Source organism: uncultured Amaricoccus sp., from assembly GCF_937891315.1.
In the GTDB taxonomy this organism is placed as follows: domain Bacteria; phylum Pseudomonadota; class Alphaproteobacteria; order Rhodobacterales; family Rhodobacteraceae; genus Amaricoccus.
The window spans coordinates 1-43,015 of record NZ_CALAGI010000035.1 but is presented as its reverse complement, the minus strand read 5'-3'; the positions used below and the strand labels follow the sequence as shown (position 1 = coordinate 43,015).

Here is a 43,015-nt window from a genome sequence, read left to right as displayed (position 1 = left end):
GGTGTTCTACTCGCTGGCGGCCAGCATGGTCACGGTGTGGCTGTGGATGACCGGCCTCAAGCATGTGCCGGCCTCGCAGGCCGGCGTGTTCACGGTGATGCTGCCGGTGGCGGCGCGGCGGGCGAGGCGGCGCGTCCCGGGCCGGTGCTTGCGGCGGCGGCGGAACGGGCCAGCGCCTCGCCGGCGGCGGCGGACATCACGCTGCTCACCTTTCGCGACCTCGGGCGCTATCTCCTCACCGTTCCGGCGCTGCTGGCGCTGGCCCTTTTCCGGCGGAGCGCCTGAGATGCGGCGGCTCCCCTGGATCCTCGCAGCGCTCGCGCTGGTCGCCGTCGTCCTGGCCGGACCATCGGCCTGGGGTCGTCTCTTGCTGCGCTCCGGCTTCCCCGCCGCGGCCTCTGGCCTGATCCCCGCGCCGCGCTGGCAGGGGGTGGCGCTCTACGAGGCCGGTGACTACGCCGGCGCCGACGCGGCCTTCGCGCGGAGCGGGCGCGGCTCCACCTACAACCGCGGCAACAGCCTGGCGCTGACCGGCGAGTACGAGCTCGCCGTCGCCTATTACGACGCGGTGCTCTATGTCGATCCGGCGGACGCGGATGCGATCGCCAATCGGGCGCTGATCGCCCCGTTTCTCGACGAGGTGCACGGCCCGACCAGTGGCGCGCTCGGCAAGCTCGGTACCGAGACGGCGCCGGACGAACGCCCTCACGGCGGCACCTACGAGATGACGATCCAGGCGCTGATGCGCGACCGGCCGCGGCTCGCGCGGCCCGGCGACACCCGCCAGTCCGTGGTGGCCGGGCCGGACTGGCTGACCGCCCTGCCCGATGATCCCGGCCGCTATCTCAAGCTCCGCCTCGCCGCCGAGCATGCCCGGCGGGTCGAGGCCGGAACCGCCGCCGAACCGGGCGCGAACCCATGGTGATGCGGCTGCTCCTCGCACTGACGTTCCTGCTCGCGGGCCTTCCGGCGGCGGCCGAGACGGCGTGGCCGCCGGAAACCAGGCTGCGCCTCCTGCTCGATCCGGCGCCGCCGCCAGTGATGGGCGAGATGGTGCTGGCCACCCTGCGCGGCGAATATATCGGCAATGTCGCGCTCGAACATCTGAGCGTGCCGGCACTCGACGGCTTCGGATGGCTGCAACTCACGCCACCCGTCTGGCGCGAGGAGCGGATCGCCAATCGCCTGACCAAGGTCTTCGAACAGCGGCTCGCCCTCTTTCCGCGGCGCGCCGGGGCGCTCACGATCGGACCGATCACTCACGCGCTGACATTCGCCGGCGAAGGGCCGCGCCGGCTGGCCGTCGAGGCGGTGACGGAGCCGGTCGCGATCGAAGTCGCCTATCCACCCGACCTCGGCGGAACGACCTGGATGCCGGCGCGGTCGGTCAGCGTCACCGACGACTGGGACCCCGAGCCGGACACGCTGGCACCCGAGCAATGGACGCGGCGGACGGTGACGATCGAGGTCGCCGGTCTGCCCCCGGAGTCCTTGCCACCCGCCCCGTCGATGGCGGCTGGCGGGCTGTTCAGCTTCGTCGATCCCGAGGAGCGTTCGGTGAAGCTGACGCCGGACGGTCCGATCTCGACCGTGGTCTGGCACTACCGGATGCAACCGCAGAGCGACGCGCCGGCCGATCTCGACGACATTCCGATCAGCTGGTTCGACACCGGCGCCCGGGTCGGCCGCGAGGAAGTGCTCGAAGGCCGCGAGGTGGCCTTCGCCGCCTCGGCCCTGCCGCGCGCGCCCGGCCTCCTCGCACGGCGGGCGATCCCGGTCGGCCTCGGCGGCGGGTTGCTGCTCGGCCTCGGAGTTCTGCTCCCCCGACTCGGTCCCGGTCGCGGGCGCGGGGTCGGCTGGGCGCGGCGCCGGTTCGCGCTCGGCCGAGCCGTCGCCGCGCTCTGCATCGCGGACGCCCGCCGCGACGCGCCGCGCGCCCGCGCCGCGCTCGTCTCCCTGCTGCGGGCGAGCGGCGTCGATCCCGCCGCGTCCCGCGCCCTCGCCCGCCTCGACCGCCATCTCTTCACTCCCGACGGCGGTGACTGGCCTTCCCTGTCGCGCGCCGCGGTGGCGGAGGTCCGGGCGGCCCTTCGGACGCGCCCGGTCTGAAGACTCGCCCTCGCGCCTGCCAGCCGCTCAAGGCGTGGCGGGTCAGAGGCGGTCGCGAAGGGCGTACCAGGTCATGGCGAGGGCGAGGAGCGGCGCGCGCAGACTGGCGCCGCCGGGGAAGGGCAGCGCGGGTATACCGGCGAAGAGATCGAAGCGCTCGGCGCCGCCGCGCACGGCCTCGGCCATCAGCTTGCCGGCGAGCGTGGCCATGGCGACGCCATGGCCGGAATAGCCGGCGGCTGAGAAGACGTTCGACCCCAGTCGCTGGAACGCCGGCATCCGGCTGCGGGTGATCGCGAGCGTGCCACCCCAGGCATGCGTGATCCGGGTCTCGCGCAGCTGGGGATAGATCGCGCGCATTCGCGGCCCGACCACCGCCGCGATATCGCGCGGGAAACGGTAGCCGTAGCTCTCGCCGCCACCGAACAGCAGGCGCCGGTCCGGGGTCATCCGCCAGTAGTTCACCACGAAGCGCGAATCCGCCGCGGCGATGTCGCCGCGCAGCAGCGGCGCGGCGAGTTCCGGGGCGAGCGGCTCGGTCGCCACGATGAAATTGTTGATCGGCATCACCCGCGCCGCCACGGCCGGGACGAGGTCGCCGAGATAGCCGTTGCAGGCGACGAGCACATATCGCGCGCGCACCTCTCCGCGCGCCGCGCGGACCGGTGGGCCGATGGAGGTGACCCGGCTTGCCTCGTGGATATGAACCCCCGCCGCGCTGGCCGCCCGCGCGAGGCCGAGGGCGAAGTTGAGCGGATGAAGATGCGCCGCGCCCCGATCGAGCGCGCCGCCGTGAAACGCCTCCGTCCCCAGCGCCTCGGCGGTTTCGCGCGCGTCGAGCGAGGTGATCGATTCGTAGCCATAGTCCCGCGCGAGCCTTTCGGCATAGGCCGCGCTCTCGGCGACATAGGCGCGCCGGTGGTGGGCATAGAGCACACCGGGCCGCAGGTCGCAGGCGATGGCATGCCGCGCGATGAGCTCGGAAACCAGCGCCCGCGCTTCCTGCGCCAGCCGCCAGAGCGCGTGCGCGCGGGCGACGCCGACCGCCGCCTCCAGCCAGTCCTGGTCGCGACGCTGGCTGGAGCCGACCTGGCCGCCGTTGCGCCCCGAGGCGCCCCAGCCGACGCGCGCCGCTTCGAGCAGACGCACATCGAACCCCGCGCGCGCGAGATGCAGCGCCGCCGAGAGGCCGGTATAACCACCGCCGATCACGCAAACGTCCGCGGTGACGGCGCCTTCGAGGGGGGAAAACGGAGGCGACGCGGCGGCGGTTTCGGCGTACCAACTGGCGGGGTAGTCACCCGTCGGGTCGTTCGCCGTGAGAAGATCGAGCTGCCGCACCTCCCCAAGCTCCAGTCGCTCCGCGAGTAGAACTGTAGGTCTTCCGGCGGGCGACGGCAACCTCCCCGCTCAGGGGGCGCGGACGACGACCCGGGCGCGCGGCGTCCAGCGCGCGAGGATCCAGGCGAGGTCCGCCGCGCGGAAAGCGACGCAGCCGGCCGTGGGATGGCGGGGTCGGCGCCAGACATGGAGAAATATCGCACTTCCGCGCCCCGGCGTGACCGGATGCCGGTTCCAGTCGAGCACGGCGACGAGATCGTACATCGGGTCGGGCCTGCGCAGCGCCTCGTGGCCGAAGCGGCTCGGCCGGCGGATCCGCGCGTTGTAGGCGGGATCGGCCGGGTCGTCGGACCAGCCGTCGCGGGGGCCGATCGCGCCATTGCGCCAGGCGAACGCGCGCCAGGCGCGATCGGGACGGGCGAGCACCGCCTCGATCCGGTGACGTCCGACAGGCGTGATCCCGTCGCCTTCCGCCCGCTTGTCGCCGAGGCCGCCGCGGCCGACGGCGCAGGGGAAGGTCCGGCCGGCGAAGCGGGCGCCCCAGCGCGTCACGATCAGGTCGCCCGTCACGTCGCAAGTCCCGTCACATTGCCCGTCACAGGAGGTGGCCGCTCTTGGCCGCCTTGGTGTCGAGATAGTCGCTGTTGAACGACGAGCGGCCGACGCGGAGCGGCACCCGCTCGACCACCTCGAGGCCGCAGTTCCGCATCATCGCCACCTTGGCCGGATTGTTGGTCATCAGCCGCACGCGCGAGAAGCCCATCGCCTTCAGCATATTGGCACCAAGCCGGAAATCGCGCTCGTCATCCTCGAAGCCGAGCCTGTGGTTGGCCTCGACCGTATCGAAGCCCTGGTCCTGCAACGCGTAGGCCCGCATCTTGTTGGCAAGGCCGATGCCCCTGCCCTCCTGATTGAGATAGAGCAGCGCGCCGGCGCCCTCCGCCCCGATCTGGGCCAGCGCGGCGCGCAGTTGCGGGCCGCAGTCGCATTTCAGGCTGCCGATCACGTCGCCGGTGAAACAGGCCGAATGCAGGCGGCAGAGCACGGGCGCGGCCCGGTCGGGCGCGCCGATCTCCACCGCGTAGTGCTCGTCGCCGCCGTCGAGCGGGCGGAACACGCGGACCCGACCCGCCCGCGACACGGCGAGCGGCACGCGGGCGGCGGCGACCTCGGCGACAGCGCCCGCGTCGCCTTCCGGCACGTGACCGATGTCGAGCCGTCCAAGTTCGGGGAAGACCGCGTCGGCCGGGACCGGCGCGACCAGCGCGGCGGGCAGGAGATGCGCCTGCTTGCACAGGCGGATCGCGGCGCGATGAAGGGCGGCCGAGCCGTCGCGCCGCGTCGCATAGGGGCCCTTCATCGGCGTGTCGAGGTCGAAGGCCGGATCGGCGGTCGCCCGCGCCCAGCCGAGATCGGCGTCGCGTGGCAGGATCACCCGCGCGAGATCGCCGTCGTAGGCCCGCGCCCGGAGCGTCGCCGCGCGCCAGTCCGAGATCGCGAGATCGACCGGCCCGAGTGCCCGCAGATCCGCGAGACGCTCCGCGCTCGCGGTCTCGGCCGCGAGGACGATGGCCGAGGCCCCGCCGCCTTCGAGCAGCAGCGGCGCGCCGATCCGCAGGTCGACCCGGGCCCGGGCGAGCAGTTCCCGCGGGGTGAGGGCGAGTGTCATCGAAGGTGCCTCCGGGGGCCGCGAGGCCCGGACTCGGGCGCGCGTCCCGAACATGGTTTGAAACAATCGCCGCGCAAGGGACACAGTGGCGTGAGACGCGGGCACGAAATATTGCGCGAAAGCGGCCGGCGAAACAACTCTTCGCAAAAGGAGCGTGATATGAGCAACTTGAAGAAGATCCTGATGGTCGACGACGACGCCGACCTGCGCGAGGCGCTGGCCGACCAGCTGGTGATCACCGAGGAGTTCGACGTGTTCGAGGCCGGCACCGGCGCCGAAGGGCTCGCCAAGGCCTCCGAGCAGCACTACGACCTCGTCATCCTCGACGTCGGCCTGCCCGACATGGACGGGCGCGAGCTGTGCCGGCTGATGCGCAAGCATGACGTGAAATGCCCGATCGTGATGCTGACCGGGCACGTGGCCGACAGCGACACCATCCTCGGGCTCGATTCCGGCGCCAACGACTATATCGCCAAGCCCTTCAAGCTGCCGGTGCTGCTCGCGCGCATCCGCGCGCAACTGCGCCAGCATGAGCAATCGGAGGACGCGGTGTTCGGCGTCGGCCCATACACCTTCAAACCGGCCGCGAAGCTGCTGCTCGACGCCAAGGAGAAGAAGATCCGGCTGACCGAGAAGGAAACCAACATCCTGAAATATCTCTACCGCGCCAACGACGCGGTGGTGCCGCGCGACATCCTGCTGCACGAGGTCTGGGGCTATAACGCCGGCGTCACCACGCACACGCTCGAGACCCATATCTATCGCCTGCGCCAGAAGATCGAGCCCGATCCGGCCAATGCGCGGATCCTCGTCACCGAGCCGGGCGGCTATCGGCTGGTGCCCTGATCCGGCCAGCTTCGCGGGTTCAGGCCGGGTTGGGCCCGCGTCGGGACTCCGCGACGGTCATGGAGAGGAGTCCTCGGGAATGAAGGCCGCCGTCTGCGACCGCTATGGCCCGCCGGATGTCGTCGTGATCCGCGAGGTGCCGCCGATCCGGCCGGGACCGGGCGACGTTCTGGTTCGCGTTGGCGCATCCTCGGTCACGACCGGCGACTGGCGGATGCGGTCGGCGGCCTTTCCCGGCATTACCTGGCTGCCGGGCCGTCTGATGTTCGGCATCCGCAAGCCGCGCAAGGGCGTGCTCGGCGGTGACTTCGCCGGAACGGTGGAGGCTGTCGGGGCGGGCGTCACGGGTTTCGCGCCCGGTGATCGCGTGTTCGGGTTCAGCGGCGTGGGCGCCCATGCCGAGGCGGTGGCGGTCAAGGCGACGGGCGCCATCGCCCCGACGCCGGAAAACCTCACCGATGTCGAGGCCGCGGCGGTTCCCTTCGGCGCCCTGTCGGCCCTCGTCTTCCTGCGGGATTTCGCCAAGGTCCGGCCCGGCCACAGGGTTCTGCTGATCGGCGCGTCGGGTGGCGTCGGCTGCTATGCAACTCAGATCGCACGCCATCTCGGGGCGACCGTCGATGCCGTCTGCGGCCCCGACAACCGCGATCTGGTCCAGACGCTCGGCGCCGATCACGTCTTCGACCATACGCGCGACGACATGACGGCGACGACCCGGCGATACGACGTCATCATGGACATCGTGGGCGTGTCTGATTTCGCGCGCTGCCGGCCCATCCTGACCGGGACGGGCGTTTTCGTGCCCCTGAACTTCGGCTCGCTCGGCGAGATCGCGCAGGCCCTCTGGACCGCGCGGCGCGCCGGGCAGAGAATGGTACTCGGCACCAGCGGCGAGAAGCAACAGGACCTGAAGGAGATCGCCGACCTGTTGCGTAGCGGGGCGATCCGGCCGGTCGTGGATCGCATTCTTCCGTTCGCCGAAATCGCCGACGCCCACGCCTATGTCGAAAAACGCCGCCGTCGCGGCGGCGTCGTTCTTTCGATGGACGCCCTCGCCGCCTGAGATGATACCAGATCCGTTTGATTGGTTCGGATCGAGATGTTTTCGCGGACCGCTCTTGGGGGCGCCAGGGGCGCGCCCGGAGCAAGCTTGCGGAGGGCGCTAGGGGTGCGGATTTCTCCGGGAGGGTTGAATCGGGGCGGGTGTGCCCGGCTTGACCGTTGAAGACGGTCATGCCCCCGCGGGGCATGCCCGTCACGATTTCGCGTAACCTCGAAATCGCGCAGTGGAGGCTCGGACATCGCGCATCGCCCGGATGGCGCAGACGGGGCCGCGGGGACACCGACATGGGCGCCGCCTTGGGCGGCTACGCGAGGTCGGGGCTGGGAAGGGCGCAGGCGAAGCAATCAAACGGATTTGGTATGAGATCCCGGAAAACCGGCGCATCGCGCGCCTCCTTGGCGCCACGCCCGGGGGTCGGGGTGCCGACGGGTATCCGAAACTCTCCCGCCGCTGACGGCTTGTGATCGCCCGGCCCGCTTCGTAAGGAGCGGGCATGACGCTCAAGATCTGCACCTGGAACATCAACTCCGTTCGCCTGCGCGAGCCCTCCGTGCTGCGGTTCCTGCGCGAGGCGGCGCCGGATGTGCTATGCCTGCAGGAGATCAAGACGCCGCTCGAACATTTCCCGCGGGAGGGCCTGCGCGCGCTCGGCTATGAGCATGTCGTCGCGCGCGGGCAGAAGAGCTACAACGGCGTTGCCATCATTTCCCGGGTCGAGATCGAGGACGCGGGCCAGCGTGATTTCTGCGCCAAGGGCGATGCCCGGCATGTCGCGGCCCGGCTCGCCTCCGGTACCGTGATCCACAACCTCTATATCCCGGCCGGCGGTGATATCCCCGATCCGGTCGCCAATCCGAAATTCCGCCACAAGCTCGATTTCCTCGAAGAATTGCGCGCCTGGTTCGGTGCCGAGCGGCCCCATGCCTCGATCCTCGTCGGCGATCTCAATATCGCCCCGCGCCCGGACGATGTCTGGAACCACAAGCAGTTGCTCAGGATCGTGTCGCACACGCCGGTCGAGACCGAGGCGATGGAGGCGATGCGCGCCGCCGGCGGCTGGGTCGATATCACGCGCGCGCATATCCCCGACGGTCGGCTCTATTCCTGGTGGTCCTATCGCTCGCCCGACTGGAACGCCGCCGACAAGGGGCGGCGGCTCGATCATGTCTGGGCGACGCCGGACCTCGCGATGCGCTCCGGCGGCAGTGGCATCGCCCGGCATGTGCGCGGCTGGGAGCAGCCGAGCGACCATGTGCCCGTCTTCGCCGAGTTCGAGATCTGAGATGCGATTCCCGAGAGGTTCGAGATGATCGACGCCACCCTGACCGGCCCGGTCGGCCGCGTCGTGCTGAACAGCCCCGCCACCCACAACGCCCTCGATTTCGCGGCGCTGATCCGCGCGGCGGAGCTGCTGGAGGAATGGGCGGAGCGGCCGGACCTGCGCGCCGTGGTGGTGACCGGCACCGGCCGCAGCTTCTGTTCCGGCGTCAGCCTCGGCGACGTGGCGGAGGTCGACTGGTCGGACAATCCGCTGACCCGGCTCTGCGACCGGCTGGAAGCCTTTCCGGCGCCGACCATCGCCGCGCTGAATGGCGGGGTCTATGGCGGTGGGGTCGAAATCGCGCTCTCCTGCGATTTCCGGGTCGGCGTCATCGGCATGAAGGCCTTCGCACCGCCCGCCCGGCTCGGCATCCATTACGAGGCGGCGGGGATCGCGCGCGCCGTTCAGCGCCTCGGGCCGCAGATGGCCCGACGGCTGTTCCTGCTGGCCGAAAGCTTCGACGGCGACCAGCTGCTGGCCGCGGGCTTCATCGATCACCTCGTCGCCCCCAAGGCGCTGGAGGAGAAGGTCGCCGAAATGACCGGAACGCTGGAGGCGCTGGCGCCGCTCGCGGTGCGGGGCATGAAGCGCACGATCCTCGAGATCTCGCGCGGCGTACTCGACACGGAGGCGGCGAAGGCGCGCGTCGCCGCCTGCTTTGCCTCGGCGGACCATGCCGAGGGCCTCGCGGCGCAGCGCGAGAAGCGGCCGGCGAAATTCGCCGGGCACTGAATAGAACTCGGCCTCGCGAAGGTCATCGGCCAGGGTATACCAACGGCCCATCTCATCGACTTCCCGACCAAGCGCGCCAGAGGCACGCGCGGCACAGGCCCGACAAAGCCGAGGCACTGCCTCGGCCGGGCCGATCGCTGGAGGGCCGGAGGCCCGGAGGCGATAAGGGGCGGAGATTTCCCCGGACCCCGAAGTACGGACGTGGGCGCCCCTGGGTGGCCGCGCACGCGGACACCCCGCCACGCCGGAGGCGTGCCTTCGGCACGACAGGGGCGTCCGCGGCCGGTCTCGCCGACGGCCGAGACCGGCACCTCCGCGGTTGCACCCGGAGGACAGGCCGGGGCTGGTGTCCGGCCGTTGAGAAAGGGTCATCCGTCCGGGCCGTCGGTACGAACCGATCCGAAGGGATCGCTTCCAAACCCGCGCGCCGCGACTATGCTGTGACAAACCAGTCCGGGGGAAGCCGATGATCCGACACATGGTGCTGCTGCGGTTTCGCGCCGAGGTGAGCGCGGGCGAGCGCGCCGCGCTGATGGCCGATCTCGGCGGGCTGCGGGCGCGTCTGCCCGGCATCGTCGGCTTCACGACGCTGCGCAATGTCAGCCCGGAGGCGCCGGTGGTGCACGGGTTCGAGGACGGCTTCGGCGTCGATTTCCGCGACGCGGCGGCGCGGGACGCCTACCTCGCCGACGAGGGGCATCGCGCGATCGGCGCCCGGCTGGTCGCGGCCTGCGACGGCGGGATCGAGGGCCTGATCGTGTTCGACCATGCGCTCTGACACGGGGGCCCGCGCACTGCTGCGCGCGCTGCTGGACGCGGCGATCGCCGCCGCGCTGCCCGACCGGAGCGTCGCCCTGAACCTGCCGGAGCGGCCGAAGGGGCGCACCGTCGTCGTCGGCGCCGGCAAGGGCGCGGCGCAGCTCGCCCAGGCGCTGGAGGCGGCGTGGGATGGACCGCTCTCCGGCGTCGTTGTCACCCGCTACGGCTATGGCGCGCCCTGCGAGCGGATCGAGGTGCTGGAGGCCGCGCATCCCGAGCCGGACGCCGCCGGCATCGTCGCCGCGCGGCGGCTGCTCGAGGCGGTTTCCGGGCTCGGACCGGACGATCTGGTCATCGCGCTGATCTGCGGCGGCGGATCGGCGCTGCTGCCCTGCCCGCCCGCCGGCCTGACGCTGGAGGACGAGCTGGCGGTCAACCGCGCGCTCCTCGCCTGCGGCGCGCCGATCTCGGAGATGAATGTGCTGCGCAAGCACGTCTCCGGCATCAAGGGCGGACGCCTCGCCAAGGCGGCCGCGCCCGCGCGCGTCGCCTCGCTGGTGGTCTCCGACATTCCGGGCGACGATCCCTGGCTCGTCGCCTCCGGGCCGACGGTGCCGGACCCGGCGGGACCGGAGGCGGCGCGGGCGGTGGTTCGCCGCTATCGCCTCGATCTGCCGAAGGCGGTGCTCGACCATCTCGCCCGGCCGGATTGCGCGGCGCCGAGCCCGGATGATCCGGCCTTCGCGCGGAACACGGTTCGGGTCATCGCCTCGGCCGCCGTCTCGCTGGAGGCGGCGGAGGCCGCCGCCGCCGCGAAGGGGCTGCGGGCGGTGATCCTGTCCGACGCGGTCGAGGGCGAGGCGCGCGAGGTCGCCCGCGTCCACGCCGCCATCGCCCGGGAGATCGCGGCCCGCGACCGGCCGTTTCCGCGGCCCGTGGTCCTGCTCTCCGGCGGCGAGACGACGGTGACGCTCCGCGGGCGCGGCAAGGGCGGGCGCAACAGCGAATTCCTGCTGTCGCTGGCGCTCGGGCTCGACGGAATGGCCGGCGTGACCGCGCTCGCCGCCGATACCGACGGCATCGACGGGTCCGAGGACAACGCAGGTGGCTTCGCGGATGGCGGCACGGTCGCGCGCATCCGGGCGGCCGGCGCCGACCCCCGCGCGCTGCTCGACGGCAACGATGCCTGGACCGCGCTCGACCTCGCCGGCGATCTGCTGGTGACGGGTCCGACCGGGACCAACGTCAACGACTTCCGGGCGATCCTGATCTCCTGAGGATCAGGGCATCGGCAAAGTGACGCGAAAGACCGTGCCGGCGGGGCCCGTCTCGGCGAGGGTGAGAGCGCCGCCGTGGCCCTTGACGAGTTCGGCGGCGATGACGAGGCCGAGGCCGGAGCCGCCCTGACGCGCGCCGCCCCGGAACGGCTGGAACAGGTTCTCGCGCGCCTTCGCCGGCAGGCCGGGCCCGGTGTCGGCCACCGAGACCTCGCACCAGGCCCCGGCGGCGCGCGCCGAGACGGTGACGGTGCCGGGCCTGCCCGAGGTCTCGATCGCCTGGCCCGCGTTGCGGACGAGGTTCGACAGCACGCGAAACAGCTGGTCGGCGTCCGCCCGGACCCGAAGCGCCGCGGGAATATCGGCGAGGATCGCGATCCCCTTCTGCGCGACGCCTTCGCTCTCGCTCTCGACCACCTCGCAGACCAGCGGCGCGAGCGGGACGGCGGCGAGCACCGGCGGCGGCTCCTCGGCCTTGCCGAAGGCGAGCGTCCGTTCGCAGAGCGCGATGGCCCGGGAGAGGGAATGCACCAGCTTCGGGGCGGTGCGCCCGACGGCCGGATCGGCGCTCGCCTCGATCCGGTCGGCGAGAAGCTGCGCCGTGGTGAGGAGGTTGCGCAGGTCATGACTGATCTTCGCCACCGCGCCGCCCAGCGCCGCGAGCCGCTCCTTCTGGCGCAGGGCCGCGGCGAGCTGCACCTGCAGGTCGCGCAGCGCGGTCTCGGCCTGGCGCAGCTCGCGCACCCGGCTCTTCGGAGCGATCACCCGGGTCGCATCCTCCGGCGCGTCGCGATAGGCGATCATGCTGTCGGCGACCCGCTTGATCGGCCGCACGATCAGCCATTGCACCGCGTAGAACAGGAGCGCTGCGACCCCCGCCGAGGTGACGAGCGACAGATAGAGGATGCGCAGGCCGTAGGCGATCATCTGCTCGCGCAGCGGCGCCTCGTACATGGTCACCTGCACCTCGCCCTTGAGCCCCTGCTGGGTGTAGCCCTTGACCGAGATCACCCGGTTGTCGGACGACAGGAACACCCGCGCCCCACCGCGGATCAGCTCGACGAGACCGGCGTCGCGCAGGTCGTAGCTGGCCTCGACCATCGGCGGGTTCTCGACCGACATGGCGAGTTCGCGAACCTCGGCGCGCTGCAGGGTCACGGTCAGCAGGTCGGCCGTGGCGAGCAGTTCGGACTGCAGGTTCGGCGCGACGTCCTGGTCCGGCGGCGTCGCGAGCAAGGCGAGCGCCGCGAGCTGCCCGAGATCGAGCCGATGCTGCAGGTAGCTCTCGCGAAAGCGCGCCACCGCGGGAACGAAGATCAGGACCTCGGCGATCACCACGAAGAGGATCACCAAGCCCAGGATCCGGCCCGATAGCGTATTCAGAAACATGCGAAATCCGAGGCAGCGCGGTCGCACCGGACTCTATGCGCTGCGCCCGACGCGGACAAGGCGCGGGTCCGGGTCCGCGCGGCCCGTCGGGAACGCGTTCCGCCCCGGGATCACACGCCGTCGCGCTCATCTCGCGATCCGCCGGGGCAGCACATCCCCGCGACCGCGCCTTGCCGACCTGCCAGGGGCAAGCCGCACGGGCGGGTACCCCGAGCACACCCGCGGAAGGCGCGAGGGGGCCAGATGTCTCCGGCAGGAATCAATGGTGGCGATCATGCCCGGCTGGACCATTGAAAACGGTCACACCGCTGGTGGCCAAATTCGATGCGCGGCCCTCCGTCCTGATTGACTCCTCCGGCGCCCGGTCCTATAGGCAGGCCTTCGAATTTCGGGCGTCGCGGCGACCCGGGCCGGCTTCGCTCCGGCGCTGACTGGAGAAGAAGATGTCGAAACGTACCTTTCAGCCGAGCAACCTCGTGCGCAAGCACCGGCACGGCTTTCGCGCCCGCATGGCGACCAAGAGCGGCCGGATCATTCTGAACCGCCGCCGGGCCATCGGCCGCAAGCGCCTGTCGGCCTGAGCCGCCGGCCGCCATGGCGGCTGTCCGGACGCTGACGCGCCGCGCGGATTTCCTCGCCGCCGCTCGGGCGCGGCGCAAGTCGCGCCCCGCCTTCACCCTGCAGGCGCGTCAACGCGCGCCGGGCGAGTTGACCGCGGAAAAGTTGACCGGCGAGGAGCCAACCGGGACAAGCGCCCGCGTCGGCTTCACCTGTTCAAAGAAGGTGGGCAACGCGGTCGCGCGCAACCGCGCCAAGCGCCGGCTGCGCGCCGCCGCCCGCGCGGTGCTGGCCTCGGGCGCGCGGCCGGGCTGGGACTATGTGCTGATCGGCCGTCCCGGAGTGACCGCGACCCACCCCTTCGACCAGCTTTGCGACGACCTGCGGAGCGCGCTCGAGTCGGTGCACGCATGAGCCCGGCGCAAGCATGAGCCCCGCCGCGCATCTGCTCGCGCTGCCGGTGCGGGCCTATCGGCTGCTGCTCTCGCCCTGGGTCGGAATGCATTGCCGCTTCCAGCCGACCTGCTCGGCCTATGCGCTCGAAGCGCTCGACCGGCATGGCGCGCTGCGCGGCGGCTGGCTGACGCTGCGCCGGATCGGCCGCTGCCATCCCTGGGGCCCCTCCGGCATCGACCCCGTGCCCTGACCGGGCTGGAGTCGTTGCAGGGCGGGGCGGGCCGCGCTATGGCTCGGGGCATGTTGGACGACGAAGACGACATCCCCGGGAACGAGATCCATCCGTTGTTCGCCGGGGCGCCCGCCTCGACGGAGTTCCGCAAGCTGCGCAAGCGGATCATCCGCCTGACCCGCGAGGCGATCGAGACCTACGGCATGGTCCGCCGCGGCGATCGCTGGCTGGTCTGCCTGTCCGGCGGCAAGGACAGCTATACCCTGCTCGCCGCCCTGACCGAGCTCAGTTGGCGCGGCCTGCTGCCCGTCGAGATCCTCGCCTGCAACCTCGACCAGGGTCAGCCAGGCTTTCCGGCGACCGTGCTGCCGGAGTTCCTGACCCGCATGGGGGTGCCGCACCGGATCGAGTATCAGGACACCTATTCGATCGTCATGGACAAGGTGCCGGCGGGCAAGACCTACTGCGCGCTCTGCTCGCGCCTGCGCCGGGGCAACCTCTACCGGATCGCGCGGGAGGAAGGCTGCGCGGCGGTGGTGCTCGGCCACCACCGCGACGACGTCATCGAGACCTTCCTGCTCAACCTCTTTCACGGCGGCAAGCTCGCCGCCATGCCGCCGCGGCTCCTGAACGACGAGGGCGATCTCCATGTGCTGCGACCTCTGGCGCTGGTGCCCGAGGCCGATTGCGCGCGGTTCAGCCGGGCAATGAACTATCCGATCATCCCCTGCGACCTCTGCGGCAGCCAAGACGGGCTCTGGCGCCAGCGGATCAAGCAGATGGTCGATGGATGGGAGGAGGCGAGCCCCGGGCGCCGCGCGATCCTGTTCCGCGCCTTGACCCAGGTAAATCCGAGCCACCTGCTCGACCCGGGTCTCTTCGATTTCAAAGGGCTGTGAGGCGCCCGCCGCCGGCGGGCGGCGCGGCCTTTGCCGCGCGACCCGAGCGCGCGGTGCGCGCAAGTCTTTCCTTGTTTCGCACCTGTTGGCGCGAAACGACTGCTCTCCAGGTTAGCAAACCTGAATGAAACCGAAGGTGGCCCTCCTCCGGGTCCGGCCGCGCTTTCGGATTGGTCACGAAGGGCGACGGCGCCCGGGGGCCTGACGGGAAGCTGAAAATTCGCCGAGAATGCGGGGGAGAATCGGAGCGGCCCCCGGAGCCGAATTAACGCTTGCTGAGGCCCGCCCGCCCTAGGATCGGGCATGATCACCGCGTCCGAATCCTCGTCCCGTCCGGCCCCGGACCGCCTGTTCGCAGGCGTGACCTGGACCATCCTGGGCATCGGCCTGGCGCTGGCCGTGATCTCGCATGCGATCTTCGACGCGGCGATCCGCGACCAGGGACGGGCGTGGCAGCGGGCCCGGGTCAGCGCGGAGGCGTCCGACGCCGCGCAGGCGGCGCTGGCGAAGCTGGTGGCGCTCGACGCCGACAAGGATCCGGCGGCGAAGGATCTCTCCCGTGCGAGGCAGGATCTCGGCTGGCTTCTGCAGCGGGACGGGATCCGCGCGGCGCCCGGACAGGACGCGGACGAGATCGGCCATGTCGCGGACGAGGCGCGCGCCATCCTGACCCGACCCGGCTTCGGTGCGACCGCGGTGACCGAGCTTCGCGGCCTCGTGGCGGGGCAGCTGGCGCCGAGGCTGGATCTCGCGCGGATGCGCGCCGCCGGCGATAGCGCGCGCGCGGCGACGCGGGCGCGCCAGATCCTGCTCGGCTCGCTTCTCGCCCATGCGCTGGTCGGCGCCGGACTGGTCACCTGGGTCGTGCTGCCGGCGCGGCGGCGGGTGCGCGACTGGGTGCGGCGCACGCTCGAGGCGGATCGGGAGAACCGCTTCCGCCTGCTGCATGATCCGCTGACCTCGCTGCCGAACGCGACCTATCTGCATGCCTATCTGTCGCAGCTCGCGGCCGGTGCGAAGCGGGCGCAGACGCAGACCGCCGTGCTGCGCATCGACCTCGACAAGTTCAGCCTCCTGCGCGAGACGCTCGGGCAGCGCACGACGGACGAGATCATCCGCATCACCGCCCGCCGCGTGCAGCACGCGCTGCGCGCCGGCGATTTCGCCGCCTATCTCGGCCAGGACGATTTCGTGGTGGTGGCGGGGGATCTGGAGGATGCGAACGCGGCGGCGACGATCGCCGGGCGGATCCAGAGCGCGCTCGCCAAGCCCTTCTCGATCCGGGGTGGCGCCCGCCGGCTCGGCTCCAGCATCGGCGTCACCCTGCTCTCCGACGACGAGGCCGATCCCGACCGTGTGATCACCAATGCCGAGATCGCGCTGGCCGAGGCGCAAAGCGCCGGCCCGGGCAACATCCGCTATTTCCGCGAGAGCCTGCGCGTCGAGGTGGAAAGGCGCCAGACCCTCTATACCGAGCTTCTGTCCGGGCTCGGCCGGGGCGAACTCGTTCCCTTCTTCCAGCCGCAGGTCGATCTGCGCAGCGGCCGCTTCGCCGGCTTCGAGGCGCTGGTGCGCTGGGAGCATCCCCGGCACGGCCTGCTGACCCCGGCGGCGTTTCTCGAGCACGCCGAGCAGGCCGATCTGACCGAGCGGATCGGCGAGGTGGTGTTGACCCGTACGCTGGAGGCGATCCGGGCCTGGGACGACGCGAGCCTCGACGTTCCCCGGGTCGGCGTCAATTTCGCCCTCGCCCAGTTGCGCGACCCGAGGCTGATCGAGAAGATCAAGTGGGAGGTCGAGCGGTTCGACCTCGACCCGTCGCGCCTCGCCATCGAAGTGCTGGAGACGGTACTGATCAAGAGCGACGCCGATCTCGTGGTGCGCAACCTGCGCGGTCTCGCCTCCGCCGGGTTCCATATCGAACTCGACGATTTCGGCACCGGCCATGCCTCGATCTCGAACCTGCGCCGCTTCATGGTCAATCGCATCAAGATCGACCGCGGCTTCATCTTCGGCATCGAGACCTGCGAGGAACAGCAGAAGCTGACCGCCTCGATGATCGCGATGGCGCGGGCGCTCGGCATCAGCACCTTGGCCGAAGGAGTCGAGACCGAGGACGCGGAGGCGATGCTGCGCCGGCTCGGTTGCGACCTCTTCCAGGGATTTCTCCTCGCCAAACCGATGTCGCGGGCCGACACGTTCCACTGGCTGCGCTCGTTCAACGCCCGGCCCTACGACATGTCCGGTCCCCGCCTTCCGGGCCTCGGCGGAGCGGTGGCCGGCGACCCGAATACACCTTGACGTTTGACCCCGGCGGCTGTTGAACCCCCCAGACTATATTGTCGGGGTCAGACCGGAGTCACCTTCATGGACGACCAGAACAGGAATCTGATCCTGGCGACCGCGCTGAGCTTCCTGGTCATCCTGGTCTGGTTCCTGCTGTTTCCGCCGCCGGAATCGCAGACAGCGCCCCAGACGCCGGCGGTCACCCAGGCCGACGGCACGGTGAGCGTGCCAGCCGTCGCGAGCGGCGCGGGCACGACCCAGGCGCCGACTCTGGAGGTGGCGCAGACCGCGACGCGGGCCGAAGCGCTGAACAAGACCGAGCGCGTCGAGATCCGTACCGCCCGGTTGACCGGGTCGCTGTCGCTGGTCGGCGGCCGCGTCGATGACCTCAGCCTCAACGACTATTTCGTGACCGTCGACAAGGGTTCGCCCAATGTCACGCTCCTGTCGCCCGCCGGGGTGCCGAACGCCTATTACGCGCTCTACGGCTGGTCGCCGGCCGAGGGGCTGGCGGCGAACGCCGTGCCGGGGCCGAGCACGCCCTGGCGCGCGGAGAGCGGCGCGGTGCTGACCGAGACGACGCCGGTGACGCTGGTCTGGGACAATGGCGCGGGGCTCATCTTCCGTCGCGTGATCGCGGTGGACGACAATTTCATGTTCACCACCACCCAGTCGGTCGAGAACACCACCGCCGCGCCGGTCCGGCTCGCGCCCTACGGCATCATCGCGCGGCACGGAATCCCGTCCGATCTGATGAACTTCTATATCCTGCACGAGGGGGTGATCTCGGTCACCGACGGCCAGCTCAACGAGCTGAAATACAAGAAGATCATGGATCTGCCGGTCGACCCGGCCGAGGGCGCCGCCGCGCAGCGGATCGATGTCACCGGCAACGGCTGGATCGGCTTCACCGACCACTACTGGATGACGACGCTCATCCCGTCGCCGACCCAGCCCTTCACCGCCGTGACGAAATACACGCAGGCGACCGACACCTTCCAGACCGACATCCGCATGCCGGTGATGACGGTGGGCCCTGGCGAAACCGCGCAGTCCGTCACCTCGCTCTTCGCCGGCGCCAAGGAATGGGCGACGATCCGCGACTACCAGAACGACATGCATATCGACCGCTTCGTCGATTCCATCGACTGGGGCTGGTTCTTCTTCCTCACCAAGCCGATCTTCTGGGTCCTGCACCAGATGCACGCGCTGATCGGCAACATGGGCCTCGCGATCATCGGCCTCACCTTCATCATCAAGCTGCTGCTGTTCCCGCTCGCCTACAAGTCCTACGTCTCGATGTCGAAGATGAAGGCGCTTCAGCCGGAGATGGAGAAGCTGAAGGAAGCCGCCGGCGACGACCGGGTGAAGATGCAGCAGGAGATGATGGCGCTCTACAAGCGGGAAAAGGTGAACCCCGCCGCCGGCTGCTTGCCGATCCTGTTGCAGATCCCGATCTTCTTCTCGCTCTACAAGGTGATCTTCGTCACGCTGGAGCTGCGCCACGCGCCGTTCTTCGGCTGGATCCGCGATCTTTCCGCGCCCGATCCGACGAGCTGGATGAACTTCTTCGGCCTGCTGCCCTGGGCCGCGCCGACCCATGCCAGCGCGCTCGGCATCCTGTCGATCGGGGTCTGGCCGATCCTGCTCGGCCTGTCGATGTGGCTGCAGCAGAAGCTGAACCCGGCGCCCGCCGACAAGACCCAGGCGATGATCTTCACCTGGATGCCCTGGATCTTCATGTTCATGCTCGGCAAGTTCGCCAGCGGGCTGGTGATCTACTGGGTGGCGAACAACTCGATCACCTTCGGCCAGCAATACACGATCATGCGCACCCAGGGGATCAAGCCCGACGTTTTCGGCAACATGCTCAGCGGGCTCCGAAAGCTCCGCAAGGCGAAGTAGCGTGGCGCTGGCCGTCACTCATCTCTGGCGGCACCCGATCAAGGGACACGGCGTCGAGGGGCTCGGGGCCGTGACCCTCGCCGCCGGCGCCACCCTGCCTTGGGACCGGGTCTGGGCGATCGCCGACGCCCGGGCCAGGATCGCGCCCGGCGCGACCGAATGGGCGCCGTGCGTCAATTTCAGCCGCGGTGCGAAATCGCCCCGGCTGATGGCGATCCGCGCCAGCGTCGACGAGGCGGCCGGGCGGGTGACCCTGACCCATCCGGCGCGGGAGCCGCTGACCGTCGATCCCGACGACGCCGGGGACGCCGCGCGCCTCATCGCCTGGGTGACGCCGCTCACCAGTCCCGAGCGGCCGGCGCCGGCCTTCGTCGCGCGAGCCAGGGTCGGGATGACCGACAGCGATTTCCCGTCGATCGCGCTTCTCAACCAGGCAAGCCTCGCCGCGCTGTCCGACCGGCTCGGCCAGCCGCTGGCGATGGAGCGTTTTCGCGGCAACATCTGGCTCGAAGGACTCGCGCCCTTCGCCGAGTTCGAGCTCGTCGGCCAGACGCTGCGGATCGGCGGGGCGACGCTCCGCGTGCGCGAGGTCATCACCCGCTGCAAGGCGACCACCGCCAATCCCGAGACGGGCCTCGTCGATGCCGACACGCTCGGCGGCCTGCGCGCCGGCTGGGGCCATCAGGATTTCGGCGTCTATGCCGAGGTGGTGACGGGCGGCCGCGTCGCGGTCGGGGACGCGGCGGCGCTCGCGTGAAGCAGGTCTTCACCCTCGCCGAACCGGCCGAACCGGGGGCGGTTGAGGCCGGGCGCCGGCTCTTCGCGGGGCCTTGCGATTTCCTCAAGGGCGTGACGGCGATGGAGGCCCTGCCGCCCGCCGACCGGCTGGAGGTCTGTTTCGCCGGCCGCTCCAACGTGGGCAAGTCGAGCCTGATCAACGCGCTGACCGGTCGCAAGGCGCTGGCGCGGGCCTCGAACACGCCCGGACGGACGCAGGAGATCAATTTCTTCGCGCTCGGGCCGGCGCGCTATCTCGTCGATCTGCCGGGCTATGGCTTCGCCGAGGCGCCGAAGGCGGTGGTGGAGAAATGGCAGGCGCTGCTGCGCGCCTATCTCGCCGGGCGGCCGACGCTGCGGCGGGTGTTCCTGCTGATCGACGCGCGCCACGGGGTGAAGGCGGTCGATGGTGAGATCATGGCGCTGCTGAACCGCTCGGCCGTGACCTTCCAGCTGGTGCTGACCAAGGCCGACAAGCCGCGCCCGGGCGAGCTGTCGCCGACCATCGAACAGGTGAAGGCGGCGCTTGGCCAGCATCCCGCCGCCTTCCCGGAGATCGTCGTCACCTCCGCCGAGACCGGCGAGGGCATCGAGACGCTGCGCGCGATCATCGCGGAAATGGCCTGACCGGTACCGTCGGGGCACGCCACCCGCGCCGCCACCACCGGCCGGCGGTGGCGGCCGTCAGGTCGACGGCGCAGGCTGGCCTTCGTCAGCGCTTTCGGGGGCGCCTTCGAGGAAGAAGCGCACCATTTCCGCCGAGGCGTCGGGGCCGGCGGGGTCGGTGAAAGATCCGGCCGCCTGCCCGCCGGACCAGGCATGGCCCGCCGCCTCGACAAGCCAGACCTCGCCGCCGGCCGCCCCGTCCGCCGCCGGGATGACCGATCGGATATAGCTTCGCCCGCCCGCCGATCGTCCCGCCTCACCCGCGGAGCCCGGCGGCACCGCGACGAGCCGCGTCGCATTCGCCGGATGCACCGTGCGATCCGCGTCGCCATGAAAGACGATGGTCCGCGCGCGCGTCGCCGCCGCGCCCGGGCGCGGTGCCAGCTCGCCGCGCATCGCAGCGAAGGCCGAGAGCACGTCGTTCGCCGTCCCCGTCGGCACACCGGAATGGATGCCCGCCGCCGCGTAAAGCTCGGGATAGGCTTCCGCCATCACCGCCGCCATCGCACCGCCGGCCGAAAGGCCCGCGACGAAGACCCGGTCGGGCGCGATCCCCAGTTCCTCCATCACCGCGCGGGTCATGCCGGCGATGATCGCCGGCTCGCCGGCGTCGCGCCGCTGGTCGCCCGGCCGGAACCAGTTCCAGCAGCCCGAGATATTGGCCCTCTTTCCCTGACGCGGATAGACCACCGCGAGCCCGTTCGCCTCGGCCACCGCGTTCATGCCGGTCCCCAGGGCGAAATCGTCCGGGTTCTGCCCGCAGCCATGCAGCATGACGACGAGCCCCCGCGCCGGCCGCGCCGCCGGAACATAGAGCTTGTAGCCCCGCCCGCCCGCCGCGCAATCGAACCGGCGCTCCTCGAACCGCGCCCCCTCGGGAAGGTCCGGCCGAGGCGGCTCGACCAGAGGATCGGCCGGCGGCGCGCCGTCCCGTGTCAGGCCCGCCGCGAGCCGGCCCTGGCGCAGCGCGCGCAGCACCTCGCGCAGCGGCCGCCGGATGCGCCGCGTCAGTCCCGCCAGCAGCGGGTGGCCCGGCGCCGCGGTCGGCGCCGCGGTTGGCTTCGGGCCCGAAGCAGACTCCGTCCCGGCATCCGGCTCGATGATTTCCGCCTCGGCGATCTCCGCCCGCGGATCGAGCCGCGAGCCGGCGCCGTCCGTCTCCGGCTTGCCTTCCGCCTGACGGATGCCCAGGGCCTCGGCGATGATGCGCGTCGCCTCGTCGAGCTTGCTCGCGTTGGTCGCGGCCGTCGCCCGCGCCATGGCGGCGGTGAATTCGGGAGTCATGCCTGCTCTCCTCTCAACTTGTTCACGGTCACTCGTTCAATGCAAAATTCATCCGGGCCGGCGCTCACTCCACGCGGTCGGCGAGCGCCGCCTTCACCGCGGGGCTCGCCTGCAGCGCGCCGAGCACGGTGATCGCGCCAATGGTGGCACGCGCGAGCTCAGGCGTCACATCCGCCGCGATCCGCACCAGGCCGACGACACGGATGCTGAAGGTCTCGCCAGCCGCCCGCGCCGCCTCCAGTTCCTCCCGACCGAAATCGCGCAGCCCCATCTCGAACATGTGCCGCGTGACCGAGCGGCTGACCGTCTCGGCGTGGCTCTCGAGCTGGTTGCGGATCGCGGTGCGGATCAGGTCGGTGCGGTTGGAATAGAAACCCTCGCGGACCAGCAGATCGATCCGGCCGAGATCGACGAAGCCTAGATTGATCGTGATCTTCTCGGTGTCGCCGCCCCGATCCCGGTCACGCAGCTGTCTGACATTGTCGCTCATTCGATTCTCCATCCACATGGATGGTATATGGATGGCATTTCTCGAAAGCAAGCTTTGCCTCCCTGAAATTGCCTCGCTGTCCGCCGCCCCGGTCGCTCCCGCGCCGCTCAACTCGGCGGCGCATGGAAGCAACAGGTTTCAACCGCATCGAAAAAGACGGTAAAAGCGGCTTGATTGCTCGTGATTCATGGCATAGCTGCGGAAAATGATCTCGCAGAAGACCAAATACGCGATCAAGGCATTGATCACGCTGGCCGAAGAACAGGCCTCCGGGGGCGGATCACTGCGGATCGAGGAGATCGCCAGCCGTTCGAATGCGCCCAAGCGCTTCCTCGAACATATCCTGATCGACATCCGCAACGCCGGCGTCATCGGCAGCCGTCGCGGGCGCGACGGCGGCTATGTGCTGATCAAGGCGCCCGGCAGCATCCCGATCAGCGATGTGCTGCGCATGATCGACGGCCCGATCGCGCCGCTGCCCTGCCTGTCGCGCCGCGCGTATCAGCGGTGCGAGGATTGCCACGACGAGACCAACTGCCGAATCCGCAAGGTGTTTGGCGACCTGTTCTCGGCCTATCTGCTGATGATCGAGTCGCTGACGCTGGCGGACCTCATGCGGAAAGATTCCCTCCTTCCGCCGGATGAAATGATAGCCATCGTCTCCTGATCGCCGGCGATTCAGGACATAATTCCTCACTGGAACATTATTCTTGATCATCACGATCATATCTGTCGTGATAACGCCGGAATATCGAGGAGGATTTTCTATGGACAGCTACATTCCGTGGGGCTGGCGGGCCAAACCGCTGCCCGACCAGCGCTCGACTGGGGTCGCGGATGGCGCCTGCGGGACGGTCGAGCATAGCGACGAACACACGGTGCATTTCGACGTTTTCGGTGCGATCCATCTGGCCGACCGGGTTCCGGGCCAACCCGCCGGGCCGCGCGGGACCGCTGTCCCGGTATCGCTCGCCCGCCGGCTCGGCCGATGGCTCGGGGCCTCGGCGACGGCGGCGCTGCTTGGCCTCGTGGCGCTCGGCGGCCAGCCGGCCGAGGCGCAGACCAAGCTGCTGAACGTGTCCTACGACCCGACGCGCGAGCTCTACCGTGACTTCAACGCCGCCTTCAACGCGCATTGGCAGGCCGAGGGCAAGCCGGCGCTCGACATCCAGGCGTCGCACGGCGGCTCCGGCTCGCAGGCCCGCGCGGTGATCGACGGACTCGCCGCGCAGGTCGTCACCCTGGCGCTGGCCAGCGACATCGACGCCATCGCCACGCGGTCGGGCAAGGTGCCGGCGGACTGGCAGTCGAAGCTGCCGCACAATTCCGCGCCCTATACCTCGACCGTCGTCTTCCTGGTGCGCGAGGGAAATCCGAAGGGACTGAAGGATTGGGACGACCTCGTCGAGCCGGGCGTCCAGGTGATCACCCCGAACCCCAAGACCTCCGGCGGCGCCCGCTGGAACTATCTCGCGGCCTGGGCCTATGCCAGCAAGACCTTCGGCGGCGATCAGGAGAAGGTGAAGGAATTCGTCGGCAAGCTCTTCGCCAACGTTCCGGTACTCGACAGCGGCGCGCGCGGATCGACGACGACCTTCGCCCAGCGTGGCATCGGCGACGTGCTGCTCGCCTGGGAGAACGAGGCCTACCTCGCCCTCAACGAACTCGGTGAGGACAAGTTCGACATCGTCTATCCGACGGTCTCGATCCTGGCCGAACCGACGGTGGCGGTGGTCGAAGGCAACATCACCTCCCCGGAGCAGGGCGAGGCGGCGAAGGCCTATCTCGACTATCTCTACGCGCCCGAGGGTCAGGCGATCGCACTGAAGCACTATTTCCGGGCCTGGGACACCAGCGCGGCGGCCGCCGCCGATGTCGAGCGCTTCCCCAAACTCGAACTCGTCTCGATCGCGGATTTCGGCGGCTGGGCCAAGGTTCAGCCGGAACATTTCGGCGACGGCGGCGTATTCGACCAGATCTTTGCCGGGAAATAGGCGTTGTCACGCATGGCCGGGTTCTCCCTCAGGGCCCCCTCCCCGATGCCAGGCTTCGGTCTGGCGTCGGGGATCGCGCTCACGCTCCTTTCCATCGTCGTGATCATTCCGATCGGCGCCCTGCTCGCACGGGGCGCCGGCATCGGCTTCGGCGAGATCGCGCGGATCGTACTGACCGAACGCGTGCTCGCCGCGCTCTGGTTGTCCTTCCGGCTCGCCTTCCTCGCGGCGCTCTTCAATCTCGTCTTCGGACTGATGCTCGCCTGGGTGCTGGTGCGCTATTCCTTCCCCGGCCGCCGGCTGATCGACGCGGCCGTTGACCTGCCGTTCGCGCTGCCGACGGCGGTGGCCGGCATCGCCCTTACCACGCTCTACGCCCCGAACGGCGCCTTTGGCGCGCCGCTGGCCGAACTCGGGATCAAGGTCGCCTATGCCCCGCTCGGCATCTGGATCGCCCTCGTCTTCGTCGGCCTGCCCTTCGTCGTGCGTACCGTGCAGCCGGTGATCGAGGAGGTCGACCGCGAGGTCGAGGAAGCCTCGGCCACTCTCGGCGCCTATCGCGCGCGTACCTTCGTCCGCGTCATCCTGCCGATGCTGATGCCGGCGCTGCTGACCGGCTTCGCGCTAGCGCTGGCCCGCGGGGTCGGCGAATACGGCTCGGTGATCTTCATCGCCGGCAACCTGCCCTTCGCCACCGAGATCGCGCCGCTGCTGATCGTGATCCGTCTCGAGGAATTCGACTACAACGGCGCGACCGCGATCGCGATCGCCATGCTGGCGATCTCCTTTGCCATGCTGCTCGCGATCAACCTGATCCAGGTCTGGAGCCGCAAGAGGTTCGGTGATGCATAACTTGTCCCAGGCGCCGTCGCGCGCCACTTCCGGGGAGCGGTGAATGGCCGAAACCTCGACCAACCCCGCCATCGCGCCGCGTCCCGCGCCGACGCGGCGGCGCGCGGTCATTACCGAACCCGGCTGGTTCCGGGTGGCGATGGTGCTGCTTGTCATCGCCATCCTCGGGCTCCTGCTCTTCGCGCCGCTGTTCGAGGTGTTCAAGCAGGCGCTGGCCGAAGGGCTCGGCGCCGCGCTCGCCTCGTTCCAGAACCCCGACGCGCTGCACGCGATCCGGCTGACGCTGATCACCGCCGTCATCGCGGTGCCGCTCAACGCCATCTTCGGCATCGCCGCCGCCTGGGCCATCGCGAAGTTCGACTTTCCCGGCAAGGCCTTCCTGATAACCCTCATCGACCTGCCCTTCTCGGTCTCGCCGGTCGTGGCCGGCCTCTGCCTCGTGCTGCTGTTCGGGGCCAACGGCGCGGTCGGGGCCTGGATGATCGCGCACGGGATGCAGGTGGTCTTCGCCGTGCCGGGCATCGTTCTGGCCACCATGTTCGTCACCTTCCCCTTCGTCGCGCGCGAACTCATTCCGGTGATGCAGGAGCAGGGGCGGGCGGAAGAGGAAGCCGCGCTGACCCTCGGCGCCAGCGGCTGGCGTACGTTCCGGACCGTGACGCTGCCCAATATCCGCTGGGCACTGCTCTATGGCGTGCTGCTCTGCAATGCGCGCGCCATGGGCGAATTCGGCGCGGTGGCCGTGGTGTCGGGCAAGATTCGCGGCCAGACGATTACCATGCCGCTGATGATCGAAATGTCGTACAATGAATATCTCTCGGTCGCGGCCTTCACCATGGCCGCCTTGCTCGCGACGCTCGGCCTTGTGACCCTCGTGCTCAAATCGCTGCTGGAATGGCGCTACGCGGACCAGCTCGCCGCCGCGCATCGCCACTGAACCCGAAAGGAATTCCGCCATGCAGATCGAGATCGAAGAACTGGCCAAGGAATTCGGCCCGACGACCGCGCTCCTGCCGGCCAGCCTGTCGATCCCGTCGGGCGCACTCGTCTCGCTGCTCGGACCGTCGGGTTCGGGCAAGACCACGCTGCTGCGCATCCTCGGCGGGCTCGAGTTCCCGACCTCCGGCCGGGTGCGGTTCGACGGCCAGGATGCCACCGGCATGTCCGTGCAGGAACGCCGCGCCGGCTTCGTCTTTCAGCACTACGCGCTCTTCAAGCATATGACGGTGTTCGAGAATATCGCCTATGGCCTGCGCGCGCGGCCGCGCAGGACCCGCCCGACGGGTCCGGAGATCGAACGGCGGGTGAACAAGCTCCTGAAGATGATCCAGCTGCCCGATATCGGCAGGCGCTATCCGAGCCAGCTTTCCGGCGGCCAGCGACAGCGCGTGGCGCTCGCTCGCGCCCTCGCGATCGAACCCCGGATGCTTCTGCTCGATGAGCCGTTCGGCGCGCTCGACGCCCGGGTCCGGCGCGAACTGCGGGGCGGCCTGCGCGAGATCCACGATCAGACCGGCCTCACCACCATCTTTGTGACCCACGATCAGGAAGAGGCGATGGAACTCGCCGATCTCGTCGTGGTGATGAGCATGGGGCGGATCGAGCAGATCGGCACGCCGCACGAGATCCGCGCTCGTCCGGCGACGAAATTCGTCGCGGAATTCGTGGAAAGCTGAGCGAGCCCGCGCCCGCTCAGCTCTGTTTCAATCAGACGAGGATGCCGAGGCCGGTCTCGAAGAGATCGGTCAGCGCATCCGCGCCCACGCCAAGAAACAGCACGCCATGGCCATTGCCGAGGTCGAGGAACGTGTCGCCCCCGAGATCGGTCATCCGATCCGACAGCGTGTCGACATTGACGAGGCCGATTCCATTGACGTTCTGTGTCACATGGAACCGGTCGCCAGCGCCGAAATCCTCGATCGTGTCGACGCCTGAGGCGCTGCGAAACTCGAAGATGTCCGCGCCGCGGCCGCCGACGAAATAGTCGTCCCCAGCCCCGCCGTTGATCCGGTCGTCGCCCTTGCCGCCGTCGATATAGTCCGACCCGCGGCCGCCGTGGATCCAGTCGTTGCCCGCCTGGCCGAAGATCACATCGTCACCCCGGCCGAAGTCGTCCGTCGCCGCGACGAAATCGTTGCCGGCGCCGAGGAAGATCACGTCGTCGCCTCCGCCGCCGTCGACCCGGTCGTCGCCCGCGCCGGCGACGATCCAGTCGTCGCCGTAGCCGCCGGAAATGACATCACGATCGGCGCCGCCATAGATCGAATCGTTTCCGTTGCCGCCATCGATCGTGTCCGAGCCCGAGCCGCCGCGCAGTTCATCGTTGCCGAGGCCACCGTCGAGGACGTCGGCGCCGCTACCACCGATCAGCGTATCCGCGCCATTGTCGCCCCGCAGCGTGTCGTTGCCCGCGCCGCCGACCAGCAGATCGTCGCCGTCCTGACCGCGAAGCGAATCGTTTCCGGCGCCGCCATAGAGCGAATCGGCTCCGAACGAGCCGTGCAGCGTGTCATTGCCGGCGCCGCCGTGCATCTCGTCGCCGGTCAGCCGCTTCTCCGCGCTCCAGGTCGCGAAATTGGCCGCCGTCGGATCGACCTCGTCCTGGGTCAGCCAGCGCGCGTCGAGCAGGTCGTCGCCAATGCCGCCATACAGCACGTTCGACCCACCGCCGCCATGCAACGTGTCATTGCCCGGTCCACCGAACATCCGGTCGTTACCCGCGCCACCGCTGAGATAGTCATCGCCATCGCCACCGAACAGATCGTCATCGCCATCCTCGCCGAAGACACGATCGTTTCCGGCGTTGGCGAGGATCAGATCGTCCCCCCCGCCACCGCGAATGCTGTCGTCAAACCGTGATCCGAAGAAGAGATCGGCCGCGCCGCCACCCGTCAGCGTCACAGCGCCTCCCCCCATGCCCCTTGTCATCCCATGCACCCCCGTTGTCACATTTCTCGCCGCCGCCTCCGCGGAATCTCCGGGGTGATCCCGCCGGAGGGAAGCAGCAGTCACGCCTTTCGAGCACGGCGACGGTAAGGAATAAGTAAACGATACAATTCTATCTTTTACCATTTGGAGAGAACTTTATTTACGGTTGTATGAATTCATTAGTTATTCGAACATGTGGATTAAGTTTTTCTTTACCCGCGGCGCAGCATTCAGGTCTCCGGCGAGTTTTCGCGTAGCAGGAGGGGAATCCATGGCCACCATTTCAGGCGGCGCTTTCAACGACTTCATTTTCGGAACTTCGGCGGCCGACTTCATCACGGCGGGCGCGGGCAACGACAGCGTGTTCGGCGGCAGCGGCGACGACGTCATCCACGGGGACGCGGGCAACGACACGCTGAATGGCGGAACGGGGAACGACACGATCCATGGCGGGTCGGGCGACGATCTGATGCTGGGGGGCACCGGAGACGACCTGATGTTCGGCGGAACCGGCGACGATACGCTGACCGGCGGCGCTGGCAATGACACGATGCACGGCGGCGACGGCGCGGACCTGCTGGTCGGCGGCGCGGGAGACGACGTGATGAACGGCGGCGCCGGCAATGACGAGCTGCTCGGCGGAACGGGGAACGACACGATCGATGGCGGCGACGGCGACGACTTCCTGTCCGGCGACGCGGGCAACGACGTCCTGCGCGGCGGCGCGGGCGACGATCAACTCGATGGCGGCGATGGAAACGATTTCCTGGTCGGCGGCGCGGGCGACGACCTGCTGAAGGGTGGCGCGGGCGACGACACGCTGGACGGCGGCGCGGGCGACGACGTGATGATCGGCGGCGCGGGCAACGACCTCTTCGTCTTCTCCGGCGGCGGCGACATGGTGATGGATTTCAGCGACGGCGACATGCTGCAGATCACGCGCGCGCTGGATGGCGTGTCGCTCGAGGATGTGGCGGACGTGGCGGACTATGCCATCGACCTCGGCGAGGCCGGAACGCTGATCGACTTCGGCCAGGGAGACAGCGTGATGCTGAACGGCGTCAGCTACGACGATATCGCCGAGGATCCCTCGCGCTTCATCACCCTCGTCTGAACCTGATTTGAGCGCGGGGCCGGCCGCCGCGCCGGCCCTGTTTCCGTTTGGCCCTCCAACCTCACGGCTGTCCCATGAACATGCGCGCAGACCCTTTCCGCCTCGGCTCTTTCGACCGGCCCGCGACGCCGCCGATCCAGGCGTGCCTCGTGCCGATCACCGACACGGTCTGCGCCGTCAGTTTCGACGAACCCGGCCCCGCCCGCGCCGGCGAGCGGCCGCGGCTCGCGGCGTTTCTCGGTGGCGAGCCGCTGACCGGACCGATGATCTCGACCACCCTGCCGCTGCGCGCCGGCGGGCGGCGGCATGTGCTGCTGATCGGCCGCGGCGCCGCGTCGTTCGATGGCCGGCGGCTCGACCTGGCGCTCGGCGCGCGGATCGCGGCGAGCATCGACCCGAACTGGCTGCAGCCGCCCGAGGGGGACGGCGCCGCGCTGATCGAAGGCCTGTCCGAGCTCGGCCACCGACGCCTGCTGCGCATGTTCCTGACCACCGGCGCCTCGATGTTCGGCCTCGGCGAGCAATCGGCCTTCGGCACCGCGGCGAGCGGCTTTTTCGAGATGATGGGCGTGCGCGCCGCCGAATTCGCCAGTCTCTGCCCGCTTGGCGACGGCGGCGTGATCGCGAGCTTCCGCGTGCCCGGCGCGGCGGAGGCGGCGCTGGTCGGCGAACTCATCGCGCTGGCGCCCGACCGGCTGCGGCGCGTCTCCGGCTTCCGCCAGCATGTCGAAGAGGACAAGCGCGGCGCGTTCCTGCATCTCTTCCTCCCCGATGGCACGCCGGACGTGGCGATGGTCGGGCTCGGCGCCACGCCGATCCTGCTGCCGGCGGCTTCCGGATTTCACCGCCCGCGGCCCATCGTGCCCTGGCTCGAACGCGCCTCCGACGGTGCGCGGTCCTGGGCGCTCGATCTCGTGGCGGAGCGCGCGCCCATCGACGCCGGCGCCGCCGTGCTGATGCGCGAGATCCGCCACGGCGGCGAGCAGGCGCCGGCCGCGACGCTGCGCCATCTCTCCGGCACCGACGCCGGTGTGCTGATCGCGCTGGAGGTCTCCGATCCGCACGACCTGCTGGCGGGCGTCCAGATCGAGCGCGGCGGCGACCGGGCGATCCTGCCCTTCACGCGCGATGGCCTGCGCTCCGCGCGGATCGCGGCGCACGCGACCCTGCGCCGGACGCATTGGCTCGAGGATCCGGCGCGGGTCCGGCTGGTATTTCGCTCCGGCCGGTTGACGACGATCCACGAAGGGCCGCTCGGCGCCTATGACGGCGGGTTGCCGGCGGGTTTTCTCCCGGCCGACGCGCCCGCGCTCGCCGCCGCCCGGCTCGGGCGGCGACCGGCGCCGGCCGCGCGGCGGATCGAGGAGATCGGCCCCCTACCCGCCAAGCCGGCCTGCGCGCTCATCTGCGCGGTCGGCGACAATCTCGACCTTGTCCGGGCCCGCGCCGCGATGCTGTTCGCGGAACCGGGGGCGCGGGGCGTCGAACTCGTCTATCAGGTGGCCGATGGCCCATTGGCCGTGGCGGCGCGGGCCGTCATGACCGAGGTCGCGGCCGTCTTTGGCATCGGGCACCGGCTGGTGACGCTGGCCCCCGACGCGACGGCGACCGAGCGGCTGCTCGCGGCGCTCGGCGCGGCGCGGGCCGAGGCCGCGCTGGTGCTCGGCGCGGAGGTGCTGCCGGCGGCGCGCGGCTGGCTCGCGGCGACGCGGCGCGCGCTGGGCTCCGGCGCGGAGCCGCGACTGGCGACCGGGGCGCTGCTCGGCGCCGACGGCGCGGTGATCCGGGCGGGGGCGCGGCGGCTGACCGGCCTGCCGGCGAGCAGCCTGCCGAGCGCGAGCCTGCCGGCCGACGAGATCGGCGCCGACTGCCTCGCGCTGAACCGGGGCGCGATCGAAATGCTGGCCGCCTTTACCGGGTCTTATCCGAATCCCGGGATAGTTCTCGCCGAGACGGCCGCCCGGTTGGGCGCGCTCGGCGCCGCGCCGCGCGCCCATCCGCGGATCCGCTTTGTCCGCTACGGCCAGGCGGCGCCATGCGATCCGCTGGCGTTGGCGGTGGACGAGGCGGCGCTGGCGTCGCGACAAGGCAAACCGTGAGGAGGTCATGAGCAAGATGCGGATTCTTCAGATCGCCCATGACCATCCGGACTGGACGTCCGGCGGTACGGAAATCCTCGCCCATCGCCTGACGCGCGATCTCGACGCCCGCGACGATTTCGGCGCCCGCTTTCTCGCCGCCGCGACCAGCCTGCAGCGGCCCGACGTGGCGCCGGGCGCGCTCGCCGCGCAGGGCGAGGATTTCGTGCTGCGCACCGGGGCCTACGACCGCTTCTCGATGACGCGGCTGGATGGCACGGACTGGGTTGGCTCGCTCGCCCGCGTGCTGGATGCCACCCGGCCGGAAATCGTTCATCTGCACGGGCTCGACCGGATCGGGGCCGAGGTATTGCCCGCGCTGCGCCGCCTCGCGCCACGCGCGCGGATCGTGCTGACCCTGCACGACTATCAGCTGATCTGTCCGAACGACGGGCTGATGCTGACCCCGCGGGACGGCGCGCGCTGCGATCTCGCGGGCGCCGACCGCTGCCACCGCTGCTTCCCCGAGATCAGCGCCGCGCGCCATGCGCTGCGCCGGGCGCATCTCATGGCCCTGCTCGATCTCGTCGATGTGTTTCTCGCGCCGAGCGCCTTTCTGCGCGACCGCTTCGTCGCCTGGGGCCTCGACCCGGCGCGTGTGCGTCTGGTGCCGAACGCGGTGCCCGCGATGCCGCTGGCCGGGACCGCGCCGCGCGCCCGGCCGAACCGCTTCGCCTTCCTCGGCAATATCGCGCGGCACAAGGGCGTGCTCACCCTGCTCGAAGCCGCCGCGCGCCTCACCGGGGACGACCTCCGCGTGACGCTGCACGGCGGGCTCGGCTGGGCCGAGGACAGCTTCCGCGCCGAGTTCGCCACGCATCTTGGCGCCGCGCGGCCGGTGGCGCAGCATCTCGGCGCCTATTCCCGCGCCGAGGTCGCCGAACTGATCCAGCGCGCCGACTGGATCGTCGTGCCCTCGATCTGGTGGGAGAACGCGCCGCTGGTCATTCTGGAGGCGCAGGCGGCGGGGCGGCCGGTCATAACCTCCGGCATCGGCGGCATGGCCGAGCTGGTCGCGGACGGGATCAACGGCCTGCATGTGCGTCCCGGCGACGCCGCGGCGCTGGCCGAGACGATGCGCGAGGTCGCGGACCAGCCCGAACTCTGGGCCCGGCTCGCCAAGGCCGCGCCGAAGCGCGACTACGACGCGTTCGTCGAGGCGCATGTCCGGCTCTATGCCGAGCTTCGCGACCGGGTGCCGGCATGACGCCCCCCGACGGTTCCGACTTCCCGAACGCGCCGGTGGCGACCGAGCCCGGCCAGCTGACCGACACGCTCGCCATCCTGCTGCATGGCGGCAAGGCGCTGCTGCTGTTCGAGGGGCTCGACAGCGCGCCGCCCCGCTCCGGCCGGCTTGGCCATGGCGATCAGGATCAGGCCTGGACGGCGGAATGCTGGCGCATCACGCGCGCCGATGGCGACGAATGGTGCGGCTTCGCCGTGCTCGACAGCCTGCCGCTGGCCGGAGCCCGCGTCCGCGACGACGCGCTCGGCCGCGACTGGCGCCTCGCCACCCCGCCCCGGGTCGATATCGCGCCTGAGCCGCTGGCCGATCTCGTGCGCCGCGGTGGAGTGGACAGCCGCGCGGTCTTCGGTTTTCTCATCCGTCACCTGCTGGCCGGCCATGCCAAGGATTCGGCCGCCGCGAAGGCGTATCAGACCTTCGCCACCGGCTTTTTCACCGCCGCCGCCGAACGCGACGGCTTTATCGAGATCCTCGCGACACCCGACGGCGGTGGCCTTTTCGCACAGGGCTGGTCGATGTCGCTGGCCGCCGGGCCGACCACGCTCGCCAGCGTCGCCCATGACCTCGCGGTGCGCGAGGTGGAGGTGGCGCTCTTCGAGCGCGAGGACATCCTGCCTCCGGGCCACGGCTTCTGCTTCTTCGGCAAGGGCTGGCGCAACGAGTCGCTCGGGGCGGTCGACGCCGTGTTCTTCGAGATGAACGGGCGCCTGCTGCGCCTCGACGTGGTGCATGGCGCCGTGCTGGAGCTGACCGGGGCGCCCGCGACCACCCATGTCGCGCAGATGCTGCCGCGCCTCGTCGCGCCCGAGGCGACGCGGCGCGCCTTCAAGCGCGTGTGCCGCCCCTGCTTCCAGGGGATGGACACGCTCTCCGGCACGCCGTTGCCGATCGCCGCCGCCTTCGACGCGCTGCTGCGCGCGCCGGACGGCGCGCTGCTGGCGCTCGGCTGGATGCTCGACCCGCTGCGCCGGGTGGAGCGGGTGCTGATCAAGAGCACCGCCAATCTCTACGCGCCGATCCATGCGAGCTGGTGCGCGCTGCCGCGGCTGGACCTGCATCAGGGTTTCGGCGCCGATCCGCGTTTCGCCGACCTGCTCGACGAGCACGACTTCCTGCATGGGTTCATCGTCCATGCTCCGGCGACACCGGCCGAGACCGACGGCGCCCAGCTCTATCTCGAGATCGTGCTCGACGATGACAGCTGCCTGTTCCGGCCGCTGACCGCGACGCCGTTCGACAGCGCCGAGCGGCTGCCGCAAATCCTCGGCATCCTGTCACCGCGCGATCCCGAGCTCGATCGCGTGGTCGAGGAACATCTGGCCCCCTTCCTCGCCAGCGTACGCCCGGCCGCGCGCGGCCCGCGCCGCGCCGGCGCTACCCGGCCGATCGCGCTCGGGACACAGGGCCCGGCGCGCGCCGTCGCCGCCGTCGTGCCGTTCCGCACCTATGCCGAGCTGCAACCGATCCTCGGGCTGCTGGCCGGAACACCGGAGGCCGACGCGCTCGATCTCGTGCTCGTCACCTCGCGCTCGGTCGCGACCGAGACGCTGGGCAAGCTGACCGAGGCCTTCGACTTCTACGGCCTGACCGGCGGGCTCGTCTTCGCCTCGGAGCATGAGACCACCGCCGGCCGCCTCGATCTCGGCGCCGCGGCGACGCGGAGTGCGACGATCCTGTGCCTGACGCCGGCCGCCCTGCCGAAATCCGCCGGCTGGCTCGCCGACCTCATGGCCGAGGCGCGCGACCTGCCGGGCGGCGGGCTGCTGTCGCCGGCGATGACCTACGAGGACGGCTCGATCTATTTCGGCGGCGAGAGCGCCGATCCGCTGACCGTGCATGGCGCCTGCGCCCGTTCCGGCTATGGCGCGAGCTGGCTGCGCCGCGGCGCCCCGCGCGAGGTGGCGGCGGGGGCGCCGGAGGTGGCGCTGATCGGCCGCGCCGCGCTGGAGGCGGCGGGCGGCTTTTCCGGCCATCTGTTCAGCGACGCCTATACCCATGTCGATCTCGCGGCGCGCCTGCGCCGGGCCGGCCACGCCAGCTACTGCTCGGGCGCCGTCGAGTTCTGGATGCTCGACGACAGCCACGCCGCCCAGCCTTCGCCCTTCGCCCGCCTGATGCGCAAGGTGGACGCCGCCCTTCTCGACCAGGTGGTCACGACCGCGCAGACCGGAGAGCCGACCGCATGAAAGCCCTGATCCTCAGCCACGCGCACCCGACCTTTTCGATCGGGGGCGCGCAGGTCGCGTCCTACAACCTGTTCCAGGGCCTGAAGGAACAGGAAGGCTGGGACGCGCACTATCTCGCCGGCGTCGGCCCGCCCGTCGCGCGCCACCGCGCCACGCCGCTGATGTCGCTGGGCCAGGGGCCGGACGAGACGCTGTTCTGGTCGAACGACTACGACTGGTTTCATCTCGGCACCAACGATCTCGACGGGCTGATGAAGCATTTCGAGCGGTTCCTCAGCGACTACCGCCCCGACGTGATCAATTTCCACCATGTGATGGGCTTCGGCATCCAGGCGATCCGCGCCGCGCGCCGCGCGCTCGGCGATGTGCCGATCGTCTATACCCTGCACGAATATCTGCCGATCTGCGCCCATCATGGCCAGATGATCAAGGCCAAGACCGGGGCGCTCTGCTCCAAGGCATCGCCCTCGGAATGCGGCGTCTGCTTTCCCGAGATCGGGCCGGCGAACCTGATGCGCCGCGAATTGTTCATCAAGAGCTTCTTCGCCGAGGTGGACGCCTTCGTCTCTCCGTCGCGTTTCCTGCTCGGCCGCTTCGCCGACTGGGGCCTGCCGCGCGAGAAGCTGGTGATGATCGAGAACGGCCTCGAGGAAGCTCCCGCGACCCCGCCGCGCCGCGTCGCGCCGGGCGGGCGCCGCGACCGCTTCGCCTTCTTCGGTCAGTTGAACCCGTTCAAGGGCGTGCGCGTGCTGATCGACGCGGTGACGCGGGTGCCGGCCGACATCTGGGGCGACGCCGTGCTCTATGTCCACGGCGGCAATCTCGAACACCAGCCGGAGGAGTTCCAGACCAGCGTGAAGGAGCTGTTCCGCCTCGCCGGCCGCCGCGTGCGCTTCATGGGCTCCTACAAGAGCCCCGAACTGCCGAACCTGATGCGCGAGGTCGATTGGGTGATCGTGCCCTCGACCTGGTGGGAGAACGCGCCGGTGGTGATCCAGGAATCCTTCCACCACGGCCGGCCGATCATCGCCAGCGACATCGGCGGCATGGCCGAGAAGGTGCGCGACGGCATCGACGGGCTGCATTTCCACGTCGGCAACGCCGAGAGCCTCGCCGAGCAGATCGGCCGCGCCATCCGCGAGCCGGCGCTCTGGGATCGTCTCCACGGCGGGATCCGGCCGCCGACCAGCGCCGACCAGTCGGCAAAGCTGCATGCGCGCCTGTTCGAGCGTCTGCTGGAACGGCGCGGACAATCGGCGGCGGCGGATCGCCGCGCCAGCAACGGGTGAGCGGGAATGCCGAGATACACCACGACCCCGGCCTATCGCCACGCGCTGCGCGACATCCGGCGCGGCACCGCCGCCGCCGCCATGATCGGGCTTTTCGTCAATCTGCTGCATCTCGCCATGCCGCTCTTCACGATCCAGATCTATGACCGGGTGATCGCCAGCGGCAGCTACGAGACGCTGGTGGCGCTCGCCGGCCTCGTCGTGGTGGTCCTCGGCTTTCAGGCGGTGCTCGACTATCTGCGCCACCGGATCTTCGCGATCCTCGGCGCCCAGGTCGCGGGGCGACTGGGGCGCGACGTGTTCGAAGCCTCGGTCGAGACAACGCTCCGCGACGGCGCCGCCGCCGCCGCCGGCTCGATACGCGATCTCGGCGATCTGCGCAGCTTCATCGCCAGCGGCGCCATCGCGCTGCCGATGGATCTCGCAATGGCGCCGCTGTTTCTCTTCGTGCTCTGGCTCCTGCATCCGGTCTACGGCCTCGTCGGCCTGACCGCGGCGCTGATCCTGAGCAGCATCGCGATCGCGACCGAGGTGCTGGCCCGCCGGCCGACCGCGCGGGCGACGCTCGCCGCCGGCAATGTGCATATCGAGACGGCGGCGGCGATCCGCAACGCCGAGGTGATCACCGCGATGGGCATGCTGCCCGCCGTGGCACGCCGCTGGCGCCGCTCGCAGGCCGAGGCGCTCGACAGCGTCGAGCGGCGCCGCGCGGTGGCGAAGGCCCTCGCCTCCGCCGCGAAGGCGCTGCGCGTCGGGCTGCAGGTCGCGGTGCTCTCCACCGGCGCCGCCCTCGTCATCCAGCGCGAGGTCTCGGGCGGCACGATCATCGCCGCATCGGTGCTGATGGCGCGCCTGCTGCTGCCCTTCGAGCAGATGATCGAGGGCTGGCGGCAGTGGGTCGATGCGATGGGCGCCGGCGAACGGCTGCGCGAAGTGCTGAACCGGGGCGCCACGCGACGCTCCAGGTCGCCGATCCGGGTGGCGCGGGGGCGGCTGACCGCCGACCGCGTCGGCTATGTGCCGCCGGGCCAGGACACGCCATTGATCCGAAATGTCTCGTTCCAGATCGAGGCTGGCGAGCTGCTCGGCATCGTCGGACCTTCCGGCGCCGGCAAATCGACGCTGGCGCGGCTGGTCGTCGGCCTCTGGGCGCCGACCGCCGGCGGCATCTATCTCGACGGTCAGAGCACCTATACCCACGAGCGCGGCAGCTTCGGCGAGGCGGTCGGCTACCTGCCGCAGGATCCGTTGCTGCTCGACGGCACCGTGCGGGACAATATCTCGCGCTTCCGCGACGGCGACATGACCGAGGTGGTGGCGGCCGCCCGGCTCGCCGGCGTGCACGAGCTGATCGGCACCCTGCCCCAGGGCTACGAGACGCGGCTGGCCGACGCCGGCTCGCGGCTGAGCGGCGGTCAGCGCCAGCGCATCGCACTCGCCCGCGCGGTCTTCGGCGAACCGAAGCTGCTGGTGCTCGACGAGCCGAACTCCAATCTCGACGCCGAGGGCGAGGCGGCGCTGGTCGAGGCGATCGAGATCGCCCGCCGCCGCGGCACCACCGTCCTCGTCATCGCCCAGCGCATGTCGATCCTGAAACGCGCCGACAAGCTCATGGTGATGAAGGACGGCACGGTGGCGCAGTTCGGCGACCGGGTCGAGGTGCTGGCCGCGCTCGGACCCCGGCGCGCCGGCCAGGGCATCACCCCCATTCCATCGCGCGAGGGGGTGAAATGACCACGCTGGCCGAACTGATCGACGCCGACGACACGCCGAGCTTTCGCCCGGCGTTCCTGACCGCGCTGGTGACAATCGTCTGCCTGACCGCCGCCGCGCTCGGCTGGGGCATGTTTGCCCGGCTCGACAGCGCCGTCGTCTCGCACGGCGTCCTGCTGGCCGAGAGCGAGCGCAAGACGGTCGAGCATCTCGAAGGCGGCATCCTCGAGCGCCTGCTCGTCAAGCCCGGAGATCGCGTCCGCCAGGGCGAGATCGTCGCCACGCTCGACGCGACCCAGATCCGCGAGCAGCTGGCGCAGTTCGAGGCGGACCGGATCGCGCTGACCTTCGATATCTGGCGCCTCGAAGCCGAGCAGTCCGGCGCGCCACGCCTCGATCCCGCGACCGCGCCCGAAATGCCCGGAGCCGACGAGCGCGTCGCGGCGCAGCAACGCCGCTTCGACGCCCGCCAGCGCGCCCATATCGGCCAGGTCGCCTCGCTCCGCCGCCAGATCGATCAACTGACCGCGCAGATCTCCGCGAACGAGGCCCAGGCCAGCGCCGCCCAGCGCCAGATCGCGCTCTGGACCGAGGAGCGCGTCTCGACGAGCGCGCTCGTCGCGAAGGGCGCGAGTCCGAAACAGCGGCTGCTGGAGCTCGACCGCACCATCGCCACCCTCGAAGGCGACCGCGACGAGGCCCGCGGCCTCGCCGAGGCGGAGCGCGAGGACATCGCCCGCGCCAACGCCGATATCGAAACGCTCGACCAGCAGCGGCTGGCCGACCTCGGCGAGCAGATCTCGGAATCGCGGCGCATGGTCGAGGGCCTCGCGAGCCGGGTCCGCGCCGCCGAGGATGTGCTGGAGCGGCACAATCTGCGCGCGCCACAGGACGGCGTCGTCGTCGATATCCGCCTCAAGACGCCGGGCGCCGTGCTGGCCTCGGGCGCGCCGCTGATGGACATCATCCCCGACGGCGATCGTCTGGTCGTCCAGACTCGGGTCTCGCCCGACACGATCGACACGGTGCATGTCGGCCGCCCGGCCAAGATCCGGCTGACCGCCTTTCCCCGCGCCCAGGCGCCGGTCGCGCTCGGCGAAGTCACCTACGTCTCGGCCGACATGCTGCAGGACGAGCGCGACGGTACCGCCTATTTCGACGCCCGCGTCGCCATAGACCCGGTCAGCCTCGAGGAGCTGCCCGGGGTGCATATCACCGCCGGCATGCCGGTCGAGGTCGCGATCCAGACCGGCGAGCGCCGGGCCGGCGAATATATCCTCTCGCCCCTCCTCCGTCGCATGAGCCATGCGCTGCACGAAGAATAGGCGGAAAACCCGGCCATTCACCATCCGTCAACGACCAGCGCGCTAGCGTGGCGGCCCACTGCGAGACCGCGCCGCGAGCCCGCCACAGGCTCGCGGCGCGCGTCCAAACCGAGAGACGCGCGCGATGTCGCGCGCCCGACAGCGAGGAGACCGGCGATGCCCATCCACTTCACCCTGAACCGGACGGACTACGAGGCGTTCGAGCAGCGCGGCGTCAAGCTCTACGGCCTGCGCAATACCCGTACGCTGGCCAAGGGCTCGCGGATCGAGACACCGACCTCGATCCTCTCCACCGTCACCTCCGGCGCCTTCCTCGACATCGGCGCCTTCTGCAATCTCTCGGGCGGCACCATCAACAACGTGCGCTTCGGCCGCTACTGCTCGGTGGCGAGCGGCGTGGTCATCGGCGCGCACGAGCATCCGACCGACTGGCTCACCACCTCGCGCACCGCCTATTATCCGCAGGTGAACGGCTGGGACGACCTGATCGCCGGACCCGCCGCGCCCTCCGTGCACAACCGCAAGCGCCCCTTCGCCGCCAGCTGCCCGGTCACCACGATCGGCGCCGACGTCTGGATCGGCCAGGGCGCCTTCATCAAGTCCGGCGTCACCATCGGCGCCGGCGCGATCATCGGCGCCCGCGCCCTCGTCATCCGCGACGTGGCGCCCTATTCGATCGTGGTCGGAACACCCGGCAAGGTCGTCCGCCTGCGCTTCCCCGAGCCGGTGGTCGAGCGGCTGCTCGCCGTCGCCTGGTGGAACTACTCGATCTACGACCTGTTCGACGCGCCGATGGACGATGTGGAGCGCTCGCTCGACGTCATCGAGGCGCTGATCGAGAGCGGCGCGGCCCAGCCCTTCAAGGCACAGGAAATCCGGCCGGAGGATCTGGCGGCGCCGCGGACGGTGCTGGCGAGCCTGCCGGCGATCGGTCTGCCGCGGGCCAGCTGACGCGCATCCGGATCAGATCGCGGTCGGGTCCGGCCGCGCAATCCTTTCCCAGCGTCATCCGCGTGACATAGAGCCAGAAATCGTCGCCCACGCTGTCGAATCCGGGCGACGCGGCGTCGAGCAGCGCGGGATAGGCATAGGCCGCCTCCGCCGCGCAGTCGCGCCGCCAGAGGAGCGGCGCCGCCCAGAGCAGTTCCGGCGCGCTCCAATGCACAAGGTCGGGCGAGGTCATCGCATAGATCCCGCTCACCCCGTCCCGCGTCGCCGGCGTCACGGCGAGATAGCCGCCCGTGCCCGTGCCCGTGCCCGTGCCCGCGGCCGTGCCCGCGGCCGTGCGCACGACCGACGAGATCGTCGAGCCCACCCCCGGCAATGGCGCGCAGACATGGCGCGAAGGGTCGATGATATCCTCGCGGTAGGGATCGGCGAAGCGGACGCCGAACCCCACGCCGTCCCAGGCCCGCCAGTCCGACGCCCCGCCCTCCAGCGGCCGGCGCAGCAGGCAGGCCCCGCGCGCCTGCGCCCGGTAGGCCTCGGCGAAGACGAAGACATAGAGATGGTCGCCGTCGCGCAGGATGTTGCTCGGGTTGAAATATCCCGTCCGCCGCCCGGCCAGCCCGTCGTAGCGATAGGGCAGCGCCGCGACCAGCCCGGCCGGCGCGAAGCTCCCACCGCCGTCCTCCGACACCGCCGCCACCACCGCGTTGCGCCAGCAGTCGAGATAGACCGCCGCCGGACAGCGGCCGGGATGCTTGTCGCCGTGATATTCGGCATGGACCAGTGCCTCGACCCGGCGCCCGTCCGGCGTGAACAGCCCGGCGATCCAGGACCGGTCGTCATGGGCGCCGGGATCGGCCGAGCGCGCGCCCTCGAACACCACCGCGCAATCGTGCCTCAGATGGTCGAGATCCGCCCCCGCCGCGATCCGGTTGCGCTCGGCGCCCGCGATCAGGCGCACGCTTCCGTCCGCGTCGCGCCAGGCGCGCGCCGGCCCGTCCGGGATGTCCCAGGTCGCACAGCGCTGGCTCGCCCAGTCGAACACCGTCTCCGGCGCGCCGACGACGCGCGGCCCGGCGCCGGCGGCCGTGCCGACGCTCATCAGCAGGGCGGTCAGGATCAGCGCGAAACGCTTCAAATCGGCGAGGCTCCCGGCGCGGCGATTGGCATCTCGTTAAACATCGGGCGTTACGCAATGGCTAACCGACCGCAGCCAAGAGGAAGCCCATGCCAGACGAAACCGCCAGGAGCGCGCCAGCGCCGACCGAGGTACCGCTCGCCGAAATCGGCCCCCGGGTCTATGGCGTCTTCGATCTCACGCGTCCCGACCGCGTCGCCGGCTGGGCGATCGACCGCGCGAGCAGCGCCGCCGCCGTCGAGGTCGAGATCCATCGCGAGGGCAAGCTCGTCGCCACGGTCCGCGCCGACCGCCACCGCGCCGATCTCGAGAAGGGCGGCATCGGCACGGGCGACTACGGCTTCGGCGCGACCATCTCCCCGCCGGTGGAGCCCGGCTTCGAATTCACCGTCACCGCCATCGCCCGCGCCGCCGACGGCACGCCGGGCGAGTTGAAGCGCGGCGGCTCGAAGGGCGCGGCGGTGGCCCCCGAGCAGCGGGTGGTCGAACGGGTCTATGAAGAGGTGCTTCGTCTCCGCCATTCCCAGCCCGCGGCGCGTGAGCCGGGCAACGACGTGGACCGCCTGGCCGATCTGGTGAACCGGGTCGAGATGGTGCAGATCCGCCTCGAAGCCGCGCTCGCCGGGGCGCGACGTCCCGAGGGCCGCGCCTCGGACGGTGGATTGCGGCTGATCCTGACCGGCACCGCGGCGATCGCGCTTGGCTCGCTCGGACTCGGTCTCTATTCCCTGTTCGCCTGAACTGACTGCGGACCCGGGCCGCGGGCCCGGAGCGGAGGGCGACCGATGCGGATCCTGTTCATCCACGACAATTTCCCGGCGCAGTTCGGCGGCATCGGCTTCTGGCTGCGCGCCAAGGGCTGGGACGTGACCTTCGCCACCGCCGCCGAGGTCGCCGAGTCCCCGGGCCTCCGGCTCATCCGCTACAAGCCGCACCGCGCCGGCTCGCGCGAGACCCATCCTTACGCGCAAGCGATGGACCGCGCCGCGATCAATGGCCAGGGCTTCGTGCGCGCGGCGCTGGCGGCGCGCGATCAGGGCTACCGGCCCGACGTCGTCGTCGCCCATTCCGGCTGGGGCCCCGGCATGTTCGCCCGCGATGTGTTCCCCGACGCCGCCTATGTCGCCTATGTCGAGTGGTGGTACTCCTATCCCGGCGCCGACGTCACCTGTCTCGCGCGGCTCGAAGGCCGCGATTTCGTCGGCTCCGTCGAGGCGCCGATGTACGAACGGGCGCGCAACGCGCCGATTGCCATGGACATCGCCGCCGCCGACGCCGTGCTCTGCCCGACCGAGTTCCAGGCGGCGCAATTCCCCCCGCTGCTGCGCCCGGCGCTGACCGTGCAGCATGACGGGATCGACGCCGATTTCTACGCGCCCGACCTCGACGCATCCGACGCGGGCGACCGCCGCTCGACGCTCGACGGGCTGGTGGCGGAGGACGCGCGCGTCGTCACCTACGCGACCCGCGGGATGGAGCCGCACCGGGGCTTTCCCCAGTTCATGGCCGCCCTGCCCGCGATCCTCGCCGCCGATCCGAAGGCGGTGGCGGTGATCGCCGGCGAGAACCGCGTCGCCTATGGCGGAAGCTCCCTGCGCGGCACCGACTGGAAGGCGAAGGCCCTGGCCGAGCTGCCCATCAATCCCGCGCGCGTGCATTTCGTCGGCCGCCTCTCACGCGTCCACTATCGGCGCCTGCTGCGCCGCTCGGACGCGCATGTCTATCTCACGGTGCCCTTCGTGCTCTCCTGGTCGATGCTGGAGGCGATGAGCGTGGGGTGCGCCCTCGTCCTCTCCGACACCGCCCCCGTCCGGGAATTCGCCGATCGGGCTTCGGCCCGCTTCGCCGATCTCGCCGATCCCGCGACCATCGCCAGCGCCGTGCTCGACCTGCTGACCAATCCGGCCGACGCCGAAGCCCTTCGCGAACAGGCCCGCGCCACCATCCTTGATCGCCTGACCATCCGCGACCTCTACCCCCGCAAGGCCGCCCTGTTCCAATCCCTCGCCGCGCGCTGACACCCTCGCCGCCCCTTCGCTGACCCGGGGCTCATACGGCTTCCCCCTGATCGCTTCGGATCGAGATGTTTTCGCGGACCGCTCTTGGGGGGCGCCAGTGGCGCGCCCGCGGTCCGCGCGCCCGGAG

39 protein-coding genes and 1 pseudogene are annotated in these 43,015 nt (G+C 70.3%); 32 read left to right on the top strand and 8 right to left on the bottom strand.

The features are described 5' to 3' along the window. The 3 genes and pseudogenes from Q0480_RS02715 to Q0480_RS02705 form a co-directional block, all read left to right on the top strand. A pseudogene (locus Q0480_RS02715) lies at positions 1-285 on the top strand (hypothetical protein); the annotation flags it as partial. A gap of 1 nt (position 286) precedes the next feature. Beyond that, complete coding sequence (locus Q0480_RS02710; protein ID WP_299130361.1) at positions 287-925, top strand: tetratricopeptide repeat protein; 639 nt, start codon at positions 287-289, stop codon at positions 923-925. After that, positions 925-2,109, top strand: a complete 1,185-nt coding sequence (locus Q0480_RS02705; RefSeq protein WP_299130359.1) for a hypothetical protein — start codon at positions 925-927, stop codon at positions 2,107-2,109. The genes Q0480_RS02710 and Q0480_RS02705 overlap by 1 nt, the downstream gene beginning before the upstream one ends. A gap of 42 nt (positions 2,110-2,151) precedes the next feature. Here Q0480_RS02705 and Q0480_RS02700 read toward each other — a convergent pair whose 3' ends face one another. The 3 genes from Q0480_RS02700 to ribA form a co-directional block, all read right to left on the bottom strand. Then, positions 2,152-3,450: an FAD-binding oxidoreductase gene (locus Q0480_RS02700; protein WP_299130357.1), complete on the bottom strand. Its 1,299-nt coding sequence runs from the start codon at positions 3,448-3,450 to the stop codon at positions 2,152-2,154. Positions 3,451-3,519: 69 nt separating this feature from the next. Then, positions 3,520-4,020, bottom strand: coding sequence for a L,D-transpeptidase family protein (locus Q0480_RS02695; protein WP_299130355.1), 501 nt, complete (start codon positions 4,018-4,020; stop codon positions 3,520-3,522). 25 nt (positions 4,021-4,045) lie between these two features. After that, complete coding sequence (ribA, locus tag Q0480_RS02690) at positions 4,046-5,119, bottom strand: GTP cyclohydrolase II (protein ID WP_299130354.1); 1,074 nt, start codon at positions 5,117-5,119, stop codon at positions 4,046-4,048. Positions 5,120-5,278: 159 nt separating this feature from the next. Here ribA and Q0480_RS02685 point away from each other — a divergent pair, with 159 nt between their 5' ends. The 6 genes from Q0480_RS02685 (at position 5,279) to Q0480_RS02660 (ending at position 11,117) form a co-directional block, all read left to right on the top strand. Then, a complete protein-coding gene (locus Q0480_RS02685; protein WP_299130352.1) occupies positions 5,279-5,965 on the top strand; it encodes a response regulator transcription factor in 687 nt (228 codons plus the stop codon). Between the two features lie 79 nt (positions 5,966-6,044). Next, on the top strand, positions 6,045-7,028 hold the full coding sequence (locus Q0480_RS02680) for an NAD(P)-dependent alcohol dehydrogenase (protein ID WP_299130350.1): 984 nt from the start codon (positions 6,045-6,047) through the stop codon (positions 7,026-7,028). A 493-nt stretch (positions 7,029-7,521) separates the two neighbouring features. Next, a complete protein-coding gene (locus tag Q0480_RS02675; RefSeq protein WP_299130348.1) occupies positions 7,522-8,310 on the top strand; it encodes an exodeoxyribonuclease III in 789 nt (262 codons plus the stop codon). Positions 8,311-8,334: 24 nt separating this feature from the next. Next, on the top strand, positions 8,335-9,081 hold the full coding sequence (locus tag Q0480_RS02670) for an enoyl-CoA hydratase-related protein (protein ID WP_299130346.1): 747 nt from the start codon (positions 8,335-8,337) through the stop codon (positions 9,079-9,081). A gap of 466 nt (positions 9,082-9,547) precedes the next feature. Then, a complete protein-coding gene (locus Q0480_RS02665; RefSeq protein WP_299130343.1) occupies positions 9,548-9,859 on the top strand; it encodes a Dabb family protein in 312 nt (103 codons plus the stop codon). Then, on the top strand, positions 9,849-11,117 hold the full coding sequence (locus tag Q0480_RS02660) for a glycerate kinase (RefSeq protein ID WP_299130341.1): 1,269 nt from the start codon (positions 9,849-9,851) through the stop codon (positions 11,115-11,117). The genes Q0480_RS02665 and Q0480_RS02660 overlap by 11 nt, the downstream gene beginning before the upstream one ends. A 3-nt stretch (positions 11,118-11,120) precedes the next feature. Here Q0480_RS02660 and Q0480_RS02655 read toward each other — a convergent pair whose 3' ends face one another. Then, complete coding sequence (locus Q0480_RS02655; RefSeq protein WP_299130339.1) at positions 11,121-12,506, bottom strand: HAMP domain-containing sensor histidine kinase; 1,386 nt, start codon at positions 12,504-12,506, stop codon at positions 11,121-11,123. A gap of 443 nt (positions 12,507-12,949) precedes the next feature. Here Q0480_RS02655 and rpmH point away from each other — a divergent pair, with 443 nt between their 5' ends. From rpmH to yihA, 8 genes are all read left to right on the top strand, one after another. Then, positions 12,950-13,087 carry a 50S ribosomal protein L34 gene (gene rpmH, locus Q0480_RS02650; RefSeq protein WP_299130336.1) on the top strand — a complete coding sequence of 46 codons (138 nt, stop codon included), beginning with the start codon at positions 12,950-12,952 and terminating at the stop codon, positions 13,085-13,087. Positions 13,088-13,100: 13 nt separating this feature from the next. Then, entirely contained in the window at positions 13,101-13,478 is a 378-nt protein-coding gene (gene rnpA, locus Q0480_RS02645) for a ribonuclease P protein component (RefSeq protein WP_299130334.1), read from the top strand. Between the two features lie 13 nt (positions 13,479-13,491). Continuing rightward, positions 13,492-13,710 carry a membrane protein insertion efficiency factor YidD gene (gene yidD, locus Q0480_RS02640; protein ID WP_299130332.1) on the top strand — a complete coding sequence of 73 codons (219 nt, stop codon included), beginning with the start codon at positions 13,492-13,494 and terminating at the stop codon, positions 13,708-13,710. Between the two features lie 50 nt (positions 13,711-13,760). Continuing rightward, positions 13,761-14,591, top strand: coding sequence for a tRNA 2-thiocytidine(32) synthetase TtcA (gene ttcA, locus Q0480_RS02635; RefSeq protein ID WP_299130329.1), 831 nt, complete (start codon positions 13,761-13,763; stop codon positions 14,589-14,591). Between the two features lie 303 nt (positions 14,592-14,894). Further along, positions 14,895-16,892 (top strand): bifunctional diguanylate cyclase/phosphodiesterase, encoded by a 1,998-nt coding sequence (locus Q0480_RS02630; RefSeq protein ID WP_299130327.1) that lies wholly within the window; start codon positions 14,895-14,897, stop codon positions 16,890-16,892. Between the two features lie 66 nt (positions 16,893-16,958). After that, positions 16,959-18,782 (top strand): membrane protein insertase YidC, encoded by a 1,824-nt coding sequence (gene yidC, locus Q0480_RS02625; protein ID WP_299130325.1) that lies wholly within the window; start codon positions 16,959-16,961, stop codon positions 18,780-18,782. 1 nt (position 18,783) lies between these two features. After that, a complete protein-coding gene (locus tag Q0480_RS02620) occupies positions 18,784-19,539 on the top strand; it encodes an MOSC domain-containing protein (RefSeq protein WP_299130324.1) in 756 nt (251 codons plus the stop codon). After that, complete coding sequence (yihA, locus tag Q0480_RS02615) at positions 19,536-20,186, top strand: ribosome biogenesis GTP-binding protein YihA/YsxC (RefSeq protein WP_299130323.1); 651 nt, start codon at positions 19,536-19,538, stop codon at positions 20,184-20,186. Before Q0480_RS02620 ends, yihA begins: the two co-directional genes overlap by 4 nt. Positions 20,187-20,243: 57 nt before the next feature. Here yihA and Q0480_RS02610 read toward each other — a convergent pair whose 3' ends face one another. After that, positions 20,244-21,509, bottom strand: coding sequence for a PHB depolymerase family esterase (locus Q0480_RS02610; RefSeq protein WP_299130321.1), 1,266 nt, complete (start codon positions 21,507-21,509; stop codon positions 20,244-20,246). Between the two features lie 64 nt (positions 21,510-21,573). Beyond that, positions 21,574-21,999 (bottom strand): CopG family transcriptional regulator, encoded by a 426-nt coding sequence (locus Q0480_RS02605; protein WP_299130320.1) that lies wholly within the window; start codon positions 21,997-21,999, stop codon positions 21,574-21,576. 205 nt (positions 22,000-22,204) lie between these two features. Here Q0480_RS02605 and Q0480_RS02600 point away from each other — a divergent pair, with 205 nt between their 5' ends. The 5 genes from Q0480_RS02600 (at position 22,205) to cysA (ending at position 26,521) form a co-directional block, all read left to right on the top strand. Then, a complete protein-coding gene (locus Q0480_RS02600) occupies positions 22,205-22,666 on the top strand; it encodes an Rrf2 family transcriptional regulator (protein WP_299130318.1) in 462 nt (153 codons plus the stop codon). A 100-nt stretch (positions 22,667-22,766) separates the two neighbouring features. Further along, on the top strand, positions 22,767-23,993 hold the full coding sequence (locus Q0480_RS02595) for a sulfate ABC transporter substrate-binding protein (RefSeq protein ID WP_299130316.1): 1,227 nt from the start codon (positions 22,767-22,769) through the stop codon (positions 23,991-23,993). Positions 23,994-24,005: 12 nt separating this feature from the next. Beyond that, on the top strand, positions 24,006-24,845 hold the full coding sequence (gene cysT / locus Q0480_RS02590; RefSeq protein WP_299130315.1) for a sulfate ABC transporter permease subunit CysT: 840 nt from the start codon (positions 24,006-24,008) through the stop codon (positions 24,843-24,845). Between the two features lie 70 nt (positions 24,846-24,915). Then, positions 24,916-25,782, top strand: a complete 867-nt coding sequence (gene cysW, locus Q0480_RS02585; RefSeq protein WP_299130363.1) for a sulfate ABC transporter permease subunit CysW — start codon at positions 24,916-24,918, stop codon at positions 25,780-25,782. A gap of 19 nt (positions 25,783-25,801) precedes the next feature. Further along, positions 25,802-26,521 (top strand): sulfate ABC transporter ATP-binding protein, encoded by a 720-nt coding sequence (cysA, locus tag Q0480_RS02580; protein ID WP_299130313.1) that lies wholly within the window; start codon positions 25,802-25,804, stop codon positions 26,519-26,521. A gap of 31 nt (positions 26,522-26,552) precedes the next feature. Here cysA and Q0480_RS02575 read toward each other — a convergent pair whose 3' ends face one another. Further along, on the bottom strand, positions 26,553-27,761 hold the full coding sequence (locus Q0480_RS02575; protein ID WP_299130311.1) for a calcium-binding protein: 1,209 nt from the start codon (positions 27,759-27,761) through the stop codon (positions 26,553-26,555). A gap of 283 nt (positions 27,762-28,044) precedes the next feature. Here Q0480_RS02575 and Q0480_RS02570 point away from each other — a divergent pair, with 283 nt between their 5' ends. The 8 genes from Q0480_RS02570 (at position 28,045) to Q0480_RS02535 (ending at position 39,735) form a co-directional block, all read left to right on the top strand. Then, on the top strand, positions 28,045-28,887 hold the full coding sequence (locus Q0480_RS02570; RefSeq protein ID WP_299130310.1) for a calcium-binding protein: 843 nt from the start codon (positions 28,045-28,047) through the stop codon (positions 28,885-28,887). Between the two features lie 74 nt (positions 28,888-28,961). After that, a complete protein-coding gene (locus Q0480_RS02565; protein WP_299130308.1) occupies positions 28,962-30,986 on the top strand; it encodes a hypothetical protein in 2,025 nt (674 codons plus the stop codon). Positions 30,987-30,993: 7 nt separating this feature from the next. After that, positions 30,994-32,232, top strand: coding sequence for a glycosyltransferase family 4 protein (locus Q0480_RS02560; RefSeq protein WP_299130306.1), 1,239 nt, complete (start codon positions 30,994-30,996; stop codon positions 32,230-32,232). Beyond that, on the top strand, positions 32,229-34,457 hold the full coding sequence (locus tag Q0480_RS02555; protein ID WP_299130305.1) for a hypothetical protein: 2,229 nt from the start codon (positions 32,229-32,231) through the stop codon (positions 34,455-34,457). Before Q0480_RS02560 ends, Q0480_RS02555 begins: the two co-directional genes overlap by 4 nt. Next, entirely contained in the window at positions 34,454-35,746 is a 1,293-nt protein-coding gene (locus Q0480_RS02550; protein WP_299130304.1) for a glycosyltransferase family 4 protein, read from the top strand. The genes Q0480_RS02555 and Q0480_RS02550 overlap by 4 nt, the downstream gene beginning before the upstream one ends. A gap of 6 nt (positions 35,747-35,752) precedes the next feature. Further along, the gene (locus Q0480_RS02545; protein WP_299130302.1) at positions 35,753-37,480 is read left to right on the top strand and encodes a type I secretion system permease/ATPase; all 1,728 of its coding nucleotides are present in this window, start codon (positions 35,753-35,755) and stop codon (positions 37,478-37,480) included. Beyond that, positions 37,477-38,784 carry an HlyD family type I secretion periplasmic adaptor subunit gene (locus Q0480_RS02540; protein ID WP_299130301.1) on the top strand — a complete coding sequence of 436 codons (1,308 nt, stop codon included), beginning with the start codon at positions 37,477-37,479 and terminating at the stop codon, positions 38,782-38,784. Before Q0480_RS02545 ends, Q0480_RS02540 begins: the two co-directional genes overlap by 4 nt. 156 nt (positions 38,785-38,940) lie before the next feature. After that, on the top strand, positions 38,941-39,735 hold the full coding sequence (locus Q0480_RS02535; protein ID WP_299130299.1) for a CatB-related O-acetyltransferase: 795 nt from the start codon (positions 38,941-38,943) through the stop codon (positions 39,733-39,735). Here the strand turns inward: Q0480_RS02535 and Q0480_RS02530 are convergent. Then, positions 39,644-40,870 carry a hypothetical protein gene (locus tag Q0480_RS02530; RefSeq protein ID WP_299130298.1) on the bottom strand — a complete coding sequence of 409 codons (1,227 nt, stop codon included), beginning with the start codon at positions 40,868-40,870 and terminating at the stop codon, positions 39,644-39,646. The genes Q0480_RS02535 and Q0480_RS02530 overlap by 92 nt on opposite strands. An 89-nt stretch (positions 40,871-40,959) precedes the next feature. Between Q0480_RS02530 and Q0480_RS02525 the strand changes: the two genes are divergently transcribed. Then, on the top strand, positions 40,960-41,610 hold the full coding sequence (locus Q0480_RS02525; protein ID WP_299130297.1) for a hypothetical protein: 651 nt from the start codon (positions 40,960-40,962) through the stop codon (positions 41,608-41,610). Between the two features lie 45 nt (positions 41,611-41,655). Next, a complete protein-coding gene (locus Q0480_RS02520) occupies positions 41,656-42,888 on the top strand; it encodes a glycosyltransferase (protein ID WP_299130295.1) in 1,233 nt (410 codons plus the stop codon). The last annotated feature ends 127 nt before the right edge of the window (positions 42,889-43,015 follow it).

Excerpts from the sequence above, each read along its gene's own strand:
- Q0480_RS02560 (WP_299130306.1), top strand. The coding sequence starts at position 30,994 with ATGAGCAAGATGCGGATTCTTCAGATCGCCCATGACCATCCGGACTGG.
- Q0480_RS02545 (WP_299130302.1), top strand. The coding sequence starts at position 35,753 with ATGCCGAGATACACCACGACCCCGGCCTATCGCCACGCGCTGCGCGAC.
- Q0480_RS02565 (WP_299130308.1), top strand. The coding sequence starts at position 28,962 with ATGAACATGCGCGCAGACCCTTTCCGCCTCGGCTCTTTCGACCGGCCC.
- Q0480_RS02525 (WP_299130297.1), top strand. The coding sequence starts at position 40,960 with ATGCCAGACGAAACCGCCAGGAGCGCGCCAGCGCCGACCGAGGTACCG.
- Q0480_RS02540 (WP_299130301.1), top strand. The coding sequence starts at position 37,477 with ATGACCACGCTGGCCGAACTGATCGACGCCGACGACACGCCGAGCTTT.
- Q0480_RS02685 (WP_299130352.1), top strand. The coding sequence starts at position 5,279 with ATGAGCAACTTGAAGAAGATCCTGATGGTCGACGACGACGCCGACCTG.
- yidD (WP_299130332.1), top strand. The coding sequence starts at position 13,492 with ATGAGCCCCGCCGCGCATCTGCTCGCGCTGCCGGTGCGGGCCTATCGG.
- Q0480_RS02535 (WP_299130299.1), top strand. The coding sequence starts at position 38,941 with ATGCCCATCCACTTCACCCTGAACCGGACGGACTACGAGGCGTTCGAG.
- yidC (WP_299130325.1), top strand. The coding sequence starts at position 16,959 with ATGGACGACCAGAACAGGAATCTGATCCTGGCGACCGCGCTGAGCTTC.
- Q0480_RS02600 (WP_299130318.1), top strand. The coding sequence starts at position 22,205 with ATGATCTCGCAGAAGACCAAATACGCGATCAAGGCATTGATCACGCTG.
- Q0480_RS02670 (WP_299130346.1), top strand. The coding sequence starts at position 8,335 with ATGATCGACGCCACCCTGACCGGCCCGGTCGGCCGCGTCGTGCTGAAC.
- Q0480_RS02705 (WP_299130359.1), top strand. The coding sequence starts at position 925 with ATGCGGCTGCTCCTCGCACTGACGTTCCTGCTCGCGGGCCTTCCGGCG.
- Q0480_RS02605 (WP_299130320.1), bottom strand. The coding sequence starts at position 21,999 with ATGAGCGACAATGTCAGACAGCTGCGTGACCGGGATCGGGGCGGCGAC.
- ttcA (WP_299130329.1), top strand. The coding sequence starts at position 13,761 with ATGTTGGACGACGAAGACGACATCCCCGGGAACGAGATCCATCCGTTG.
- cysA (WP_299130313.1), top strand. The coding sequence starts at position 25,802 with ATGCAGATCGAGATCGAAGAACTGGCCAAGGAATTCGGCCCGACGACC.
- Q0480_RS02575 (WP_299130311.1), bottom strand. The coding sequence starts at position 27,761 with ATGGGGGGAGGCGCTGTGACGCTGACGGGTGGCGGCGCGGCCGATCTC.
- ribA (WP_299130354.1), bottom strand. The coding sequence starts at position 5,119 with ATGACACTCGCCCTCACCCCGCGGGAACTGCTCGCCCGGGCCCGGGTC.
- rpmH (WP_299130336.1), top strand. The coding sequence starts at position 12,950 with ATGTCGAAACGTACCTTTCAGCCGAGCAACCTCGTGCGCAAGCACCGG.
- rnpA (WP_299130334.1), top strand. The coding sequence starts at position 13,101 with ATGGCGGCTGTCCGGACGCTGACGCGCCGCGCGGATTTCCTCGCCGCC.
- Q0480_RS02675 (WP_299130348.1), top strand. The coding sequence starts at position 7,522 with ATGACGCTCAAGATCTGCACCTGGAACATCAACTCCGTTCGCCTGCGC.
- Q0480_RS02630 (WP_299130327.1), top strand. The coding sequence starts at position 14,895 with ATGATCACCGCGTCCGAATCCTCGTCCCGTCCGGCCCCGGACCGCCTG.
- Q0480_RS02665 (WP_299130343.1), top strand. The coding sequence starts at position 9,548 with ATGATCCGACACATGGTGCTGCTGCGGTTTCGCGCCGAGGTGAGCGCG.
- Q0480_RS02520 (WP_299130295.1), top strand. The coding sequence starts at position 41,656 with ATGCGGATCCTGTTCATCCACGACAATTTCCCGGCGCAGTTCGGCGGC.
- Q0480_RS02595 (WP_299130316.1), top strand. The coding sequence starts at position 22,767 with ATGGACAGCTACATTCCGTGGGGCTGGCGGGCCAAACCGCTGCCCGAC.
- Q0480_RS02655 (WP_299130339.1), bottom strand. The coding sequence starts at position 12,506 with ATGTTTCTGAATACGCTATCGGGCCGGATCCTGGGCTTGGTGATCCTC.
- Q0480_RS02660 (WP_299130341.1), top strand. The coding sequence starts at position 9,849 with ATGCGCTCTGACACGGGGGCCCGCGCACTGCTGCGCGCGCTGCTGGAC.
- Q0480_RS02610 (WP_299130321.1), bottom strand. The coding sequence starts at position 21,509 with ATGACTCCCGAATTCACCGCCGCCATGGCGCGGGCGACGGCCGCGACC.
- Q0480_RS02550 (WP_299130304.1), top strand. The coding sequence starts at position 34,454 with ATGAAAGCCCTGATCCTCAGCCACGCGCACCCGACCTTTTCGATCGGG.
- cysT (WP_299130315.1), top strand. The coding sequence starts at position 24,006 with ATGGCCGGGTTCTCCCTCAGGGCCCCCTCCCCGATGCCAGGCTTCGGT.
- Q0480_RS02680 (WP_299130350.1), top strand. The coding sequence starts at position 6,045 with ATGAAGGCCGCCGTCTGCGACCGCTATGGCCCGCCGGATGTCGTCGTG.
- Q0480_RS02555 (WP_299130305.1), top strand. The coding sequence starts at position 32,229 with ATGACGCCCCCCGACGGTTCCGACTTCCCGAACGCGCCGGTGGCGACC.
- Q0480_RS02570 (WP_299130310.1), top strand. The coding sequence starts at position 28,045 with ATGGCCACCATTTCAGGCGGCGCTTTCAACGACTTCATTTTCGGAACT.
- Q0480_RS02710 (WP_299130361.1), top strand. The coding sequence starts at position 287 with ATGCGGCGGCTCCCCTGGATCCTCGCAGCGCTCGCGCTGGTCGCCGTC.